General features: G+C 55.4%; 53 protein-coding genes and 5 tRNA genes (2 of these 58 running past the window's edge). 17 read left to right on the top strand and 41 right to left on the bottom strand.

Annotated features, from left to right (window positions below; translation table 11 throughout):
- A protein-coding gene (aroG, locus tag GVO84_RS06420; protein ID WP_063143140.1) for a 3-deoxy-7-phosphoheptulonate synthase AroG crosses the window boundary here: on the bottom strand, nucleotides 1–116 show its 5' end (the start). 937 nt of this gene lie to the left of the window's left edge; only the first 116 of its 1,053 coding nucleotides appear in the window; its start codon is at nucleotides 114–116; the stop codon falls past the left edge of the window.
- 304 nt (nucleotides 117–420) lie between these two features.
- Between aroG and GVO84_RS06415 the strand changes: the two genes are divergently transcribed.
- Complete coding sequence (locus tag GVO84_RS06415) at nucleotides 421–801, top strand: protein YbgS (RefSeq protein WP_032661161.1); 381 nt, start codon at nucleotides 421–423, stop codon at nucleotides 799–801.
- Between the two features lie 105 nt (nucleotides 802–906).
- Nucleotides 907–1,845: a CDF family zinc transporter ZitB gene (gene zitB, locus GVO84_RS06410; protein WP_159513672.1), complete on the top strand. Its 939-nt coding sequence runs from the start codon at nucleotides 907–909 to the stop codon at nucleotides 1,843–1,845.
- Here zitB and pnuC read toward each other — a convergent pair.
- From pnuC to mngA, 20 genes are all read right to left on the bottom strand, one after another.
- A complete protein-coding gene (pnuC, locus tag GVO84_RS06405) occupies nucleotides 1,842–2,561 on the bottom strand; it encodes a nicotinamide riboside transporter PnuC (protein ID WP_159513671.1) in 720 nt (239 codons plus the stop codon). The two genes, zitB and pnuC, sit on opposite strands and share 4 nt — an antisense overlap.
- Before the next feature lie 22 nt (nucleotides 2,562–2,583).
- Complete coding sequence (nadA, locus tag GVO84_RS06400; RefSeq protein WP_159513670.1) at nucleotides 2,584–3,627, bottom strand: quinolinate synthase NadA; 1,044 nt, start codon at nucleotides 3,625–3,627, stop codon at nucleotides 2,584–2,586.
- Nucleotides 3,628–3,849: 222 nt separating this feature from the next.
- A tRNA-Lys gene (locus GVO84_RS06395) sits at nucleotides 3,850–3,925 on the bottom strand.
- A gap of 24 nt (nucleotides 3,926–3,949) precedes the next feature.
- Nucleotides 3,950–4,025, bottom strand: a tRNA-Lys gene (locus tag GVO84_RS06390).
- Between the two features lie 46 nt (nucleotides 4,026–4,071).
- Nucleotides 4,072–4,147 (bottom strand) — tRNA-Lys (locus tag GVO84_RS06385).
- Between the two features lie 3 nt (nucleotides 4,148–4,150).
- Nucleotides 4,151–4,226 (bottom strand) — tRNA-Val (locus tag GVO84_RS06380).
- A 26-nt stretch (nucleotides 4,227–4,252) separates the two neighbouring features.
- Nucleotides 4,253–4,328 (bottom strand) — tRNA-Lys (locus GVO84_RS06375).
- 161 nt (nucleotides 4,329–4,489) lie between these two features.
- Nucleotides 4,490–5,284, bottom strand: coding sequence for a cell division protein CpoB (cpoB, locus tag GVO84_RS06370; RefSeq protein WP_047648368.1), 795 nt, complete (start codon nucleotides 5,282–5,284; stop codon nucleotides 4,490–4,492).
- Between the two features lie 9 nt (nucleotides 5,285–5,293).
- A complete protein-coding gene (gene pal / locus GVO84_RS06365) occupies nucleotides 5,294–5,815 on the bottom strand; it encodes a peptidoglycan-associated lipoprotein Pal (protein WP_003858578.1) in 522 nt (173 codons plus the stop codon).
- A gap of 35 nt (nucleotides 5,816–5,850) precedes the next feature.
- Nucleotides 5,851–7,143 (bottom strand): Tol-Pal system beta propeller repeat protein TolB, encoded by a 1,293-nt coding sequence (gene tolB / locus GVO84_RS06360; protein WP_032638931.1) that lies wholly within the window; start codon nucleotides 7,141–7,143, stop codon nucleotides 5,851–5,853.
- A gap of 134 nt (nucleotides 7,144–7,277) precedes the next feature.
- Nucleotides 7,278–8,579: a cell envelope integrity protein TolA gene (tolA, locus tag GVO84_RS06355; RefSeq protein WP_159513669.1), complete on the bottom strand. Its 1,302-nt coding sequence runs from the start codon at nucleotides 8,577–8,579 to the stop codon at nucleotides 7,278–7,280.
- Nucleotides 8,580–8,607: 28 nt separating this feature from the next.
- A complete protein-coding gene (gene tolR / locus GVO84_RS06350; RefSeq protein ID WP_003858589.1) occupies nucleotides 8,608–9,036 on the bottom strand; it encodes a colicin uptake protein TolR in 429 nt (142 codons plus the stop codon).
- 3 nt (nucleotides 9,037–9,039) lie between these two features.
- The gene (gene tolQ, locus GVO84_RS06345) at nucleotides 9,040–9,732 is read right to left on the bottom strand and encodes a Tol-Pal system protein TolQ (RefSeq protein WP_008501101.1); all 693 of its coding nucleotides are present in this window, start codon (nucleotides 9,730–9,732) and stop codon (nucleotides 9,040–9,042) included.
- Nucleotides 9,729–10,133 (bottom strand): tol-pal system-associated acyl-CoA thioesterase, encoded by a 405-nt coding sequence (ybgC, locus tag GVO84_RS06340; protein WP_003858593.1) that lies wholly within the window; start codon nucleotides 10,131–10,133, stop codon nucleotides 9,729–9,731. The genes tolQ and ybgC overlap by 4 nt, the downstream gene beginning before the upstream one ends.
- 148 nt (nucleotides 10,134–10,281) lie before the next feature.
- Nucleotides 10,282–10,572: a cyd operon protein YbgE gene (gene ybgE / locus GVO84_RS06335; protein WP_010428735.1), complete on the bottom strand. Its 291-nt coding sequence runs from the start codon at nucleotides 10,570–10,572 to the stop codon at nucleotides 10,282–10,284.
- A complete protein-coding gene (gene cydX, locus GVO84_RS06330; RefSeq protein WP_003858598.1) occupies nucleotides 10,572–10,685 on the bottom strand; it encodes a cytochrome bd-I oxidase subunit CydX in 114 nt (37 codons plus the stop codon). The genes ybgE and cydX overlap by 1 nt, the downstream gene beginning before the upstream one ends.
- A gap of 14 nt (nucleotides 10,686–10,699) precedes the next feature.
- On the bottom strand, nucleotides 10,700–11,839 hold the full coding sequence (gene cydB / locus GVO84_RS06325) for a cytochrome d ubiquinol oxidase subunit II (RefSeq protein WP_023334940.1): 1,140 nt from the start codon (nucleotides 11,837–11,839) through the stop codon (nucleotides 10,700–10,702).
- A gap of 15 nt (nucleotides 11,840–11,854) precedes the next feature.
- Nucleotides 11,855–13,423, bottom strand: a complete 1,569-nt coding sequence (cydA, locus tag GVO84_RS06320) for a cytochrome ubiquinol oxidase subunit I (protein WP_032661145.1) — start codon at nucleotides 13,421–13,423, stop codon at nucleotides 11,855–11,857.
- 677 nt (nucleotides 13,424–14,100) lie between these two features.
- Nucleotides 14,101–16,731, bottom strand: coding sequence for a mannosylglycerate hydrolase (gene mngB / locus GVO84_RS06315; protein ID WP_159513668.1), 2,631 nt, complete (start codon nucleotides 16,729–16,731; stop codon nucleotides 14,101–14,103).
- A 23-nt stretch (nucleotides 16,732–16,754) separates the two neighbouring features.
- Entirely contained in the window at nucleotides 16,755–18,662 is a 1,908-nt protein-coding gene (gene mngA / locus GVO84_RS06310) for a PTS 2-O-a-mannosyl-D-glycerate transporter subunit IIABC (RefSeq protein WP_159513667.1), read from the bottom strand.
- A gap of 170 nt (nucleotides 18,663–18,832) precedes the next feature.
- Between mngA and GVO84_RS06305 the strand changes: the two genes are divergently transcribed.
- Nucleotides 18,833–19,549 (top strand): GntR family transcriptional regulator, encoded by a 717-nt coding sequence (locus GVO84_RS06305; protein ID WP_159513666.1) that lies wholly within the window; start codon nucleotides 18,833–18,835, stop codon nucleotides 19,547–19,549.
- 82 nt (nucleotides 19,550–19,631) lie between these two features.
- On the opposite strand, the gene sucD is transcribed toward GVO84_RS06305, so the two are convergent.
- The 8 genes from sucD to sdhC all read right to left on the bottom strand — a co-directional run bounded on the left by sucD (nucleotide 19,632) and on the right by sdhC (nucleotide 29,309).
- A complete protein-coding gene (gene sucD, locus GVO84_RS06300; protein ID WP_008501094.1) occupies nucleotides 19,632–20,501 on the bottom strand; it encodes a succinate--CoA ligase subunit alpha in 870 nt (289 codons plus the stop codon).
- Nucleotides 20,501–21,667, bottom strand: coding sequence for an ADP-forming succinate--CoA ligase subunit beta (gene sucC, locus GVO84_RS06295; protein ID WP_047347067.1), 1,167 nt, complete (start codon nucleotides 21,665–21,667; stop codon nucleotides 20,501–20,503). Before sucC ends, sucD begins: the two co-directional genes overlap by 1 nt.
- Before the next feature lie 117 nt (nucleotides 21,668–21,784).
- Nucleotides 21,785–23,005, bottom strand: coding sequence for a 2-oxoglutarate dehydrogenase complex dihydrolipoyllysine-residue succinyltransferase (gene odhB, locus GVO84_RS06290; protein ID WP_008501093.1), 1,221 nt, complete (start codon nucleotides 23,003–23,005; stop codon nucleotides 21,785–21,787).
- A 14-nt stretch (nucleotides 23,006–23,019) separates the two neighbouring features.
- Nucleotides 23,020–25,827, bottom strand: a complete 2,808-nt coding sequence (gene sucA, locus GVO84_RS06285) for a 2-oxoglutarate dehydrogenase E1 component (protein ID WP_121425437.1) — start codon at nucleotides 25,825–25,827, stop codon at nucleotides 23,020–23,022.
- Nucleotides 25,828–26,065: 238 nt separating this feature from the next.
- Complete coding sequence (gene sdhB, locus GVO84_RS06280) at nucleotides 26,066–26,782, bottom strand: succinate dehydrogenase iron-sulfur subunit SdhB (RefSeq protein ID WP_048990046.1); 717 nt, start codon at nucleotides 26,780–26,782, stop codon at nucleotides 26,066–26,068.
- A gap of 15 nt (nucleotides 26,783–26,797) precedes the next feature.
- Complete coding sequence (gene sdhA, locus GVO84_RS06275) at nucleotides 26,798–28,564, bottom strand: succinate dehydrogenase flavoprotein subunit (RefSeq protein ID WP_014883036.1); 1,767 nt, start codon at nucleotides 28,562–28,564, stop codon at nucleotides 26,798–26,800.
- Nucleotides 28,564–28,911, bottom strand: a complete 348-nt coding sequence (gene sdhD / locus GVO84_RS06270) for a succinate dehydrogenase membrane anchor subunit (protein WP_008501088.1) — start codon at nucleotides 28,909–28,911, stop codon at nucleotides 28,564–28,566. Before sdhD ends, sdhA begins: the two co-directional genes overlap by 1 nt.
- Complete coding sequence (sdhC, locus tag GVO84_RS06265; RefSeq protein ID WP_020684965.1) at nucleotides 28,905–29,309, bottom strand: succinate dehydrogenase cytochrome b556 subunit; 405 nt, start codon at nucleotides 29,307–29,309, stop codon at nucleotides 28,905–28,907. Before sdhC ends, sdhD begins: the two co-directional genes overlap by 7 nt.
- Before the next feature lie 639 nt (nucleotides 29,310–29,948).
- Here sdhC and GVO84_RS06260 point away from each other — a divergent pair.
- A complete protein-coding gene (locus tag GVO84_RS06260) occupies nucleotides 29,949–31,232 on the top strand; it encodes a citrate synthase (protein WP_023334930.1) in 1,284 nt (427 codons plus the stop codon).
- An 84-nt stretch (nucleotides 31,233–31,316) separates the two neighbouring features.
- Here the strand turns inward: GVO84_RS06260 and nei are convergent, their stop codons facing one another.
- The 7 genes from nei to GVO84_RS06225 form a co-directional block, all read right to left on the bottom strand.
- Nucleotides 31,317–32,108, bottom strand: coding sequence for an endonuclease VIII (nei, locus tag GVO84_RS06255; RefSeq protein WP_159513665.1), 792 nt, complete (start codon nucleotides 32,106–32,108; stop codon nucleotides 31,317–31,319).
- An 18-nt stretch (nucleotides 32,109–32,126) separates the two neighbouring features.
- Entirely contained in the window at nucleotides 32,127–32,867 is a 741-nt protein-coding gene (pxpA, locus tag GVO84_RS06250) for a 5-oxoprolinase subunit PxpA (RefSeq protein WP_159513664.1), read from the bottom strand.
- Entirely contained in the window at nucleotides 32,854–33,786 is a 933-nt protein-coding gene (gene pxpC / locus GVO84_RS06245; RefSeq protein ID WP_134349100.1) for a 5-oxoprolinase subunit PxpC, read from the bottom strand. Before pxpC ends, pxpA begins: the two co-directional genes overlap by 14 nt.
- The gene (pxpB, locus tag GVO84_RS06240; RefSeq protein WP_121425441.1) at nucleotides 33,780–34,436 is read right to left on the bottom strand and encodes a 5-oxoprolinase subunit PxpB; all 657 of its coding nucleotides are present in this window, start codon (nucleotides 34,434–34,436) and stop codon (nucleotides 33,780–33,782) included. Before pxpB ends, pxpC begins: the two co-directional genes overlap by 7 nt.
- Nucleotides 34,437–34,450: 14 nt before the next feature.
- Nucleotides 34,451–35,194: a type 2 GTP cyclohydrolase I gene (locus GVO84_RS06235; protein WP_121425655.1), complete on the bottom strand. Its 744-nt coding sequence runs from the start codon at nucleotides 35,192–35,194 to the stop codon at nucleotides 34,451–34,453.
- A 10-nt stretch (nucleotides 35,195–35,204) separates the two neighbouring features.
- Nucleotides 35,205–36,617, bottom strand: coding sequence for a deoxyribodipyrimidine photo-lyase (phrB, locus tag GVO84_RS06230; protein ID WP_159513663.1), 1,413 nt, complete (start codon nucleotides 36,615–36,617; stop codon nucleotides 35,205–35,207).
- A 599-nt stretch (nucleotides 36,618–37,216) separates the two neighbouring features.
- Complete coding sequence (locus tag GVO84_RS06225) at nucleotides 37,217–37,423, bottom strand: YbfA family protein (protein WP_014069366.1); 207 nt, start codon at nucleotides 37,421–37,423, stop codon at nucleotides 37,217–37,219.
- Nucleotides 37,424–37,731: 308 nt separating this feature from the next.
- Here GVO84_RS06225 and kdpF point away from each other — a divergent pair, with 308 nt between their 5' ends.
- The 9 genes from kdpF to potE all read left to right on the top strand — a co-directional run bounded on the left by kdpF (nucleotide 37,732) and on the right by potE (nucleotide 49,663).
- On the top strand, nucleotides 37,732–37,821 hold the full coding sequence (gene kdpF / locus GVO84_RS06220) for a K(+)-transporting ATPase subunit F (RefSeq protein ID WP_014069365.1): 90 nt from the start codon (nucleotides 37,732–37,734) through the stop codon (nucleotides 37,819–37,821).
- Entirely contained in the window at nucleotides 37,821–39,500 is a 1,680-nt protein-coding gene (gene kdpA, locus GVO84_RS06215) for a potassium-transporting ATPase subunit KdpA (protein WP_159513662.1), read from the top strand. The genes kdpF and kdpA overlap by 1 nt, the downstream gene beginning before the upstream one ends.
- A gap of 17 nt (nucleotides 39,501–39,517) precedes the next feature.
- The gene (gene kdpB, locus GVO84_RS06210) at nucleotides 39,518–41,566 is read left to right on the top strand and encodes a potassium-transporting ATPase subunit KdpB (RefSeq protein ID WP_023334922.1); all 2,049 of its coding nucleotides are present in this window, start codon (nucleotides 39,518–39,520) and stop codon (nucleotides 41,564–41,566) included.
- 12 nt (nucleotides 41,567–41,578) lie between these two features.
- Nucleotides 41,579–42,154, top strand: a complete 576-nt coding sequence (gene kdpC, locus GVO84_RS06205; protein WP_121425444.1) for a potassium-transporting ATPase subunit KdpC — start codon at nucleotides 41,579–41,581, stop codon at nucleotides 42,152–42,154.
- Nucleotides 42,155–44,842 (top strand): two-component system sensor histidine kinase KdpD, encoded by a 2,688-nt coding sequence (gene kdpD, locus GVO84_RS06200; RefSeq protein ID WP_159513661.1) that lies wholly within the window; start codon nucleotides 42,155–42,157, stop codon nucleotides 44,840–44,842.
- Nucleotides 44,839–45,516, top strand: a complete 678-nt coding sequence (gene kdpE / locus GVO84_RS06195) for a two-component system response regulator KdpE (protein WP_024908812.1) — start codon at nucleotides 44,839–44,841, stop codon at nucleotides 45,514–45,516. Before kdpD ends, kdpE begins: the two co-directional genes overlap by 4 nt.
- Before the next feature lie 279 nt (nucleotides 45,517–45,795).
- Entirely contained in the window at nucleotides 45,796–45,900 is a 105-nt protein-coding gene (gene speFL, locus GVO84_RS06190; RefSeq protein ID WP_003858645.1) for a leader peptide SpeFL, read from the top strand.
- 254 nt (nucleotides 45,901–46,154) lie between these two features.
- The gene (gene speF, locus GVO84_RS06185) at nucleotides 46,155–48,353 is read left to right on the top strand and encodes an ornithine decarboxylase SpeF (protein ID WP_159513660.1); all 2,199 of its coding nucleotides are present in this window, start codon (nucleotides 46,155–46,157) and stop codon (nucleotides 48,351–48,353) included.
- The gene (gene potE / locus GVO84_RS06180; RefSeq protein WP_014831099.1) at nucleotides 48,350–49,663 is read left to right on the top strand and encodes a putrescine-ornithine antiporter; all 1,314 of its coding nucleotides are present in this window, start codon (nucleotides 48,350–48,352) and stop codon (nucleotides 49,661–49,663) included. Before speF ends, potE begins: the two co-directional genes overlap by 4 nt.
- A 103-nt stretch (nucleotides 49,664–49,766) precedes the next feature.
- Here the strand turns inward: potE and pgm are convergent, their stop codons facing one another.
- Complete coding sequence (gene pgm / locus GVO84_RS06175) at nucleotides 49,767–51,407, bottom strand: phosphoglucomutase (alpha-D-glucose-1,6-bisphosphate-dependent) (protein ID WP_032649535.1); 1,641 nt, start codon at nucleotides 51,405–51,407, stop codon at nucleotides 49,767–49,769.
- Nucleotides 51,408–51,431: 24 nt separating this feature from the next.
- Nucleotides 51,432–51,980: a replication initiation negative regulator SeqA gene (seqA, locus tag GVO84_RS06170; RefSeq protein ID WP_094934385.1), complete on the bottom strand. Its 549-nt coding sequence runs from the start codon at nucleotides 51,978–51,980 to the stop codon at nucleotides 51,432–51,434.
- A 183-nt stretch (nucleotides 51,981–52,163) separates the two neighbouring features.
- Between seqA and ybfF the strand changes: the two genes are divergently transcribed.
- The 4 genes from ybfF (at nucleotide 52,164) to fur (ending at nucleotide 54,776) form a co-directional block, all read left to right on the top strand.
- Nucleotides 52,164–52,937, top strand: a complete 774-nt coding sequence (gene ybfF, locus GVO84_RS06165) for an esterase (RefSeq protein ID WP_159513659.1) — start codon at nucleotides 52,164–52,166, stop codon at nucleotides 52,935–52,937.
- 128 nt (nucleotides 52,938–53,065) lie between these two features.
- Nucleotides 53,066–53,353 carry a LexA regulated protein gene (gene ybfE, locus GVO84_RS06160; protein ID WP_023334913.1) on the top strand — a complete coding sequence of 96 codons (288 nt, stop codon included), beginning with the start codon at nucleotides 53,066–53,068 and terminating at the stop codon, nucleotides 53,351–53,353.
- Between the two features lie 155 nt (nucleotides 53,354–53,508).
- Nucleotides 53,509–54,039 (top strand): flavodoxin FldA, encoded by a 531-nt coding sequence (gene fldA, locus GVO84_RS06155; RefSeq protein ID WP_008501067.1) that lies wholly within the window; start codon nucleotides 53,509–53,511, stop codon nucleotides 54,037–54,039.
- A 290-nt stretch (nucleotides 54,040–54,329) separates the two neighbouring features.
- Nucleotides 54,330–54,776: a ferric iron uptake transcriptional regulator gene (gene fur / locus GVO84_RS06150; RefSeq protein ID WP_023310771.1), complete on the top strand. Its 447-nt coding sequence runs from the start codon at nucleotides 54,330–54,332 to the stop codon at nucleotides 54,774–54,776.
- A gap of 142 nt (nucleotides 54,777–54,918) precedes the next feature.
- Here fur and chiQ read toward each other — a convergent pair whose 3' ends face one another.
- The 3 genes from chiQ to glnS all read right to left on the bottom strand — a co-directional run.
- Nucleotides 54,919–55,245: a ChiQ/YbfN family lipoprotein gene (gene chiQ / locus GVO84_RS06145; protein ID WP_032661388.1), complete on the bottom strand. Its 327-nt coding sequence runs from the start codon at nucleotides 55,243–55,245 to the stop codon at nucleotides 54,919–54,921.
- Between the two features lie 47 nt (nucleotides 55,246–55,292).
- On the bottom strand, nucleotides 55,293–56,690 hold the full coding sequence (chiP, locus tag GVO84_RS06140; protein ID WP_159513658.1) for a chitoporin ChiP: 1,398 nt from the start codon (nucleotides 56,688–56,690) through the stop codon (nucleotides 55,293–55,295).
- A gap of 446 nt (nucleotides 56,691–57,136) precedes the next feature.
- Nucleotides 57,137–57,671, bottom strand: partial view of a glutamine--tRNA ligase gene (glnS, locus tag GVO84_RS06135; RefSeq protein ID WP_159513657.1) — the final stretch only. Its footprint extends 1,133 nt past the window's final position; 535 of the gene's 1,668 nt are visible here — the last part of the coding sequence; the start codon falls outside the window, past its right edge; it ends in the stop codon at nucleotides 57,137–57,139.

The following is a 57,671-nucleotide window of genomic DNA, read 5'->3' as shown; positions in this document are numbered from 1 at the left end:
GCATGAGAAACCGTGTTTGCGGCATTTTCAGTGGCGGGGAATTTCTCAAGGAGCGCTACAGGAGGTAATAACTCATTGATCTCTTTAATGCGTAAATCGTCGTTCTGATAATTCATTTTCTTTCCAGCTCTGCCATATCTTTAGTAATGAAAGCAATCCTTTCAATCTATCTTGTCGACCAGGAAGTGTAAACACGGTTTTACACTTCACGCAGATAATTCCTGGAATTCGCCTAAAAATCGCCACAAAATAGCGAAAAATGAGATCTAACCTAAGCTTTTTAACTGTAACAACCAATTTTACACGCTTAAACGCGATTCCCTACTGACGAAAGTCCGTAAGGCGGAATCTTTCGCCTCTGAAAAAGATGCACTGTTGGAGAATGTTATCCAGCGTAACGACAAGAACAGGAGCACCATGATGAAAATGACAAAACTGGCAACCCTCTTCCTGACCGCCACACTCACTCTGGCCAGCGGCAGCGTCCTGGCTGCGGAAACGGGCACATCAGACAGCAACGGGGATGCGAATGCGGCTGCGGCAGCAGGCCAGCCCGCCCCTGATGCGAAACAGAATATTGCCCCGAATAATGTCGACAACAGCCAGATCAATACCGGCAACACCAACACCGGCGGCACGATGCTGCATCCCAACGGCAGCGGTTCCGGCACCATGAATCATGACAATATGAGTTCGGATGAGGTTCATAAGAACTCGATGTGTAAGGACGGCAAATGCCCCGATCCAAATGACAAAGTCGGAAACGACGCGAATACTAAAACCGACGGCACAACCCAGTAATGGGTTGTGAACGGGAATAAAAAGGAGAGCTCTGGCTCTCCTTTTTTTTGGAGTAACCTATTAAAAACGCTACACTAAAAACAATAACACATCAGGAAAGCAGACATGGCGCACTCCCATTCCCACTCGTACTCTCCCGGCAACGACAACGCTAAACGACTGATGCTGGCCTTTGGCGTCACGGCAACGTTTATGGTTATCGAGGTCGTTGGCGGCCTGATTTCCGGCTCGCTGGCGCTTCTGGCTGATGCCGGACACATGCTGACCGATGCCGCAGCGCTGCTCTTCGCCCTGCTGGCGGTACAGTTTTCGCGTCGTCCTCCGAATGCGCGCCATACCTTCGGCTGGCTGAGGCTGACAACCCTGGCCGCGTTTGTTAACGCCATTGCGCTGGTGGTCATTACCGTTCTTATCGTCTGGGAGGCCGTACAGCGTTTCAGACACCCGCAGCCTATCGCCGGGGCGACAATGATGGTGATTGCCGTGGCGGGGCTGCTGGCAAATATCCTGGCCTTCTGGATTTTGCACCGCGGCAGCGGGGAAAAGAACCTCAACGTGCGCGCGGCGGCTCTGCATGTTCTGGGGGATTTGCTCGGCTCAGTCGGGGCGATTGTCGCCGCGCTGGTGATCCTCTACACCGGCTGGACGCCTGTCGATCCGATTCTGTCCGTACTGGTGTCGTGTCTGGTCCTGCGCAGCGCCTGGCGGCTGCTGAAGGAGAGCGTGAATGAACTGCTTGAAGGGGCACCGGCATCGATGGATATTGACGAGCTGAAGCGCAACCTGCGCCGTTCAGTCCCGGAAGTACGCAACGTTCATCATGTTCACGTCTGGCTGGTAGGGGAGAAACCGGTCATGACGCTGCACGTCCAGGTGATCCCGCCTCACGACCACGATGCGCTGCTTGAGCGCATCCAGCATTTTCTTGAACATCACTACGAAATTGGCCACGCCACCATCCAGATGGAGTATCAACCCTGTAACGGGCCGGACTGCCACCTTAACGAGGCGCAGTCCGGACATTCAGATCATCACCACCATTAGCTGGAAAGCGCGTGAGAGCCTCGCTCACGCGCGCTGTTAATCCACATCCGGCTGCCGTTCAGCGCGATGAAGGTCAGCAGCAGATATTCCAGCGACATCGCATAGACGCCCTGCAGCGCGAAGATCGCCACGCTAATCACGTTGATGATGACCCACAGCAGCCAGTTCTCAACGTATTTACGGGTCATCAGGATCATCGCCGCAATCGACAGCACCATCATGCAGGAATCCCAGAACGGGAAGGCATCCGGCTGGAGGACAGGCATCGTCACGTTCAGGCCGAAATCGGACATGACCGAGACGGCAACGCGGGTCAGGAACGCAAACACCGGGTTGATATAGACGGTCATTAAGCCAATCGCGACCACACAGGCGACAAGCCAGGCGATGGCTTTCGGCAAGGGCAGCCAGCGGATCTGCAGCTCTGCCTCCTGCTGGCTGTTCTGACGCGACCACGCGTACCAGCCGTAGATATTGGCGGCGAAGAAGAACAGCTGCAAAAGCAGGCTGGCGTACAGCTGGATCTGGAAGAAGATAATCGCAAACAGCGTAACGTTAATCAGCCCGAACGCATAGTTGCTGATCTTCTCCAGGCTGGCTAGCCAGATACAGAGTAACCCCGCCAGCGTGCCAACGGCCTCAATCCATGACAGGTCATAGCCACCTGCACCAATCGGTATATGAACCAGAATGTTCTGCGTGCTAAAAAAATCCATCTTTTCCCCGGGGCGTAGTGAATTAAGTACGTAGTGTAGCCGCAAAATCCAGCATGCGGTTAAGCGGAATTAACGCACCTTCACGCAGAGCCGCATCCACATGGATTTCATGTGCTGCACCGCCTGTCTCGAGCCCTTCGGCAATGGCCTTCAGGCCGTTCATCGCCATCCACGGGCAATGCGCACAGCTGCGACACGTTGCGCCCTCACCCGCCGTTGGCGCTTCAAGGAGCTCTTTCTCCGGCACGGCCTGCTGCATCTTATAGAAGATACCGCGATCGGTCGCCACGATGAGCTGCTTGTGAGGCAACGTCCTGGCCGCGTTGATAAGCTGGCTGGTTGAGCCCACGGCATCCGCCATGTCGACTATCGACTGCGGTGATTCCGGGTGAACAAGGATCGCGGCGCCAGGATAAAGTGCCTTCATGCGCGCCAGCGCCTGGGTTTTGAATTCGTCGTGCACAATGCAGGCGCCCTGCCAGCAGAGAACGTCAGCCCCCGTCTGCTTCTGGACATAATTTCCAAGATGACGGTCAGGCGCCCAGATAATCTTCTCTCCCAGGCTGTCCAGATGTTCAATCAGCTCAACGGCGATGCTCGACGTGACTACCCAGTCTGCCCGCGCTTTTACCGCCGCAGAGGTATTGGCGTAAACCACCACGGTGCGGTCAGGGTGGGCATCACAGAAGGCCGTGAATTCGTCAATCGGGCAGCCGAGATCCAGCGAACACTCCGCGTTAAGCGTGGGCATCAGAATGGTTTTTTCAGGGCTCAGGATCTTTGCCGTTTCCCCCATAAAACGCACGCCGGCAACCAGCAGCGTGGAAGCGGGATGTCTTGCACCGAAGCGTGCCATCTCCAGTGAGTCAGAGATACAGCCCCCGGTCTCTTCCGCCAGCTGCTGAATTTCCGGGTCGGTGTAGTAATGGGCCACCATCACCGCATCTCGTTCTTTGAGAAGACGTTTGATCTTCTCGCGATAGAATTGCTTTTCATCCAGGCTTAGCGGGACAGGCTTGGGCGGAAACGGATAGATTGCAGCTTCAGGATCAAACATCACACTCATTATGGCTTCTCGTTTTACGGGCTTAACAATATTGCCTTTCTTTTGCATGACATAGCAAAACGCGTGGCAATTGTGTTTTGTATACTAAACAAGATAGCGAATATGAGCGGAAAAGTCACCGGAAATAGGTGCGGATAGCATTTGTTGGGTGGCGGCTTCGCCTTACCCGACCTACAAAAACTGCAGATAGCAAAAAGGCGCCTTTAGGGCGCCTTTCTACACTGGTGGGTCGTGCAGGATTCGAACCTGCGACCAATTGATTAAAAGTCAACTGCTCTACCAACTGAGCTAACGACCCCTTGCGGGATTTTTTTCTTCGAAGTGGTGGGTCGTGCAGGATTCGAACCTGCGACCAATTGATTAAAAGTCAACTGCTCTACCAACTGAGCTAACGACCCATTCGGGTGCTGACTTCGAAGATTTTTACTCGGTACCACCGGAGAGTGGTGGGTCGTGCAGGATTCGAACCTGCGACCAATTGATTAAAAGTCAACTGCTCTACCAACTGAGCTAACGACCCGAGTGGTGGGTGATGACGGGCTCGAACCGCCGACCCCCTCCGTGTAAAGGAGATGCTCTACCAACTGAGCTAATCACCCACTCTGTACTACCGGTATGCGTTAAGTGGTGGGTCGTGCAGGATTCGAACCTGCGACCAATTGATTAAAAGTCAACTGCTCTACCAACTGAGCTAACGACCCACTTTTACGCTGTTTTCACGTTGTTTGATATCCCGTGGCAACGGCGGCATATATTACTGATTTAAGAATTCAGCGCAACAAAAATTTCGATGAAGATCACTTAACTGCTTACGAATCATGCTGCACGACCAGAAATAACGCGATTTCTGGTCATGCGGTAATCATCCCATCGAATTCAGACGTTTTTGCGCCTGCTTAGCACCTTCGGTACCCGGGAATTTAGAGACCACCTGCTGATAAACCGCTTTGGCTTTCGCAGTGTCGCCTTTGTCCTGCATGATGACGCCCACTTTGTACATCGCATCAGGTGCTTTTGGCGATTTCGGGTAATTTTTTACCACGGAGGCAAAATAAAACGCCGCATCGTCCTTTTTACCCTTGTTGTAATTCAGCTGACCGAGCCAGTAATTCGCATTTGGCTGATAAGTAGAATCAGGGTATTTCTTAACAAAGTTCTGAAACGCAGCAAGCGCGTCATCCTGACGAGATTGATCCTGCACCAGGGCAATGGCCGCGTTGTAGTCCGTATTCGCGTCACCGCTCTGTACAGGCGCACCTGTTGAAGCAGAAGCATCCGCAGCCGGAGCTGATGTCGCCGCCCCGCTCTGATCGCCCGCGGCTGGCTGTGCTTGTGCTGCTGCACCACCGCTGCTCAGGCTATCTATCTGCAACAAGATTTGCTTCTGACGTTCCACAACCTGGTTAAGCTGATACTGGCTTTCCTGAATCTGGCCGCGGAGAGAGTCAATATCATTCTGGTTATCGGAGAGCTGTTGCTGGAGTTGGGTTAAAAGCTGGCTGTGAGCGTTAGAAATACGCTCGAGTTGAGTGACCCGGTCTTCTACCGAGCCTGAGCCGACACTACTGATTGGTGCCTGAGCAAAAGCGGCCCAGGGGGCCGCTATTCCAACCAGTAACGACAGACTCAACAGATGATGTCTGAAGTTACTGCTCATGCAATTCTCTTAGTAAACCAGTACGGCACGACGGTTTTTGGAGTAAGCCGCTTCGTCGTGACCCAGTACTGCAGGTTTTTCTTTACCGTAAGAAACGATGGAGATCTGGTCAGCAGAAACGCCTTTACCCTGCAGGTACATTTTAACAGCGTTAGCACGACGTTCACCCAGGGAGATGTTGTACTCTGGAGTACCACGTTCGTCCGCGTGACCTTCTACGGTGACTTTGTAAGATGGGTTGCTACGCAGGAAGTTAGCGTGCGCATCCAGCATCGCAGCGAAGTCAGAACGGATGTCGTATTTATCCAGATCGAAGTAAACGATGTTGTTCTGCTGCAGCTGCTGCATCTGAAGACGCGCTTGCTCTTCAGAAGACATGTTGCCATTGCCGTTCGCGTCCATACCGGTGCCGGCACCCATCATGCCTTCGCCGCTCTGGTCATTGCTTGCGTTCTTGTTAGAAGAACACGCTGCGATTGCCATTACAGGCAGAGCGATCATCAGCCCCTTCAGCACTTTGTTCAGTTGCATTTCTATGATTCCTTTAGTAATCAATTAATTATTATTTACAGATACGGCGACCAGGCAGGTGATTTTACCTGTCCATCAGTTGCCGGAATACGCGCTTTGAAACGCCCATCTGTAGAAACCAGATTCAGCACAGATCCCATCCCCTGAGAAGAGCTGTAGATTACCATAGTGCCGTTAGGTGCCAGACTTGGCGTTTCATCCAGGAACGTTGACGACAGAACTTGCACGCCACCCGCTACCAGATCTTGTTTGGCAATGTGCTGCTGCCCACCGTTCGAGCTGACCATTACCATAAATTTACCGTCGGTGCTCACGTCTGCGTTCTGGTTCTGCGAACCTTCCCAGGTAATACGCTGCGGAGCCCCGCCGTTGATGTTGACTTTATAGATTTGTGGACGGCCAGCCTGGTCAGAGGTAAACGCCAGGTTTTGACTGTCCGGGAACCATGAAGGTTCGGTGTTGTTGCTGCGACCGTCGGTCACCTGACGGATCTGGCCAGAGCCAATGTCCATCACGTACAGGTTCAGGCTACCGGTTTTTGACAGCGCAAAGGCCAGTTTAGACCCGTCCGGAGAGAACGAAGGCGCACCGTTGTGACGTGGGAAAGAGGCAACCTGACGAACAGCACCGTTTGCCAGCGTCTGGATAACAAGCGCTGAACGGCCGCTTTCGAAGGTCACATAGGCCAGTTTAGAACCGTCCGGAGACCAGGCTGGAGACATCAGCGGCTGTGAAGAACGTTTCACCAGAAACTGGTTGTAGCCGTCGTAGTCAGATACGCGCAGCTCATACGGGAACTGACCACCGTTGGTCTGCACCACATAAGCAATACGGGTACGGAACGCCCCTTTAATGCCGGTCAGTTTTTCAAATACCGCATCGCTGGCAGCGTGTGCCGCGTAGCGCAGGTACTGCTTAGTGACCTTGTAAGAGTTCTGTGCCAGAACGGTACCCGGTGCACCGCCGGTATCCACCAGCTGCCAGGCCACGTTGTAGGAGCCGTCCGGGTTAGGCGTAACCTGACCCACAACCACGGCATCAATACCCAGTGCAGACCATGCAGCAGGCTGTACTTCCTGCGCGCTACCCGGCTGCTGAGGCAGACGAGAACGATCTAACGGGTTGAATTTACCGCTGTTACGCAGGTCAGCCGCCACGATGCCACCGGCATCTTCAGGTGCAGCGCCAGGACCGGCCCACTGGAACGGAACAACACCGATTGGGCGTGCCGAGTCCACCCCCTGGGTGATCTCGATACGTACTTCTGCGTGCAGTACTGCTGCCCACAGCATTAAAAAACCAAATGCTACACGTAATGCCTGCTTCATCATATCTCCCTTATCCGGGTAACCTTACCCACGATAATTTAGCAGAATGTTAACAAACTCAAATAGACAAAACTACCAGAACCCTGTGACTAAACCTGGTCTATTTTTCCCCGTTTGCACGGGGAAAATGTAACTTAAGGTTTGAAGTCCAGCGGCGCATTTTTAAAGACTTCGTAAACGGCCTGAGACGGCGGTTTAGGCATCTTCGCCTGACGCGCTGCAGCCAGGGCCGCAGTACATAAAGCCGGGTCGCCACCTTCAGACTTAATATCCAGCAGCATGCCGTCCGGAGCCAGTTTTATACGCAACGTACACGTTTTACCGGTATAGGAAGACGCATCATAGAATCGGCTTTCAATAGCGGATTTAATCTGCGCGGCATAACCGTTGATTTCAGCCCCGCTCGCACCGTTACTCTTAGTGTTACCACTTCCGGTCGGCGCTGCGTTGTTTCCTTTCGCCCCACCGCCCGCTTTCGGTGCATTCTTACCGGAGCTCAAATCGCCCAGCAGATCGTCAACCCCTGCGGCAGCAGCAGCTTTTTCAGCGGCGGCAGCCTTCTTCGCAGCGGCTTTTTCAGCTGCTGCTTTCTTATCGGCAGCGGCCTTCTCAGCTGCAGCTTTTTTATCAGCAGCGGCTTTTTCTGCGGCGGCTGCTTTTTCTGCTGCCGCTTTCTCAGCAGCAGCCGCTTTCTTAGCGGCCTCGGCAGCAGCTTTCTTCTCTGCGTCCTGAGCGGCTTTCTTCGCGGCTTCGGCTTCCGCTTTCTTCTGAGCATCAGCAGCGGCTTTCTTCGCAGCTTCCGCTTCGGCTTTCTTCTGAGCATCGGCAGCGGCTTTCTTCGCCGCTTCCGCTTCAGCTTTCTTCTGGGCATCAGCCGCGGCTTTCTTCGCCGCTTCTGCTTCAGCTTTCTTCTGAGCATCTGCAGCGGCTTTCTTCGCCGCTTCTGCCGCTAATTTTGCCTGGGCATCAGCCTGTGCTTTCGCGTCCGCTGCGGCTTTTGCTGCCGCCTCTTCCGCCTGCTTTTGCTGTTCCTGGGCTTTCTTCGCGGCCTCTTCGGCTTGTTTCTGCTGCTCCGCCTGCTCTTTCGCAGCTTCCTGCGCCTGCAAACGTTCTTTCTCAAGCTGCTTCAGACGCTCCTGCTCTGCGGCCTGCTTTTCACGCAGTTCTTCCGCCTGCTGTTGCGACTGTTTTTCGCGCTGCTCTTCAGCCCGTTTGGCACTCGCCTTCTGCTGTTGCTCGCGATTATAGTTCTGTACTACCGCACCGGGATCCACCATCACGGCGTCAATGGAAGACCCTCCACCGCCGCCGGCTGATGCATCAATATGCTCGTCGAACGAACTCCAGATCAGCGCTGCAAAGAGAATAACGTGCAGCACTGCGGAGACGATTATCGCTCGCTTAAGCTTGTCGTTCTGTTCGGTTGCCTTTGACACTATCGGTTCCCAAAAACTACGCGGATGATCAAATAGGTTGGGTCATTAAGCCAACTGACTTAACACCCGCACTATGTAGCAAGTTCAGCGCTTTAATAATTTCATCGTAGGGTACGTCTTTCGCGCCACCGATTAAGAAGACCGTTTTCGGATTTGACTCCAGGCGACGCTGCGCTTCAGCAATCACCTGCTCAGGCGGCAGCTGATCCATACGATCTTTCTCGACCACGACGCTGTATTGCCCTACGCCGGAAACCTCAATGATAACCGGAGGATCGTCATTGGTGCTCACCGCCTGTGATTCTGTCGCATCCGGCAGATCCACTTCCACGCTCTGGGTAATGATTGGCGCTGTCGCCATAAAGATCAGCAGCAGTACCAGCAGGACGTCCAGCAGTGGAACGATATTGATTTCGGACTTGAGCTCGCGACGACCTCGTCCACGCGATCTGGCCATGGTTTACCCCTTGTTGCTCTCGGTGCTGGTAAACGCCTGACGGTGCAGAATCGCAGTGAACTCTTCCATAAAGTTGTCGTAGTTCAGTTCCAGTTTGTTCACGCGCTGGTTCAGACGGTTGTAAGCCATAACCGCCGGAATTGCCGCAAACAGACCGATAGCGGTCGCAATCAGTGCTTCAGCGATACCCGGTGCAACCATCTGCAACGTCGCCTGCTTCACCGCGCCCAGCGCGATAAAGGCGTGCATGATCCCCCACACGGTACCAAACAGGCCGATATACGGGCTGATGGAACCGACAGTGCCGAGGAATGGAATATGCGTTTCGAGATTTTCCAGCTCGCGGTTCATAGAGATGCGCATCGCACGCGAGGCACCTTCCACCACCGCTTCCGGCGCATGATTGTTTGCACGATGCAGACGGGCAAACTCTTTGAAACCGCTATAAAAAATTTGCTCGGAGCCTGTAAGGTTTTCACGGCGCCCCTGGCTTTCCTGATACAGACGAGAAAGCTCAATACCCGACCAGAACTTATCTTCAAAGGCTTCGGCTTCACGGCCAGCGGCATTGAGGATACGCGTTCTCTGGATGATGATGGCCCAGGATGCGATTGAAAAACCAATCAAAATCAACATGATAAGTTTAACCAGAAGGCTTGCCTTCAGGAACAAATCAAGGATATTCATGTCAGTCACTGCTTAAACTCCGCGACAATAGACTTAGGAAGCGCACGAGGCTTCATTATGGTTGGATCAACACAAACAATCAGTACTTCAGCTGAGTTCAGTACGGTATTCTCTGCGTTGACTATCCGCTGCGTGAAAACCAGTGAGGTTCCGCGCATTGATGTAATTTCAGTTTGGACTTCGAGCATATCGTCGAGTCTGGCAGGCGCAAAATACTCAAGCGTCATCTTGCGAACCACGAAGGCAACTCGCTCAGCCAACAGTACCTGTTGACTAAAGTGATGATGGCGCAGCATCTCTGTGCGTGCCCGTTCATAAAAAGCAACGTAGCTGGCGTGGTAAACCACACCACCGGCATCGGTATCTTCGTAATAGACACGAACCGGCCATCGAAACAGCGTTGTATTCACTTTACATCCCGGTAATGCAACAAAAGTTAATGCTTTTAAACTTCGCTACTATACGCGCGGGAAAGAGGGTTGGGAATGGGAGAAAGTAAACGGAGAGTAAATTTTTATGGGCTTGGGTAAGCCCATAACGTTAACGGACATTTCTTATTCAGAAGAAGAAGAAAATCAAACCGGCGAGAAGCACCAGATCGGCAATCAGCGGGCAAAAAATTCCCTGCCAGTGAACGGCTTTCGGACGAAAGCCCACGCCGTGGATCACACCTGCACACACCGCCCACATAATGAGGAAGCCGTGCCAGATTTCAAGCTCGCTGGTTTTCGCTGCAAAGCGCGAAGGGTCCCAGAAGATACAACCTGCCAGCAGTAATGCCATCACTAAAGAAAGCGCCCGTAACGGGCGCTTGTCCATTACCGCATATAACGTTGCGATAATATTCATTAGTGTTTTTCTTCACCCGCTTTGGTCGCTTCGACGTGCTCAAGCGCCAGGGCAGTGATGACACCAAATGCACAGGCAAGAAGCGTCCCTAAAATCCATGCGAAATACCACATATTCAGCTCCTTACTTAGTACATAGAGTGGGTGTTGCTTTCGATATGTTCTTTCGTGATGCGACCGAACATTTTCCAGTAACACCAGATGGTGTAGGCCAGAACAATCGGAACGAACACGCAAGCAACATACGTCATCAGGTTCAGCGTCATATGGCTGGACGTTGCATCCCACATGGTCAGGCTAGCATTCAGCATGGTGCTGGATGGCATGACGAATGGGAACATCGCAATACCCGATGTCAGGATGATGCACGCCAGGGTCAGTGATGAGAATACGAACGCCAGAGCGCCTTTCTCCAGACGAGACGTCAACACGGTCAGCAGCGGCAGCAATACGCCCAGAGCCGGGATAGCCCACAGCGCAGGGGTATTGTTAAAGTTCACCAGCCATGCCCCTGCCTGACGCGCCACTTCTTTGGTCAGCGGGTTAGACGGGGCCGTATGGTTAATCGCAGACGTCACCACGTAGCCATCAATGCCGTACACCACCCACACACCGGCCAGCGCGAAGCAGACCAGCGTCACCAGTGCCGCAACCTGAGCAGTAGCACGGGAACGCAGGTGCAGTTCACCAACCGTACGCATCTGCAGGTAGGTTGCGCCCTGAGTGATGATCATCGCCACGCTCACCACGCCTGCCAGCAGACCAAACGGATTCAGCAGCTGGAAGAAGTTACCGGTGTAGTAAAGACGCATGTATTCGTCCAGGTGGAACGGTACGCCCTGCAGCAGGTTACCGAACGCCACGCCGATCACGAGCGGTGGAACGAAGCTACCGATGAAGATGCCCCAGTCCCACATGTTGCGCCAGCGGGTGTCTTCAATCTTAGAACGGTAGTCGAAACCGACCGGACGGAAGAATAAAGAGGCCAGCACCAGAATCATCGCCACGTAGAAACCGGAGAACGCAGCCGCGTAGACCATCGGCCAGGCAGCGAACAGCGCGCCGCCTGCGGTGATCAGCCACACCTGGTTACCGTCCCAGTGAGGGGCGATGGAGTTGATCATGATTCGACGCTCGGTGTCATTACGACCGAGGAAACGGGTGAGCATCCCCACCCCCATGTCGAAACCATCCGTGACGGCGAAACCGATCAGCAGAACGCCGATCAACAGCCACCAGATAAAACGCAATACTTCATAATCGATCATTTGATGACTCCTGTCTTAGCGTGCCGGCTGAGTAGTCGCGGTGGACTGCTCGTAGTGATAGCGACCGGTTTTCAGGCTGCTTGGGCCAAGGCGCGCGAACTTGAACATCAGGAACAGTTCAGCCACCAGGAACAGGGTGTACAGACCACAAATCAGCAGCATGGAGAAGATCAGGTCGCCCGCTGTCAGGGAAGAGTTCGCTACCGCCGTTGGCAGTACCTCACCAATCGCCCATGGCTGACGGCCATACTCCGCAACAAACCAGCCGGATTCGATCGCGATCCACGGCAGTGGAATACCGTACAGCGCGGTGCGCAGCAGCCATTTTTTCTCGCCGATGCGGTTGCGAATCACGGACCAGAAGGACGCCGCAATAATCAGCAGCATGATGATGCCGCAGCCCACCATGATACGGAATGCGAAGTACAGTGGCGCAACGCGTGGAATCGAGTCTTTGGTTGCCATCTGGATCTGTGCTTCTGTCGCATCAGAAACGTTCGGGGTATAGCGTTTCAGGAGCAGACCGTAACCCAGATCTTTCTTCACGTTGTTGAACTGGTCGCGAACGGCCTGGTCGGTAGAACCGGCACGCAGCTGTTCCAGCAGCGAGTAGGCTTTCATACCGTTACGGATACGCTCTTCGTGCTGAACCATCAGCTCTTTCAGACCGGTCACCTGCTTATCAACAGAACGGGTGGCGATGATACCCAGCGCGTAAGGGATCTGAATAGCGAAGCGGTTTTCCTGCGCGTCCTGATCGGGAATACCGAACAGCGTAAAGGCAGCAGGCGCCGGTTGGGTTTCCCATTCGGCTTCGATGGCGGCCAGCTTGGTTTTCTGCACGTCACCCATTTCGTAACCGGATTCATCACCCAGAACGATAACAGAGAGGATTGCAGCCATACCGAAGCTTGCAGCGATAGCAAAGGAGCGCTTAGCAAACGCGAAATCACGACCGCGCAGCATGTAGTAAGAACTGATACCCAGGATAAACATCGCGCCGCACACATAGCCAGAAGCGACGGTGTGAACGAATTTAACCTGCGCAACCGGGTTCAGGACCAGCTCGGCAAAGCTGACCATCTCCATACGCATGGTTTCGAAGTTGAAATCAGACGCGATAGGGTTCTGCATCCAGCCGTTCGCCACCAGGATCCACAGCGCGGACAGGTTCGAACCTAATGCCACCAGCCAGGTCACCGCCATATGCTGGACTTTACCCAGACGGTCCCAACCGAAGAAGAACAGACCTACAAAGGTGGATTCGAGGAAGAATGCCATCAGACCTTCAATGGCCAGCGGCGCACCGAAGATATCCCCTACATAGTGGGAATAGTAAGACCAGTTAGTCCCGAACTGGAACTCCATGGTCAAACCGGTTGCCACGCCCAGTGCGAAGTTGATACCAAACAACTTGCCCCAGAACTTGGTCATATCTTTATAAATCTGTTTGCCGGAGAGAACGTATACCGTTTCCATAATGGCCAGCAGGAACGCCATACCGAGCGTCAGTGGCACAAACAGGAAGTGGTACATCGCGGTCAAGGCAAACTGTAAGCGCGACAGTTCGACTATATCTAACATCATGACTCCTTGCTCATCGCATGAAGACTCCGAGAGTGAACCCCGTCAGAGAGAGATCCACACGCATGCCCCAATACAAATTATTCGCATCCTTGTCGTCGTTATTACCCTGAAGAAGGATAAAAACGATGACGTGAGGTTACAAATACGTTAATAAAAAACTCAAATTGATCCCGCAAATATAATACGCTGCAAAACCCTTACAATAAACAGGTTTTTATTGAATCACATTTACGTTTTTCGACGGTGATCAATTTATAGCAAAATTACCACTTTTCGGCCATTTTGATCGGGGACAATTTAGCGCTTTTCAGCGTCTTTTTCCAAGGATTAAACTTTGATTTAAATCAAAAACAATCATTGATGTTAACCATGTTTAATCATGGTGAGAATGGTAAAAACCATGTTAATGATATGTGCATACAAACATGAGATTGGTTATCGAAGACGGGGAAGGATATAAACAGAAGTGATTTTAATTAACGCTAAAGAGAGCAACATTTCAGTGAAGGACAAACAATAAAGCGTAGTCGGGCCAGATTATTTTTCCATTGCATTTATGCAACCCTTCGAAATTACATTTAATTTACTTTTAATGCCTCATAAGTTAACACCGCTGTGTGACTATTTAATGAAAAAGGCTGCCCTGACTACAGCCTTTTTTCGTATCACGGTGCTCAGGCGATAAGAATGCTAAAGGTTCGCGACTGCCCCGGCCTGAATGCCCCGACAATGCCCTCTTCTTCACATCCATCCATTATCCGTTCGTTCATGTCCGTTTCGCGCCACCGTTTCACCGCCGGATTAATAGACGCCGTTGTATCACATGCGCTGGACGCCGAAGGGTTGAACAGGCGGAGAATGAGCTCATCACGATCTTCAGCCTTTTTGAGCGTACTGAGCACGCATCCCGTTGGCGAAAGCGCTAACAGACTGTAGCTTTCCGGCGCGGTAAACGACGCGCGATTCAGTTTCATCGCATCCCAGGGAATTTTGTTATAGCACTGCACCGGCGTTAACCACGATTTAGCCTGCTGTGCGACGCCCGCGTTTTCCGGCGTACCGCTGAAGCTGAAAAGGCTAAAGCGACAGGTTAACGGCCCGCGCACCTGAGAGTCAGGAACAGGCAGTTTGATCCCGGAAGGCCTGCCTGGACGCAACAGCAAATCTTCTTTCCCGAGCAGCCCCACGCCGCGCAGCAAGGTTAAGGCGAATGCTTTTTTGTCATCGCCCACCACTTCAAACTCGCGCAGTCCCTCGGTGAAGAGCGCCAGCCCGTTGCGCTTTTCCTGCAGGACGGCATAGTTGAGTAAATTCCAGACGGGAACCGGCGCTTCTTTCCAGCCCTCCACCTGCCAGGTCGCCATCGCCGCGTCCTGCACCGGGCGAGTGAGCGAGCCAAACTGCGTATCCGCTAACACGTCCTCTGTCATAAACGGCGTTGGGATCAGCACGCGAACGCGGTGGTCGTCAGCCTGATTATCCAGACGCACGGCCACATTAATACGCCTGCTGTTATGGCTAAGCGTGACGTCAAACTCCACGTTGAGCGAGCCGTTTCGCTGGCGCGCCGCGCGTTCGGCCAGATTTGCCGGAACGGCGATCCGATGGCGGATAGCCGCCCTGCTCTGCCAGCCTTCGTGCGTGACCTCAACCTCATGTTCACCCTGCGCTGAAGTGAGCCTCCACTCTTCCCGGGAAGGTGAATAGTCGTACTCATCGCCATCGTCCGAACTCTCTTCGATTTCCAGTACGCGGTCATAAATAAGCCCGGTTTCTTTGTCGCGCAGGCGCAGCGTGCCGTCATCGTTTAAATCAATCTGCCAGAAGGCATTTTCAAGTAAGGATTCGGTGTTTTTCACCGCCGGGAGCACCTTCCCGGCCACGTTCGGTTCGATATACAGCGTACGGTAGCCCATCGACGGCAGTATCTGGCTGAGCTGAATATCAAACTCCATAAACGGCTCGTAATTGCCATAATGGACAATCTGCCGGTCAATAAGGCCGGGGTCGAGTTCGCGCGCGCTGCGAATGAAATAGGGGATCTCGTTGCCTTTTTCATCCCGCAGTCTGAACTGGCTGGCCCGCAGCCGAATCGTGGTGTTCATCACCTCTTCGCGCGGCCAGGGCACCAGGTTGAACATCACCAGCTTATCGGCGTCGCTTTGCGGCATATTGTCGACAATCTTGCGCATATAGAAACGCACCAGGTTGTCCGCCATGTCCTCCGCCAGCTCAAAGCGGGAGACAATCTCGCGGTGCACCTTATCGCTACAGCAGCAGCCGATGCTGTCGTGAGCGTGGTTTTTGAGGATCTCTTTCCACATCTTCTCCAGCAGGCCGTGGTGGTAGTCGAAGCCCAGCGTCCAGGCAAGCGCCGCCAGCGGCTCGAGGATATTGACAATTTTGTTCTCAATACGCGCATGGGCGATTTTGATATCCATGCGCGTGGAGCCGATGGTCCGGTGGACGCGCATGTATTTCCCGTCGATAAACTCCCCTTTTAGCGTCGCCAGCCCATCGCGGTGCGCGTCGATATAATCAAACACCTCTTCGAACCGACTCATCACGAATTGACGCTGGGGATAGATTTCTCGAAGCTTATCCATCACCGCGAAAATGTTCTGCTGCAGCGGCATCTGGTCATGGCCGTTAGGAAGTAAAATCTCTTTGGTGACGGAGGCGTTTTCCAGGACCTCGAAGTAGCTGTCGAGCCGTTTTCGCAGCCCTGCTTCGTCCTCCGGTAAGTACTTACCAATCGCGTAGCCCAGCGGCAGCACCTGCGCCGTCACTTCACTGCCGTCCTGGCTCTGCCAGAGAAACTCGGTTTTGTCAGTCCCGTGTCGTTCAGAACAGCCGCGCCAGAACATCGTGCGGGTAATGCCAAACCCGTTATAGATATGCGGAAGCTGGCCGGACATACCAAACGAATCCGGCAGATAGCCGATCTTCATCGGCTCACCGAACGCCATGCAGTCGCGCATGCCGTACATCAGGTTGCGGACAATCGACTCGCCGCTGACAATCGTGGTATCGGTCTGGGTATACCAGGGGCCGATAATCAGCTTTCCGCGCTCTACAAGCGCTTTCACCCGCGAGCGGTTTTCAGGCACGACGGCAAAATAATCCTCCAGCACCGCCGTCTGTCCATCGAGGACATAATATTTATACTCGTCATCCTGCTCCAGACGGGTCAGGATCTCTTCCATATTATTGACCAGAAGAATACGCGACTCTTCGGTGGTGAAGTACCACTCACGGTCCCAGTGCATATGCGGCGTGATATGAACGCGAGATACAGCTTTCATCTTCGTTTCCTGTTTGTGCGTTGTTACGGTATGGCGTCTTCAGTGACGTAGTTGCCGTTTTTCACCGCCTGGCGTCGCCAGAGCAGCAGAATAAAGGTGGAGATAGCGGTCCCCATCAGCGCCGCGCCAAACCAGCCCGCCGCCGCAACCACACCGCTCAACCCGGCATCGTGAAGTAAAAAGAGAGAGAAAATACCGGCCCCCGGCGTGGACAACCCGATCCCCATCGCGCCGACAATCGCGCCAGTTACCATGGAGCCGAGCACAAATGAACCGATTACGCGAAGCGGATCTTCAATCGCCATCGGAATCGCCCCTTCGGTGATGCCCGCAAGGCCGAGCAGCCAGGTGGATTTACCGGTTTCAATTTCAAACGGTTTAAACAGTTTCGGTGCCAGCATCGTTGACGCCGTGACGGTGAAGGCCGACACCATTTTGACGGAGGCAAAGATGGCATAGGGGCCGTATACCCCGTTAGCCATCGCTCCCAGACAGAACGCGTAAGAAGCCTTGTTGACCGGGCCACCCAAATCGAATGAGCACATAAACCCGAGGATCGCCCCCAGAAGCAGCGCATTCGCGCCGGACAAACCGTTAAGCCAGGCGGTGAGCGTAGTATTAAGCCAGGCCACCGGCTCACCGACCACGAACAGCATCAGGCTGCCCGCACCCAGTACGCCAATAACCGGATAGAGATAAAAGGTTAAAAAGCCGTTGAAGCGGCTACTCAGGCGAATGTGATTTTTTACCCAGCGCATCAGGTAACCCGCGATCAGCCCGCCGACGATAGCGCCGAGAAAACCGGAGCCGATCATATTGGCCGCAAGACCGGCCGCAAAGCCCGGCGTCAGCGCGGGTTTATCCGCCAGCGAGTAAGCGGTATAGGCCGCAAGAACGGGGACCATTAAAATGCCGAGCATGCCGCCGCCAAGCTTGCGGTACATCCACAGCCATGAGTTTTCCTGGTCGAACAGGTGCTGCAGGCCGAGGATTTGCGCTAGCAGTACCGACACGGCCAGCACCGTCCCGCCGGCGACGATCAGCGGCACCGCAAAGGAGATACCGCTAAGGAGCGCCTGCTTGAGCTCAGTTTTAACGCTCTTTTTTTCTGCCTGTCCGGGCTGCGCTTCAGACGAAGACCGTAATGCCAGTGCACGCTCAATTAACGCTTCGGCATGGCGCAGCGGTTCCGCAACCGGTACCGAAAGTGTTGGAATGCCCTCGAATCGCTCGCTCTCTTTGATCGCCACTTCTGCCGCAAAGATGCACGCTTTGGCCTCCTGCAACTGCTGCGCGGTGATGCGCCCCTCAATGCCATTCGCCCCTTGCTTTTCGACCACAACGTTGATGCCCAGCTTACGTCCCGCTTTTTCCAGGTACTCAGCTGCCATATAGGTATGGGCAATTCCGGCCGGACAGGCGGTGACGCAGACAACCGTTGGCGCATTCACCAGGACGGTAACCTCTTCCTGCTGGGGCGCATCCTCCAGCGCAGCAAGTAGCCCCTCCGCCGTGGTTGCCGCCATCACGCGTGCCCGAAGGGCGTCATCCGCCAGGCGAGACGTCAGCTCTGTTAATATCTGAATATGCGTGGATCCTGCTTCGGCAGGTGGAATGGCAAGCAGGAAAATGAGTTCAACATTTTCCGGGCCGTCCACGCCCTCCCACTCCAGCGGTTTGCTCAATGTGGCCACCGCAAAAGCCGCTTCTTTCACTACGGTCGATTTACCATGCGGGACAGCCAGCCCTTCTCCCAGTGCGGTTGGCCCCTGCGATTCGCGACGGTAGACCTCCGCCAGAAACGCATCGCCATCGGTAATTTTGCCCAGCGCCACCAGCCGCATCGTAAGCTGGCGAATTGCCTCATCACGGCTGGCATAGTGAGCCTGCACGCAGACAGCGCTGGGATGGGTCAGAGTCGTCAGGTTCATAAGATCCTCACACGTAAGTTGTTATTGTCTGGCGGCAATTGTGGCAGGCAATACAATACATTTATGTGATCATTTTCACTAACAACGCAAATTTGTATTTAAATTGTATTATTTACAAATTTTACGCCGAAGGCATAATTCCGTGAAAAGGTATTAGAAAGGCAGATTCTATGGGTAACAAACCGATGTACCGGCAGATAGCCGATGCGCTTCGCGAGAAAATCAATGCGGGTGAGTTAAAACCCGGCGATGCGCTACCGACGGAATCCAGCCTTCAGGAGGCGTTCAACGTCAGCCGTGTAACGGTGAGACAGGCGCTGAAGCTGCTTACGGAAGAGCAGATCGTCGAGAGCATTCAGGGCAGCGGCACCTACGTAAAAGAAGAGCGTGTTAACTACGACATTTACCAGCTCACCGGCTTTTACGAAAAGCTGGCGGACCGGAACGTGGATACGCACAGCGACGTCAGCGTCTTCGAAGTGGTCAAAGCCGATGAGCGGCTCGCAGCAAGGCTGGCGATCAACCCGGACGATAAAGTCTGGCACGTCAAACGAGTCCGCTTTATCAAACAGAAACCGGTGAATCTGGAAGAAACGTGGATGCCGCTGGCGATGTTCCCCGACCTCACCTGGGAAGTGATGGAGAATTCGAAATACCACTACGTTGAGCGGATCAAAAAGCTGGTTATCGATCGCAGCGAGCAGGAGCTGGTGCCGATCATGCCGTCAGAAGAGGCGATTGCCGCGCTGTCGCTCGATCCGGCGAAGCCGATCCTGGAAAAAGTCTCCCGCGGGTTTCTGAAGGACGGACGGGTATTTGAATACAGCCGCAACGTGTTCAATACCGACGATTACAAGTTCACTCTCGTAGCCAAACGCAGGCAATAAAAAAGGCCGCTTTACAGCGGCCAACCATGTCGAAACGGACATTTTTATACTTCAACGCCCCCTTTCGGGGAGCAGAGAGGACTTACTTAATGATGGATTTCAGTGCTTCGCCGATATCCGCCAGGCTGCGAACGGTTTTCACGCCTGCGGCTTCCAGCGCTGCGAATTTCTCATCAGCCGTACCTTTACCACCGGCGATGATCGCGCCTGCATGACCCATACGCTTGCCTTTCGGCGCGGTCACACCAGCGATGTAACCCACAACCGGCTTGGTCACGTGTTCTTTGATGTAAGCAGCCGCTTCTTCTTCCGCGCTACCACCGATCTCACCGATCATCACGATCGCTTCGGTCTGTGGATCTTCCTGGAACAGCTTCAGGATGTCGATGAAGTTAGAGCCCGGGATCGGGTCACCGCCGATGCCCACGCAGGTGGACTGGCCGAAGCCGTAGTCGGTGGTCTGCTTAACCGCTTCATAGGTCAGGGTACCGGAACGGGACACGATGCCCACTTTGCCCGGCTTGTGAATGTGGCCCGGCATGATGCCGATTTTGCATTCGCCCGGAGTGATAACGCCTGGGCAGTTCGGGCCGATCATGCGCACGCCTGCTTCATCCAGCTTCACCTTCACGGTCAGCATATCCAGGGTCGGGATGCCTTCAGTGATGGTGATGATCAGCTTGATGCCTGCGTCGATCGCTTCCAGAATGGAGTCTTTGCAGAACGGAGCCGGAACGTAGATCACGGTCGCGGTTGCGCCCGTCGCTTCTACGGCTTCACGCACGGTGTTAAACACCGGCAGGCCCAGGTGCGTGGTGCCGCCTTTACCTGGCGTTACGCCGCCAACCATCTGCGTGCCGTAGGCAATCGCCTGTTCGGAGTGGAAAGTCCCCTGGCTACCGGTGAAGCCCTGGCAGATAACCTTGGTATCTTTATTGATTAAAACTGACATTATTTCCCCTCCACTGCGGCAACAACCTGCTGAGCTGCATCCGTCAGACTTTTCGCTGCAATAATATTCAGGCCGCTGTCAGCCAGTTTTTTCGCGCCGAGTTCAGCGTTGTTACCTTCCAGACGTACAACAACCGGAACGTTAACACCCACTTCTTCTACCGCACCGATGATACCGTCGGCGATCAGATCGCAACGGACGATGCCGCCGAAGATGTTCACCAGAACGGCCTTCACGTTGTCGTCAGAGAGGATGATTTTGAACGCTTCGGTTACGCGCTCTTTGGTTGCGCCACCGCCTACGTCGAGGAAGTTTGCTGGCTCACCGCCGTGCAGCTTAACGATGTCCATGGTGCCCATTGCCAGGCCCGCACCGTTAACCATACAGCCGATGTTGCCGTCCAGCGCCACGTAGTTGAGCTCCCACTGTGCAGCCTGCGCTTCACGCGGGTCTTCCTGAGACTGATCGCGCATTTCGCGCAGATCGGACTGGCGGAACAGCGCGTTGCCGTCAGCGCCCAGCTTGCCGTCGAGGCAGATCAGGTCGCCCTGGGTGGTGATCACCAGCGGGTTGATCTCGATCAGCGCCAGGTCGCGCTCCAGGAAGATGTTCGCCAGACCCATGAAGATCTTGGTGAACTGCTGAACCAGCTTGCCTTCCAGACCCAGTTTGAACGCCAGCTCGCGCCCCTGGTAAGGCATTGGGCCCGCCAGCGGATCGATTGCCACTTTGTGGATCAGGTGCGGGGTCTCTTCCGCCACTTTTTCGATTTCCACGCCGCCTTCGGTAGACGCCATGAACACCACGCGACGGGAGCTACGGTCAACAACCGCGCCCAGGTACAGTTCTTTCGCGATGTCGGTCGCCGCTTCAACCAAGATCTGGTTAACCGGCTGGCCGTTCGCATCTGTCTGGTACGTTACCAGACGCTTGCCGAGCCAATGTTCAGCAAACGCACGAATCTCTTCTTTGCTCTTAACAACCTTCACACCGCCCGCTTTACCACGGCCACCAGCGTGAACCTGACACTTAACTACCCACGGGCCAGCACCGATTTTAGATGCAGCTTCTTCTGCTTCACGCGGGGTAGTACAGGCATAACCCACCGGAGCCGGTAAGCCATACCGGGCAAACAGCTGTTTGGCCTGATATTCATGTAAGTTCATGTGTTCTATCCATCCTTCAGGGTAATCGTTATCTTCAAACCTGTAGACCGGCGCAGTCTGTGTGCCGGATGGCGCTACGCTTATCCGGCCTACAGGGCAGGTGATGCTAAATAGTCACTAGACGTCCAGCAGCAGACGCGTTGGATCTTCCAGCAGCTCTTTGATCGCTACCAGGAAGCCCACGGACTCGCGGCCGTCGATCAGGCGGTGGTCGTAAGAGAGCGCCAGGTACATCATTGGCAGGATCTCAACTTTACCGTCTACCGCCATCGGGCGATCTTTAATGGCATGCATACCCAGGATCGCGCTCTGCGGCGGGTTAATGATCGGGGTAGACATCAGCGAGCCGAATACGCCGCCGTTGGTAATGGTGAAGTTACCGCCGGTCAGATCGTCTACGGTCAGCTTGCCGTCGCGGCCTTTAACAGCCAGCTCTTTAATGTTTTTCTCGATGTCAGCCATACCCAGGGTATCTACATCACGCAGAACCGGCGTTACCAGGCCACGTGGGGTAGAAACCGCCATGCTGACGTCAAAATAGTTGTGGTAAACCACGTCATCGCCATCAATGGACGCGTTCACTTCCGGGTAGCGTTTCAGCGCTTCAACAACCGCTTTCACGTAGAAGGACATAAAGCCCAGACGGATACCGTGACGTTTTTCAAAGGCGTCACCGTACTGCTTACGCAGGTCCATGATTGGCTTCATGTTCACTTCGTTGAAGGTGGTCAGCATCGCGGTGGAGTTTTTCGCTTCCAGCAGACGCTCGGCCACGCGCTTGCGCAGGCGAGTCATCGGCACGCGTTTTTCGCTGCGGGCGCCCAGAGCAGGCTGTGCTGCCGGTGCCGCAGCAGGGGCTTTCGCTTCTGCCTGAGCAGGCGCTTTCGCCAGGTGCTTGTCGATGTCTTCGCGGGTCAGACGACCGCCCACACCGGTGCCTTTGATGGCTGCCGGGTCAAGGCTGTGCTCAGCCAACAGGCGACGGATCGCCGGGCTGAGGGCGTCGTTAGACTGTTCTTCCAGAGAAGCCTGCTGGCGCTGAGCCGGCGTAGAGGCTTTTTCTTCAGATTTCGCGCTGGACTCTTTGCCCGCGCTGTTGCCTTCACGCAGGCGACCCAGGATCTGACGAGAGGTGACGGTGGTACCTTCATCTTCCAGCACCGCGTCCAGAACGCCATCCGCCGAAGCCGGTACTTCCAGTACCACTTTGTCAGTTTCGATTTCTACCAGCACTTCATCGCGCTTAACGGCATCGCCTGGTTTTTTGTGCCAGGTAGCGACGGTCGCATCTGCTACGGATTCAGGCAGGTCGGGAACAAGAATATCTACGCTACTCATTTTGTATCCTTTAATTAATCGACGTTCAGCGCGTCATTGACCAGATCTTGTTGCTGCTTCTGGTGAACGGACATATACCCTACCGCCGGAGAGGCGGAGGCCGGGCGACCTGCATAGCGCAGGGCTGACCCAAATGGAATCACTTCACGGAAATGATGCTGGCTGCAGTACCATGCGCCCTGGTTAAGCGGCTCTTCCTGGCACCAGACAAAATCATGTACGTGAGCATATTGTTTCAGCACTTCCTGCATCGCCTGATGCGGGAACGGATAAAGCTGTTCGATACGCACGATGGCGACATCTTTCTGATCGTTCTTACGGCGCTGTTCCAGCAGGTCGTAATAAACCTTACCAGAACACATTACGACACGCTTCACGGCCTGCGGATCCAGCTCGTCAATTTCGCCGATGGCCGGCTGGAAGGTACCGTTCGCCAGTTCTTCCAGGCTGGACACCGCCAGCGGATGACGCAGCAGGGATTTCGGCGACATCACCACCAGCGGACGGCGCATACCGCGCAGCGCCTGACGACGCAGCATGTGGTACACCTGAGCCGGGGTGGACGGCACGCAGACCTGCATGTTCTGCTCGGCGCAGAGCTGCAGATAACGTTCCAGACGCGCGGAGGAGTGCTCCGGACCCTGGCCTTCATAACCGTGCGGCAGCAGCATTACCAGGCCACACATACGGCCCCATTTCTGCTCGCCGGAGGAGATGAACTGGTCGATAACCACCTGCGCACCGTTGGCGAAGTCACCGAACTGCGCTTCCCAGATGGTCAGGGTGCGTGGTTCAGCGGTGGCGTAACCGTATTCGAAAGCCAGCACCGCTTCTTCAGACAGCACGGAGTCCCAGACCTTGAACTGGCCCTGACCGTTGTGCACGTGCTGCAGCGGGGTGTAGGTTGAACCGTTGGACTGGTTGTGAACAACCGCGTGACGGTGGAAGAAGGTACCGCGGCCCGCATCTTCACCGGACAGACGAACAGGAATGCCTTCGTCAACCAGCGTTGCGTAGGCCAGCGTTTCCGCACCGCCCCAGTCGAACAGCTTCTCACCTGCCGCCATGGACTGACGGTCAGCGTAGATTTTCTGCACGCGAGACTGCATCTCGATAGCATCCGGTACGGTGCTGATGCGTTTAGCCAGCTCCTGCAGGCGCTTCATCTCAACCTTGTTCGGGTAGCTCTCATCCCACTCGTGGTTGAGGTACGGCGACCAGGTAAAGGAGTGCATGTTCATCGGGCGCAGCTCTTTCACCACGCATTCACCCGCATCCAGCGCGTCGCGGTAGAGGTTGACCATTTCGGTCGCATCTTCCAGCGTCGTCACTTTGTCGCTCTCCAGCTTGTCAGCATAGATTTTGCGCGGGGTCGGGTGTTTTTTGATTTTCTGATACATCAACGGCTGGGTTGCACTTGGCTCGTCCGCTTCGTTGTGGCCGTGACGGCGGTAGCAGAAGAGGTCAATGAACACATCGCGTTTAAAGGTATTACGGAAGTCGAGCGCCAGACGGGTGACGAAAGCAACGGCTTCCGGGTCATCCGCATTCACGTGGAAGATTGGCGCCTGCACCATCTTACCGATGTCGGTGCAGTACGGGGTAGAACGCGCATCAAGCGGGTTAGAGGTGGTAAAGCCCACCTGGTTGTTGATCACGATGCGAACGGTACCGCCCACTTCGTAACCACGCGCTTTCGACATGTTCAGGGTTTCCTGAACCACGCCCTGCCCTGTTACCGCCGCATCGCCGTGAATGGTGATTGGCAGAACTTTATTGCTGCTCGGCTCGTCCAGACGATCCAGACGCGCACGCACGGAACCGATAACCACCGGGCTAACGATTTCCAGGTGTGACGGGTTAAACGCCAGTGCCAGGTGAACCAGACCGCCTTCGGTTTCGATATCTGACGAGAAGCCCATGTGGTACTTCACGTCGCCGGTGCCGAGGTGTTCTTTATGTTTGCCCGCGAACTCGTCGAACAGGTCCTGCGGTTTTTTACCCAGCACGTTGACCAGCACGTTCAGACGACCGCGGTGCGCCATACCCAGTACCACTTCACGGGTGCCGCTCTTGCCTGCGTGACGAATCAGCTCTTTCAGCATCGGCACCAGCGCGTCGCCGCCTTCCAGCGAGAAGCGTTTTGCGCCTGGGAATTTCGCGCCCAGATAGCGCTCAAGCCCTTCCGCTGCAGTCAGTTCGTTCAGGAAGCGTTTTTTCTCGTCAGCCGAGAAGGTCGCGTGGCCCGCTACGGATTCGATGCGCTGCTGGATCCAGCGTTTCTCTTCGGTAGAGGTAATGTGCATGTATTCCGCGCCGATGGAGCCGCAGTAGGTTTGCTTGAGCGCGTCAATCAGATCGCCCAGCTTCATCGTGTCTTTGCCGATGGCAAAGGAACCTACGTTAAAGCTTTCCTGGAAATCGGCCTCGGTCAGATCGTGATACGCCGGATCGAGATCGGCCACACGGTCTTGTTTCCACAGTCCCAGCGGATCGAGATTCGCATGCTGGTGACCGCGGAAGCGATAAGCGTTGATAAGCTGCAGGACTTTAACCTGCTTCGCATTGGTGTCAGGGTCGGAAATCGCAGAAGAGTAACGTGAGGCATCCTTCGCCAGACGACGGAAATAATCACGTGTTTTGGAATGGAATTGATCCGGTTTGACCCCTGTGCCAGGCAACTGCTGGAACATGGAACGCCAGTTTGCGTCCACTGAGTCAGGATCGGTTAAGAAGTCTTCATAGAGCTGTTCAATCCAGCTCTGGTTCGCACCAGAAAGGAAAGAAGAGTCCAGCCAGGCTTTCATTGCGCCGTTCTGCATCGTGATCCCTTAAGCATTTTTATGCTTACTTTCGCCGTAGAAACTACCACGCACACCACGTGTACGTGCCGGGGTTCACCTGCGAGCTCTTTTCATTTGGCCCGCGAAGGAACCTTTAGAAACTGTCTAGACTTCAGGGCAGTTTTTAAAGGTTTCTGCAATTTGCCCGGCGGCGCTACGCTTACCGAGCCTACTGTTACGTAGGCCAGATAAGCGCAGCGCCATCCGGCGTTTTTACTTACGCACTGCGCTGCAGCAGCATCGACTTAATATGGCCGATGGCACGCGTCGGGTTCAGCCCCTTAGGACACACACTGACGCAGTTCATGATGCTATGGCAGCGGAATACGCTGAAAGCGTCACTCAGTCCTTCCAGACGGCTGTCGGTTTCGGTGTCGCGGCTATCGATCAGGAAGCGATAGGCAGCCAGCAGACCGGCCGGGCCGATAAACTTGTCCGGGTTCCACCAGAACGACGGGCAAGACGTTGAACAGCATGCGCAGAGAATACACTCGTACAACCCATCGAGTTTTTCACGCTGCTCAGGAGACTGTAAGTGCTCGCGAGCAGGTGGATTTTGCCCATTATTCAATAAGTAAGGCTTAATCTTCTCATATTGTGCATAGAATTGCCCCATGTCTACCACCAAATCACGCACGACCGGCAGGCCTGGCAGAGGACGGATAACAATTTTCTGACCAAGACGCTGCAGCGCTGAAATTGGCGTGATGCAGGCCAGGCCATTTTTGCCGTTCATGTTCACCCCGTCAGAGCCACAAACCCCTTCACGGCAGGAGCGGCGGAACGACAGCGTTGGATCCTTTTCTTTCAGCTGGATTAAGGCATCCAGCAGCATCATGTCGCGACCTTCTTCCGCTTCCAGGGTGTAGTCCTGCATACGCGGAGCGTCATCAACATCCGGGTTATAACGATAAACTGAGAATTCGAGTTTCATTATCCTGTCTCCGCATTAGTAAGTACGAATCTTCGGCGGGAACGCCGGACGCAGTTTCGGTTCCATATTGACGCTACGACGCGTCATGGATTCCGACTCTGGCAGATACAGGGAATGGCACAGCCAGTTTTCGTCATCACGATCCGGGAAGTCGAAGCGGCTATGCGCGCCACGGCTTTCGGTACGGAAGTTTGCCGACATTGCCGTCGCGAACGCGGTTTCCATCAGGTTATCCAGCTCCAGGCACTCAACGCGCTGGGTGTTGAACTCGCTGGAGGTGTCGTCCAGACGGGCATTTTTCAGACGCTCGCGGATCGCTTTCAGCTGCTCAAGACCTTTGGCCATCGCGTCGCCTTCACGGAATACCGAGAAGTTGTGCTGCATGCACTCCTGCAGCGCTTTACGGATTTCCACCGGATCTTCGCCGTTACGGTTACCGTTCCAGCGGTTGAGGCGCTCAAGAGAGGCATCAATTTCGTCGTCGGTCGCATCACGCAGCGCGCCCTGCTCGGCAATGGATTCCTGCAGATGCAGACCTACAGCACGACCAAACACCACCAGGTCCAGCAGGGAGTTGCCGCCCAGACGGTTTGCACCGTGTACGGATACGCAGGCAATTTCGCCTACCGCAAACAGGCCCGGGATGACCACGTCTTCGCCCTGCTCGTTCACGGTCAGCGCCTGACCGGTCACTTTGGTCGGAATACCGCCCATCATGTAGTGGCAGGTTGGGATAACCGGAATCGGCTCTTTTACCGGGTCGACGTGTGCGAAGGTGCGGGACAGTTCCAGGATGCCCGGCAGACGGGATTCCAGAACCTCTTTACCCAGATGGTCGAGCTTCAGCTTCGCGTGTGGACCCCATGGGCCGTCACAGCCGCGGCCTTCACGGATTTCGATCATGATGGAACGCGCCACCACGTCACGACCCGCCAGGTCTTTCGCATTCGGGGCATAACGCTCCATGAAGCGCTCGCCGTGTTTGTTCAGCAGGTAACCACCTTCACCACGGCAGCCTTCCGTCACCAGAACGCCCGCGCCGGCGATACCGGTTGGGTGGAACTGCCACATTTCCATATCCTGCACCGGCACGCCCGCGCGGATAGCCATACCGACGCCATCACCGGTGTTGATGTGGGCGTTCGTGGTGGACTGATAGATACGGCCTGCACCGCCGGTAGCCAGCACGGTAGCGCGGGCTTTGAAATAAACCACTTCACCGGTTTCGATGCACAGCGCGGTACAGCCGACGACTGCGCCATCGGCGTTTTTCACCAGATCCAGCGCATACCACTCGGAGAAGATGGTGGTGTGGTTTTTCAGGTTCTGCTGGTACAGGGTGTGCAGCAGCGCGTGACCGGTACGGTCAGCCGCCGCCGCGGTGCGTGCCGCCTGCTCGCCGCCGAAGTTTTTCGACTGGCCGCCAAACGGACGCTGATAGATAGTGCCATTTTCCAGACGGGAGAACGGCAGACCCATATGGTCCAGCTCCAGAATCGCTTCCGGGCCGGTTTTACACATATATTCGATGGCATCCTGGTCGCCGATGTAGTCGGAACCTTTTACCGTGTCATACATGTGCCATTCCCAGTTGTCTTCATGGGAGTTACCCAGCGCAACGGTGATACCGCCCTGCGCAGACACAGTGTGAGAACGGGTCGGGAAAACTTTAGAGAGCAGCGCACAGGTCTGGCCGCTCTGGGAAATTTGCAGTGCGGCACGCATACCTGCGCCACCGGCACCAATCACAACAGCATCAAATTCTCTGACTGGCAGTTTCATTACACACCCCACACCACAACGAATCCATAAATAACGTAAACCACCAGTGCAACAACAATGGCCAGCTGCAGCGGGAGGCGAATCGCCAGCGGTTTAACGTAATCGGTCAACACCTGCCACATGCCAATCCAGGCATGAATAAGGATGGAGAACAGAGCCAGCAGGGTGAACACTTTGGTGAAGGCGGAGCCGAAGAACCCACTCCAGATTTCCCACGTCAGCGTGCCGCTGGTCGCGAAGAAACCGATCATATAGATGATGTAAAGCGTGAGAACGATGGCGGTAGCACGGACCAGGATGAAGTCATGTACGCCGTTGCGTCCTAATGCGGAGGCGTTGCTTACCATACGAGAACTCCTGCGAGAAGTGAAAGCACGACTGTAATCACAAATGAAATGTTAGCGGAGCGTTTCCCGGCTTCGAAAGTCTCTTCCAGGTAGCCAAAATCCATCAGCATATGGCGGACACCCACGACGACGTGGTACGCCAGCGCGGTCAGAATGCCCCACATGATGAATTTCACGAAGAAGCTGTTCATGATGGCAGAGGCCTGGAGGAATCCTTCAGGAGAAGAGAGGCTGGTCCCCAGCAACCACAGCAGAATACCGACCGCCACAAACGTAATCACACCGGACACACGGTGCAGAATGGACGCTATTGCTGTTACAGGGAACCGGATCGTTTTGAGATCCAGATTGACAGGTCTTTGTTTTTTCACATTTCTTATCATGAATAACGCCCACATGCTGTTCTTATTGTTTCCTTCCTCCGGACTGCGATGCGGGTCAAGCAGCGTTCCTTTTCTATAACTGCGCGTCATGCAAAACATTGCTTCCAGATGCTAAAACGACACGTTACAACGCTGGGTGGCTCGGGATTGCAGGGTGTTCCGGAGACCTGGCGGCAGTATAGGCCGTTCACAAAATCATTACAATTAACCTACATACAGTTTGTCGGGTTTTCTCTGGAACAGTGATCAGGGTCACGATAACAACATCTTTTTAATTTTTAATCATCTGATTTGACAAATGTTAAACAATATTGTTACAAACGTCATCAGAAAAGGCATATAATGCGCAAAAGTTATGAGGTCTGACTTTCACCTGACAAATAGTTATGTAACAGTGTGATGGTATTGACCGAAGTTATCAGGACAGTTATTAGTGATATACAGGTTTGAATAATTCGGACTGCAAAAACGCTGATTTGCTGTTGTTTCACTGATATTTCATTCGTTTACCTGCAAGGCGCCATAGCTCTGTACCCTGGTTTGTCCTCGTGAGCTGAGCGGTAAGCCAAATAACAATCTGGTAACGGTGATTTACAGCTGAAAGCAAATCCGGTGAAGCGCAGTCTTAAGCATAAGGCGCTAAGGAGACCGTAAATGGCTGATACAAAGGCAACGCTCACCCTAAATGGTGACACTGCTATTGAACTGGATGTGCTAAAAGGCACGCTCGGTCAGGATGTTATTGATATCCGTACGCTGGGTTCTAAAGGTGTGTTCACCTTTGACCCTGGATTTACCTCTACCGCATCTTGCGAATCCAAAATCACCTACATTGACGGTGACGAAGGTATCCTGCTCCATCGCGGCTTCCCCATCGATCAGTTAGCCACCGAATCCAACTATCTGGAAGTGTGCTACATCCTGCTGAACGGCGAAAAACCGACGCAGGCACAGTACGATGAATTCAAAACCACCGTGACCCGTCACACCATGATCCATGAGCAGATTACCCGTCTGTTCCATGCGTTCCGTCGTGACTCTCACCCAATGGCGGTGATGTGCGGGATTACCGGTGCGCTGGCGGCGTTCTACCACGACTCCCTTGACGTGAATAACCCGCGTCACCGTGATATCGCGGCGTTCCGCCTGCTGTCCAAAATGCCTACCATGGCGGCGATGTGCTACAAATACTCTATCGGCCAGCCGTTTGTGTATCCGCGCAACGACCTCTCCTACGCGGGTAACTTCCTGCGCATGATGTTCTCCACGCCGTGCGAAGAGTACGAAGTGAACCCGGTGCTGGAACGCGCGATGGACCGTATTCTGATCCTGCACGCTGACCACGAACAGAACGCCTCTACCTCTACCGTCCGTACCGCGGGCTCTTCAGGCGCGAACCCGTTCGCCTGTATCGCTGCGGGCATCGCCTCCCTGTGGGGACCGGCGCACGGCGGCGCGAACGAAGCGGCACTGAAGATGCTGGAAGAGATCAGCACCGTTGAGCACATTCCTGAGTTCGTGCGTCGCGCGAAAGACAAGAATGACTCCTTCCGCCTGATGGGCTTCGGTCACCGTGTTTACAAAAACTACGACCCGCGCGCCACCGTCATGCGTGAGACCTGCCACGAAGTGCTGAAAGAGCTGGGTACCAAAGATGACCTGCTGGAAGTGGCGATGGAGCTGGAACACATCGCGCTGAACGACCCGTACTTCATCGAGAAGAAACTCTACCCGAACGTCGATTTCTACTCTGGCATTATTCTGAAAGCGATGGGTATTCCGTCTTCCATGTTCACCGTAATCTTCGCCATGGCCCGTACCGTAGGCTGGATTGCGCACTGGAACGAAATGCACAGCGAAGGCATGAAAATCGCCCGTCCTCGTCAGCTGTATACCGGCTACGAGCAGCGTGATTTTAAGTCTGATATTAAGCGCTAATAAACACGCCCGGCGGCGCTTCGCTTGCCGGGCCTACAAGTGCGAAATGTAGGCCGGGTAAGGCGTAGCCGCCACCCGGCTTTTTTATTTCTGACAGTGCGGGCACCAGTAAAACGGTCTTGAAGAGAGCATAATCCTGTCGATAATCCCGCCGCACCGCTCGCACTTTTTCCCCGCCCGATGAAACACCTTGAACCGGAACAGCGCCCCGTGATACCTATTCTCATCCACCACGCCGCGCGTGTTGTAGGACAGCCGCGGAATATCCAGCAGGGCGTGGGATAGCGCCTCCAGCTGTTCATCATTCAGCTGAGACGCTTTGTGCTGTGCCGCCAGTCCGACTTCCCACAGAATTTCTACCCTCAGGTAGTTACCCAGCCCGGCCAGAAAAGCCTGGTCGAGGAACAGACCGGAAAACTGTCGGTTACGGAATTTAGGTGATAACAGCCGGGCCTTCACGTCGCTCGCCGTCAGGCGCATGTCCAGCACGTCCGGCCCGACCCGCTGCAGAAACGGGTGCGTCAGCAGCTGCTCTGGCGTTAACATTTCGATATCCGACGCGCTATAGAGCAGGATCGCCTTATCCGCCGTTTGCAGCCTGACGCGCAGCACGCGGGTGGTTTGCGGCTCCTCGTCCGCCTCCACCACCCGCCAGACGCCGTAGAGCTGGTTATGGCTATATAACGTCAGGTTATGGGAAAAGTGCGTGAGCAAGGCCTTGCCGCGCGTTTCAATATGGGTCACCGTCTGCCCCACCAGCTGTGATTCAAACGGTTTTAGCTGCGGAAAAGCAAACCAGACATCCGTCAGCGGTTTGCCCTTTATCGCCGCCTCCAGGCTATCCGCCGCGCGGCGGATCTCCGGACCTTCTGGCATGTTATTGTCCTTTCATGATTATTCTGCGCTGACCAGAATGCCCTCTTCAGAGAACGCTGCGCGCAAGCGGCGCGCGAACTGAAGCGCATGCTCGCCGTCGCCGTGTAAACACACCGTATCGGCCTGCACGTTTGCCAATGTTCCGTCCACGGCGGTCACCCGCCCGGCGCGCACCATCTCCAGCGTCTGCGCCAGCGCTTTAGCTTCGTCGGTAATCAGCGCCCCGGCCTGCGTACGTGGAACCAGGCTGCCGTCCGGCAGGTATCCCCGATCGGCAAACACTTCCTGACGGGTGGTCAGGCCCAGCCGCTGTCCGGCGCGAATAAGCTCGCTGCCCGCAAGGCCTACCAGAATCAGCTGCGGATTACAGTCCCGCACCGCGCGGGCAATCGCCTCCGCCAGCGCCGGATCTTTCGCCGCCTGGTTATAGAGCATGCCGTGCGGCTTCACGTGGCGCATCACGCCCTTCTCGGCGCGCACCATCGCCTCCAGCGCGCCGATCTGGTAGAGCACCTGAGCGTAGACCGTCTCCGGCGGCAGTTCCATCGCCGTGCGGCCAAAGTTTTCCCGGTCGGGGAAGCTCGGATGAGCGCCTATCGCGACGCCATTTCTAATGGCATTACGCACGCTCTCCAGCATGGTTTGCGCATCGCCCGCGTGAAAGCCACAGGCGATGTTGACCGAGGTGACCAGCGTCATCAGCGCCGCATCGGCGCTGCTGCCCTCCCCCAGATCGGCATTCAGATCAATCTTTACCATCAAGCCTCCACGCCAGCTGCTCCAGATAACGCTGCTGATCCTGCCGCGCCTTAAGCGCCTCCTCCAGCGAACACTGCACGAAGTGAATCGGCTGGCCGAGGGGAATTTGCGCTAGATGGTAGCGATCGGCTTCAATGATGCAGGCAATGCGCGGATAGCCGCCCGTTGTCTGCGCGTCGTTCATTAACACGATGGGTTGACCGTTGCCCGGCACCTGAATAACCCCCGGCAATAAACCGTGGGAGAGCAGTTCCCGGTCCGTCGTGCGGGTCAGCGGCTGTCCCTGCAGGCGGTAGCCCATGCGGTTACTCTGCGGGCTGAGCTTCCACGGCGAGCGCCAGAAGGACTCTTTAGACGCCTCGTCAAACTCATGATATTCCGGCCCCGGTAAGGCGCGGATCTGGTTTCCCCACAGCAGCTGTTTTACGCCCTGCGTGGTGGAGAAATGGCGCGCGGAGGGCTTGATTGCCAGCCGATCGCCGTCGCGCAGCAGACGCCCTTCGTGACCGCCGATCCCGGCTTTCTGATCGGTACTGGACGAGCCCAGCACTTCCGGCACGTCGATGCCGCCCGCCACCGCGAGATAGCTACGCACACCGTGCAAAGGACGCTTTAAGGTCAGACGCTGTCCGGCTTTGGCCCGCAGCCGCCACCCGGTCCACACCGCTTTGCCATCCAGCGTCGCGTCACACCCTGCGCCGGTTAAGGCAAACCAGGTCTCCTGACTAAACTCAATGACGCACTGGCCGAGCGTAATTTCGAGCGCGGCCGTATTGCCGGGGTTGCCCACCAGCACGTTAGCAATCTCCAGCGCAGGCCTGTCCAGCGCGCCACAATAGCTCACGCCAGACTGGCGCATACCAAAGCGGCCCGCATCCTGTACGGAGGTATAAAGCCCGGCGCGAATAAGCGTTAACATACCCCCTCCTTCTGCGGGATAAAGCGAAGGGTATCGCCGGGACGCAGGAGTATCGGCGTCTCCAGCCCCGGGTCAAATAACGGTGTCGCGGTATGCCCAATAAGCTGCCAGCCGCCAGGCGATGTCAGCGGATAAACGCCGGTCTGCTCGCCGCCGATAGCCACCGTCCCCGCGGGTACGCTCAGGCGCGGTTCGGCACGGCGTGGCGTATGCAGCTGAGGGGATAATCCCCCCAGATACGGAAATCCGGGCTGAAACCCCAGGAACCAGACCACGTAGTCCACCGAGCTGTGCAGCTCAACAACCTGCTTTTCAGTTAATCCGCAGTGGTCTGCCACCACGCTAAGATCCGGCCCACCCGTACCGCCATAAACGACCGGGATCTCAATGGCACGCGATTCCGGCTCCAGCGCCTCACTCTCTTCCCACCAGCGCTGCAAACGTTCGATGGCATCCAGCGCCAGCGTATGCGGGCTACGCAGCACCACGGTGATGTTATTCATCCCCGGAATGGCCTCAACCACTTCCGGTAGTTCGACCAGACGCTGTGTTAGCCGCCAGATTCGCTTTTGCGTGGCAAGGGTCACCGGCGGCTCGAGCTCCAGAACCACTGCCGTTTCTCCCAGAAGATAACAACGCGCTCGCTGCACTCAGGCACCTCTCATCAGGCCGGATTAGGGATATCAATAAAGGTCACATCCAGGTCGGTATTTTCCGTCAGCCACTCGCTGAGGGCGCGAATGCCGCCGCGCTCGGTGGCATGATGGCCTGCCGCGTAAAAATGCAGTCCCTGTTCACGCGCAGAATGGATGGTCTGCTCGGAAACCTCGCCGGTGATAAAAGCATCGACGCCAAAACGCGCGGCGCTGTCGATAAAGCCCTGACCGCCCCCGGTACACCAGGCAACACGCTTCACCGTATCCGGACCGGTATCACCGCTCCACAGCGGGCGACGCCCCAGGCGCGCTTCAATCCACGAGGCCAGCTCCAGCCCCGGAACCGGCATCGACAGTTCGCCCCACGGCACCAGCGGCTCAATTTCGCCCATCACGGTAATGCCCAGTAGCTGCGCCAGCTGGACGTTGTTGCCGAGCTCCGGGTGCGCATCCAGCGGCAGGTGGTAACCGTACAGGTTGATGTCATTTGCCAGCAGCGTTTTCAGGCGGTTGCGCTTCATCCCGCGAATAATCGGCGATTCGTTTTTCCAGAAGTAACCGTGATGGACGATCACCGCGTCAGCGTCCTGACGAACAGCCTCGTCCAGCAGCGCCTGGCTTGCCGTCACGCCGGTAATAATTTTTTGCACCGTCTCGCGCCCCTCAACCTGGAGCCCGTTCGGGCCGTAATCGCTGAAGGACGTGCTGTTCAGTTTTTCGTTAATCAGGCTTTCCAGTTCGCTGTTTTTCATCATCACTCTCTTATGCTTTGCGGGCAGCTTCGTACGCCGCCAGCGTGGCGACACGCGCCTGTTTATGGTCGACAACCGGACGAGGGTAATCCAGCTTTACACGCTGTTTATCCGCCCACGCCCACGGTTCGTGGATCGCTTTAGCAGGTATACCGTTAAGCTCAGGCACCCAGCGGCGGATAAACTCGCCGTCCGCATCAAATTTTTGTCCCTGAGTGGTCGGATTAAAAATCCGGAAATAGGGCGCGGCATCGGTGCCGGTAGAGGCCGCCCACTGCCAGCCGCCGTTATTCGCCGCGAGATCGCCATCGATCAGCTGAGAGATAAAATAGCGCTCTCCGATACGCCAGTCGATAAGCAGATCCTTCACCAGAAAGCTGGCGGTAATCATCCGCAGACGGTTGTGCATCCACCCCGTCTCATTAAGCTGACGCATGGCGGCATCGACTATCGGGTAACCCGTCTGCCCTGTTTGCCAGGCTTTCAGCAGCCGATCGTTCAGTTGCCACTTTACATTATCGGTCCAGCCAATGAAGGGACGATGCTTACATAAATCAGGGTGATACGTCATAAGATGGCGGTAGAACTCGCGCCAGATCAGTTCATTCAGCCAGACGGACCCTGCGCCCCCCTCCAGCGCCTGCTGCTGCTCCGCCAGCAGGCGATGTAAACACTGCCGAGGAGAGATCGCGCCCAGCGCCAGACAGGCCGACAGGCGGCTGGTGCCCTCGATGGCGGGAAAATCCCGACGCGCGTCGTACCAGGCCGCGTCCTGTTTGCAGAACTGGCGCAGTTGGGCGATAGCCGCTTTCTCGTCGGCGGGGAACAGCGCTTCATCAAACGGCTGCTGAGGGTAATCAAACGTCAGTTCAGGGAGGTCCTTTATGGCTTCACCTCGCACGGCAGGCGCGGCAACGCACTCCGGCAGCGCCTCTTTCAGACGCTTGATAAAGGCATTTTTGAACGGCGTAAAAACTTTATACATCTCGTGGCTGCCGGTCATCACGCTGCCCGGTGCCAGCATCACGCTGTCATCAAACCCTTCGCAGACCACCCCTTCCAGCAACTTCTCCAGCTGACGGTCGCGCTGCTGCTCGTTGAATTCGTACTGATAGTTGTAAAAAAGACGCGTGACGTTGTGCTGCTTACAGATCTCCTGCACCGTCTGCAACTGTGCGGCAAAATCACTCACCTCTTTATAGAGAAGCGGTATGCCTTTTCCGGCGAGCGAGTGCTGCAGGTCGGTCAGATAAGCACGGAGCAAGGCCGCCTGGCGGGGAGCCATATCGTGCTGCCGCCACTGCTCGGGCGTGGCGATAAACAGAGCCAGTACGTTAGCGTCGTTGTCGCGACAGGCCGCCGCGAGTGCGATGTTGTCATGTACGCGCAGATCCGCGCGAAACCAAACCAGATGGGTGGGCATAAAACTCCAGGCTATTGTCCATTATGTCCATAAGGGCATGCCGTAAAAGGAAAAAGCATGCATTGAACTACTTTGCCATGAAGTGTAGACGGGATGAAATAAAAAAGGCCGCCCGAGGCGGCCTTAACGCTACTTGTCCTGCGCTATCGTGGTTAAAGCGACAAACACATTCGGTTCATCGCTCTTTACAACGAGCACGCTGGCGACAATGAACGCAATACATAAATAGCGTTTCATTATGCGGTCCCTGCAGCTAACCGCTCCACCGTTCTCCACCGGTGATAAGTCGGTGGACACAAGCCCTGACGAGAGCCTGACTTACGGTTGTGGTGACGCCTTTCCCGGGACCGGTGCCCATGTGCGAGATGGCGGAAAGGGACGCTGCATAGTAGTTGGCCCTCGCGTAAAAGGTAATCCACTGAAATGATTTTTAAGAATCTATTTAGGGATTTGCCGTTTGATTACTTAAGGACCCGAGATATTCTTGTAAGTCTCTGACGAGGGCTTGAAGACCACCCAACGGACCGCGAATCCTGAGGGACAAAAAACCGCCAACAGCAATGTGGCGGTTTTTTTTATTGCTATGTGTAGTCTTCGTATCAGTAGAAATCGCAGGTCGCTTTCTCGGCCTGATCCATCCACACCGGCTTCTCGCTGGTTTTCGCCCAGACGCGGTGCAGATAGCTGTAAAAACGTGCACGATCTTTCCAGAACAGCATCACCGGCAGCGCCAGCACACCAGCCACTACGGCGAAAGTGCGACGCATGAACACGATATGAGCCGGATACTCTTTATAAAGATCCATATTTTCTCCCCTATAGTTGGCCGGAAACGTCATCCGGAAAATTCAAAATCTGTGACCTGGCTAAAATAATATCGCTTTGTTTGTAATTTTACTACTCATCCGACCACTTATTTTTATCCATTTAGTGAATATTTACATTCACGCCGTAATTAAGTTACAAAAAAGTTAACGATTTACTTATCAATAGTTAAATTGTGGACTTTGCCATTTTTATACTTTTTTTACACCCGCCCTCCCCATTTTTGCGAAATCTTTGCGCCGGAAATCCTACCGTTAGTACAACAACGAAAGTCACCTGGAGGTGGATTGTGAGTGCAGGTCTTATTGCCGGCATCGTGCTGGTGTTCCTGTTATTGGGTTATCTGGTCTATGCCCTGATTAATGCGGAGGCCTTCTGATGGCTGCTCAGGCGTTTCTGCTTATTGCCAGCTTCTTAGTGGTACTGTTCGTTCTGGCAAGACCACTGGGAACAGGACTGGCACGATTGATCAACAACGTCCCCCTGCCCGGCACGGGAAGCGTTGAAAAAGGGATCTGGCGCGTACTGGGAATAGACGATCGGGAGATGAACTGGCGTGAATATCTGATCGCCATTCTGCTGCTGAATATCGTTGGGCTCGTTGCGCTTTTTGCCATGCTGATGTTACAGGGCATCCTGCCGCTGAATCCGCAACAGTTACCGGGCCTGTCCTGGCATCTTGCACTGAACACGGCGGTCAGTTTTGTCTCCAACACTAACTGGCAGTCCTATTCCGGCGAAACCACGCTCAGCTACTTCAGCCAGATGGTCGGGTTAACCGTGCAGAACTTCCTCTCTGCCGCGAGCGGTATAGCGGTGATCTTCGCGCTGACGCGTGCGTTTGCGCGCCAGAAGGTGAGCACGCTCGGTAACGCGTGGGTGGATCTGACGCGCATTACCCTGTGGATCCTGCTGCCGATTGCGCTGCTGATCGCACTGTTCTTTATTCAGCAGGGCACACTGCAAAACCTGATGCCTTACGCGCCTTATACCTCGCTGGAAGGCGCAAAACAGCTCCTGCCGATGGGGCCAGTGGCGTCACAGGAAGCCATAAAAATGCTCGGGACGAACGGGGGTGGCTTCTTCAACGCCAACTCGTCGCATCCGTTTGAAAACCCTACCGCGTTGACCAATTTTGTGCAGATGCTGGCCATTTTCCTGATCCCCGCCGCGCTCTGCTTTGCCTTTGGCGACGTGGTCAACGATCGCCGTCAGGGCCGCACCCTGCTCTGGACGATGTCGCTTATCTTCGTGGTCTGCGCTGCGCTGGTGATGTGGGCCGAGTGGCAGGGTAATCCGCACTTCCTCTCGCTGGGTGCCGATAGCGCAATCAACATGGAAGGTAAAGAGAGCCGCTTTGGCATTCTCGCCAGCAGCCTCTATGCGGTGGTCACCACGGCGGCCTCGTGCGGGGCGGTTAACGCCATGCACGATTCCTTTACGGCGCTGGGTGGCATGATCCCGATGTGGTTGATGCAGATTGGCGAAGTGGTGTTTGGCGGTGTGGGCTCGGGTCTGTACGGCATGCTGCTGTTCGTACTGCTGGCGGTATTTATTGCCGGTTTGATGATTGGCCGCACCCCGGAATACCTCGGTAAAAAAATCGACGTGCGCGAGATGAAATTAACCGCGCTGGCGATTCTGGTCACCCCGGCGCTTGTGCTGCTCGGCACCGCGCTGGCCCTGATGACCGAGGCCGGACGCAGCGGCATCTTTAACCCCGGCATTCACGGTTTTAGTGAAGTGCTGTATGCCGTCTCCTCTGCCGCTAACAACAACGGCAGCGCCTTTGCAGGCTTAAGCGCCAACTCACCGTTCTGGAACTGCCTGCTGGCGTTCTGCATGTTTGTGGGTCGCTTCGGGATCATTGTGCCGGTTATGGCGATTGCCGGATCGCTGGTGAATAAAAAAATTCAACCGACCACCACCGGGACATTACCGACCCACGGCGCGCTATTTATCGGCCTGCTGACGGGCACCGTGTTACTGGTCGGCGCCCTGACCTTTATCCCCGCCCTCGCGTTAGGCCCGGTCGCGGAATACCTCTCTTTACGCTGATTTGCGGAGAAATTGTCATGAGTCGTAAACAACTGGCCCTGTTCGAACCGTCATTAGTTCGCCAGGCGCTCATGGATGCGGTGAAAAAGCTGAGCCCGCGCGTGCAGTGGCACAACCCGGTGATGTTTATTGTCTGGGCGGGAAGCGTGCTGACCACCGCCCTGGCGATTGCCATGGGAACGGGCCACATGCCGGGGAATGCGATGTTTACCGGTGCCATCAGCCTGTGGCTGTGGTTTACCGTGCTGTTCGCCAACTTTGCGGAAGCGCTGGCGGAAGGCCGGAGTAAAGCCCAGGCCAACAGCCTGAAAGGGGTGAAAAAAACCGCCTTCGCGCGCAAGCTACGTGAGCCGAAATACGGCGCGCAGATGGACCACGTTCCGGCGGATGAACTGCGTAAAGGCGATGTGGTGCTGGTAGAGGCCGGTGACATTATCCCTTGCGACGGAGAAGTCATCGAAGGGGGCGCCTCGGTGGATGAAAGCGCCATTACCGGGGAATCCGCGCCGGTTATCCGTGAATCCGGCGGCGATTTCGCCTCCGTGACGGGCGGGACGCGCATTCTCTCCGACTGGCTGGTGATCCAGTGTAGCGTTAACCCGGGGGAAACGTTCCTCGATCGGATGATCGCCATGGTGGAAGGCGCCCAGCGTCGTAAAACGCCGAACGAGATTGCCCTGACCATCCTGCTGGTGGCCCTGACCATCGTCTTCCTGCTGGCAACCGCGACGCTGTGGCCGTTCTCCGCCTACGGCGGCACCGCGGTCACCATCACGGTGCTGGTGGCGCTGCTGGTCTGCCTGATCCCCACCACCATTGGTGGCCTGCTGTCAGCCATCGGCGTGGCCGGCATGAGCCGTATGCTCGGTGCCAACGTCATCGCCACCAGCGGACGTGCGGTGGAAGCCGCCGGTGACGTGGATGTCTTACTGCTGGATAAAACCGGGACCATTACCCTCGGTAACCGCCAGGCGTCAGATTTCTTACCCGCGCCGGGCGTGGATGAAAAAACGCTGGCAGATGCCGCGCAGCTCTCTTCGCTTGCCGATGAAACTCCGGAAGGCCGCAGTATCGTGATCCTCGCCAAGCAGCGCTTTAACCTGCGCCAGCGCGACGTTCAGAGCCTGCACGCCACTTTCGTGCCCTTCACGGCGCAAACCCGCATGAGCGGCATTAACATTCAGGATCGCATGATCCGTAAAGGCTCTGTTGACGCCATCCGTCGCCACATTGAGGCCAATAACGGCCACTTCCCACCGGAAGTGGACAGCCTGGTCGAAAGCGTGGCCCGTCAGGGGGCGACGCCGCTGGTGGTGGCCGAGGGCGCGCGCGTGCTCGGGGTGATTGCCCTGAAGGATATCGTCAAAGGCGGCATCAAGGAGCGCTTCGCCCAGCTGCGTAAAATGGGGATCAAAACGGTGATGATCACCGGGGATAACCGTCTTACCGCCGCAGCGATTGCCGCCGAAGCGGGCGTGGATGATTTTCTTTCTGAAGCCACACCGGAAGCGAAACTGGCGCTGATTCGTCAGTATCAGGCGGAAGGCCGCCTGGTGGCGATGACGGGTGACGGTACCAACGATGCCCCTGCCCTGGCGCAGGCCGACGTGGCGGTGGCAATGAACTCCGGTACCCAGGCGGCAAAAGAGGCGGGCAACATGGTCGACCTCGACTCTAACCCGACCAAACTGATTGAAGTGGTGCACATTGGTAAGCAGATGCTGATGACGCGCGGGTCGCTGACTACGTTCAGTATCGCCAACGACGTGGCGAAATATTTCGCCATCATTCCGGCCGCGTTTGCTGCGACCTATCCGCAATTAAACGCCCTGAACGTGATGCACCTGCACTCCCCGTCCTCGGCCATTCTGAGCGCGGTGATCTTTAACGCCCTGATTATTGTCTTCCTGATCCCGCTGGCGCTGAAAGGCGTGAGCTATAAGCCGCTCACGGCCGCCGCCATGCTGCGCCGCAACCTGTGGATTTACGGCCTGGGCGGGCTGGTGGTGCCTTTCATCGGTATCAAGGTTATCGACCTGCTGTTGACGCTGTTCGGCCTGGTTTAAAAGGTGATTCAAATGACGATGTTACGCCCCGCTATACTTCTGTTTATTCTGCTGTCTCTTATTACCGGCGGGCTGTATCCGCTGGTGACCACCGCGCTGGGCCAGTGGTGGTTTAAGGATCGGGCCAACGGCTCGCTGATTATGCAAAGCGGTGAAAACCGCGGTTCTCGCCTGATTGGTCAGAACTTTACGGATGCCCGTTACTTCCAGGGACGCCCTTCCGCCACTGCCGAAAGCCCGTATAATCCGATGGCATCCGGCGGCAGCAACCTGGCGGGCAGCAACCCTGAGCTGGACAAAGCCGTTGCTGAGCGCGTGGCAGCCCTGCGCGCCGCCAATCCGCAGGCCAGCCGTGACGTTCCCGTAGAGCTGGTCACCGCCTCGGCCAGCGGGCTGGACTACAGCCTGACGCCAGCAGCAGCGGCCTGGCAAATCCCGCGCGTCGCCACGGCCCGTCAGCTGACCGTCGAACAGGTTAGCCAGCTGGTTGCCGAGCACACGCAAAAACCGCTGGTCAGCTTTATCGGCATGCCCGTGGTGAATATTGTTGAGCTGAATCTGGCGCTGGACGCGCTAAGGAAAAACTAAATGACCGACGAGCCCATGCGCCCGGATCCGGACAGGCTGCTTGAACAGACGGCTGAAGCCCATCGCGGCAAACTGAAAATTTTCTTTGGCGCCTGCGCAGGCGTCGGGAAAACCTTCGCCATGCTGACGGAAGCCCAGCGGCTTCGGGCGCAGGGGCTCGATATTTTGATTGGCGTGGTAGAAACCCACGGACGTAAAGAGACGGCATCGCTGCTGAAGGGGCTGGCTACCCAGCCGCCCCGCCGCATCAGCCACCGCGGTCGGTTAGTTACCGAATTCGATCTTGATGCCGCCCTCGCCCGCCGTCCCGCCCTTATCCTGATGGACGAGCTGGCGCACAGCAATGCGCCAGGCTCACGCCACCCAAAGCGCTGGCAGGATGTTGAAGAGCTGCTTGAAGCCGGCATCGACGTTTTCACGACGGTTAACGTTCAGCATCTCGAAAGCCTGAACGACGTGGTGAGCGGCGTCACCGGCATTCAGGTGCGCGAGACGGTGCCCGATCCCTTTTTTGATTCCGCCGATGAAGTGGTGCTGGTTGACCTGCCCCCTGACGATTTGCGCCAGCGCCTGCACGAAGGCAAGGTTTATATTGCCGGTCAGGCCGAGCGCGCCATCGAACATTTCTTCCGTAAAGGTAACCTGATTGCCCTGCGCGAGCTGGCTCTGCGTCGTACTGCCGATCGCGTCGACGATCAGATGCGCGCCTGGCGTGACCTGCAGGGCCAGGAACGCGTCTGGCATACGCGGGATGCCATCCTGCTGTGCGTGGGTCACGGCAGCGGCAATGAAAAGCTTGTCCGCACCGCCGCTCGCCTGGCGGCCAAATTTGGCAGCGTCTGGCATGCGGTATATGTCGAAACGCCGCAGCTGCACGCTCTGCCCGAAAACCAGCGTCGCGCTATCCTGAGCTCGCTTCGCCTGGCGCAGGAGCTGGGTGCCGAAACCGCCACCCTATCCGATCCTCAGGAAGATAAAGCCATTCTGCGCTACGCCCGTGAGCACAATCTGGGGAAAATCGTGATTGGTCGTCGCCAGCATCGCCGCTGGTTTAGCCGTGAATCGTTTGCCGACAAGCTGGCCCACCGCGCCCCGGATCTGGACCTGGTGATCGTAGCGCTGGATGATAAGCCCACGCAGCTACCCAGCCGCGCGCCGGACAGCCGCGCCTTCAGCGATAAATGGCGCATTCAGCTGCGCGGCTGTCTTGTCGCCGTCGTGCTCTGCGCCCTGATTACCATGATTGCCAGCCAGTGGCTGTTCGCCTTCGACGCCGCCAACCTGGTGATGATCTACCTGCTCGGCGTGGTGGTGGTGGCACTCTTTTACGGGCGCTGGCCGTCGGTACTGGCAACGGTCATCAACGTCATCAGCTTCGATCTGTTCTTTATTGCCCCCCGCGGGACGCTCGCGGTGTCGGACGTGCAGTACATCCTCACCTTCGCGGTGATGCTCACCGTCGGGCTGGTGATCGGGAATCTGACGGCGGGCGTGCGCTATCAGGCGCGTATCGCCCGCTATCGCGAACAGCGCACGCGCCATCTCTATGAGATGTCGAAATCGCTGGCGGTGGGCCGCACGCCGCTGGATATTGTGCAGACCAGCGAGCAGTTTATTCGCTCGACGTTTCATGCCAGCAACCTGATTTTACTCCCGGACGAACACGGCAAGCTGCGTCCGCTGACGTCGGCCTCAGGCATGACGCCCTGGGACGAAGCTATCGCGCGCTGGAGCTTTGATAAAGGGCTGCCTGCGGGCGCAGGGACCGACACCCTGCCCGGCGTGCCCTATCAAATTCTGCCGCTGCGCAGCGCCGATAAAAATCAGGGGCTGGTCATCGTTGAGCCCTCAAACCTGCGCCAGCTGATGATCCCCGAACAGCAGCGGCTGCTGGAGACCTTTACGCTGCTGGTTGCCAGCGCGCTGGAGCGGCTGGCCCTCACCGCCAGCGAAGAGCAGGCCCGGCTGGCGAGCGAGCGTGAAAGCATTCGTAACTCGCTGCTGGCGGCGCTCTCACACGATCTGCGAACCCCGCTCACCGTCCTGTTTGGTCAGTCAGAAATCCTGACGCTGGACCTGGCGGCGGAAGGCTCTAAACACGCCCTTCAGGCCAGCGAGATCCGCCAGCATGTGCTGAATACCACGCGCCTGGTGAATAACCTGCTCGATATGGCGCGTATCCAGTCAGGCGGTTTTAACCTCAAAAAAGAGTGGCTCACGCTTGAAGAGGTGGTGGGCAGCGCCCTGAAAATGCTCGAACCCGGTCTTGGCGGGCGACATATCGCGCTGAACATGCCCGAGCCCCTGACGTTAATTCATGTCGATGGTCCGCTGTTTGAGCGGGTGCTGATTAACCTGCTGGAAAATGCCGGCAAATATGCGGGCGCCAGCGCGCAAATAGGGGTGGATGCGACGGTGGACGATGGCGCGCTTCGCCTTGACGTCTGGGATACCGGACCGGGCATTCCTGCCGGGCAGGAGTTGGCTATTTTCGAAAAATTCGCGCGCGGCAATAAGGAGTCGGCCATTCCGGGCGTCGGGCTGGGGCTGGCCATTTGTCAGGCGATCATTGACGTCCACGGCGGGTCCATCTCCGCAGAGAATCGTCCGGAAGGCGGCGCGCGGTTTTGTGTTACACTTCCTCTGGAAACCCCGCCAGAACTTAATGAATTACCAGAGGATTTGTGATCAACGTTCTGATTGTTGAAGATGAGATCGCCATTAGCCGTTTTCTGCGCGCTGCGCTGGAAGGAGACGGTCTGCGCGTTCATGATGCGGGTACGCTTCAGCGGGGTTTAATTGAAGCCGCCACCCGCAAGCCGGACCTGGTGATCCTCGATCTTGGTCTACCGGACGGTGACGGCATCGACTTTATCCGGGAAGTGCGTCAGTGGAGCCAGATGCCGATCCTCGTGCTCTCCGCCCGTACGGAAGAGACGGATAAAATCGCGGCGCTGGATGCCGGTGCGGATGACTATCTGATTAAACCTTTTGGTATCGGCGAACTGCAGGCTCGCCTTCGCGTGGCGCTGCGTCGCCATAGCGCCACCACGCCCGCTGACCCAACCTACACGTTTGGGGATATCCGGGTTGACCTGGCCGCGCGACGCATTGTGCGCGGCGATGAGGAAATTCACCTCACGCCAATAGAATTTCGCCTGCTCGCCGTACTGCTCAACAACCACGGCAAGGTTCTCACCCAACGCCAGCTATTAAGTCAGGTGTGGGGACCCAACGCTGTAGAACATAGTCATTATTTACGCATATATATGGGACACCTTCGTCAGAAACTCGAAGTCGACCCCGCTCGCCCTCGCCATTTATTAACTGAAACCGGTATCGGTTATCGGTTTATGCTTTGAATAACTATTCACTTTATTTTTAAATAAAAACCAAATCCCTCGGAAAATATTTCACAAATAACCAGCGCGTTATTTTTACGGGTTATTTACGCTCATTTAAAACATTAATAACACAACCCATTAACGCATCATCAACAAATCAGAATTTTGATCTGCCATATTCATTTGAAACGAATATTTATTTCTGATTTGATCGGTTAACGGTGATCTATCTCACGGTTAATCGCCTTTTCCTGGATAAAATGACCATGCTTTCAATTACTGAAAGGAAAATGAAACATGGAAAACAACAATCGCTTAATGCCCCATATAAGGCGGACAACACATATCATGATGTTTGCCCACCGAAACTGCTTTGACTTTCATCTCTTTAATGCCCGGTAGTCCTTCGCCTTCTGGCGCACTCGCTTACAGGTTATCCTGAAACACCTTATTTTACAGGCCATTGCCTGTGAACTCGTGCGCTCATTCATCTTGATTCAGACTCATCCGCACCGGGCGGACTGAATTTCAATCATCAAAAAAGCAATTCACTGATTTTAATCAGCGGTCACCTTTTGCTTTTTTTCCGGAAAATTATCGATTTCTTTCTTGCAAGAAATCGAGGGACGCTTATTACCTAAAATAAAGAGAGAAAGATGAAAAGTTTAAAAATCGCAGCCAGCCGTGCATGTCCGGATTGCTTTACTACCCTGCGTGAACTGGTGGATGTCCGCGCTTCTGATTATATTGATGTTGCCGCCATTGTTCTGGCGGTCACGGATATTGCCAGCGGTATCCTGGATGAAATAGAAGCCACCGGTTTTGGCATTCCTGTATTTGTCGCGACGCACAAAGAAGAGTTCATCCCGGCAGACTATTTATCGCGCATTCATGGCGTATTTGAGTATTCAGACACCAGCAACGACTTTTATGGACGCCAGCTGGAAGCGGCAGCCCAGAAGTACGAAACTCAGCTGCGCCCGCCGTTTTTCCGCGCGCTTGTCGACTATGTTAAGCAGGGCAACAGCGCGTTTGACTGCCCGGGGCATCAGGGTGGCCAGTTCTTCCGCCGCCATCCTGCCGGTAATCAGTTTGTCGATTTCTTTGGTGAGACGCTTTTCCGCTCCGATCTGTGCAACGCCGACGTGGCGATGGGGGATCTGCTGATCCACGAAGGCGCGCCGTGCATCGCCCAGCAGCATGCGGCAAAAGTCTTTAATGCCGATAAGACCTACTTCGTGCTGAATGGCACCTCGTCATCCAACAAAGTGGTTCTTAACGCCCTGCTCACCCCGGGCGACCTGGTGCTGTTCGACCGTAACAACCACAAATCTAACCATCACGGTGCCCTCCTCCAGGCTGGCGCAACGCCGGTCTATCTGGAGACCGCGCGCAACCCGTACGGCTTTATTGGCGGCATTGACGCCCACTGCTTTGAAGAAAGTTATCTGCGCGAGCTGGTGGCAGAGGTGGCACCGGGCCGTACACGCGATGCGCGTCCGTTCCGTCTGGCGGTGATCCAGTTGGGTACCTACGATGGCACCATCTATAACGCCCGTCAGGTGGTGGATAAGATTGGGCACCTGTGTGATTACATCCTGTTTGACTCGGCCTGGGTGGGTTACGAGCAGTTTATTCCGATGATGGCCGACTGCTCTCCGCTGCTGCTGGAGCTGAACGAAAACGATCCGGGTATCCTGGTCACCCAGTCCGTGCATAAACAGCAGGCCGGCTTCTCGCAGACCTCGCAAATCCACAAGAAAGACAGCCATATCAAAGGGCAACAGCGCTATGTCCCGCACAAGCGGCTGAACAATGCATTTATGATGCACGCCTCCACCAGCCCGTTTTATCCGCTGTTCGCTGCGCTGGACATTAACGCCCGTATGCATGAGGGCCAGAGCGGCCGCAACATGTGGATGGACTGCGTGGTGAACGGTATCGAAGCGCGCAAGCTGATTCTGGAGAACTGCCGGTATCTGCGCCCCTTCGTGCCGGAAACGGTGGATGGCCGCCCGTGGGAAAGCTGGGACACCGCGGAGATTGCGACCGATCTGCGCTTCTTCCACTTCGTACCAGGTGAAAACTGGCACGCTTTTGAAGGCTACGCTGAGCATCAGTATTTTATCGACCCGTGCAAGCTCCTGCTGACCACGCCGGGCATTAACGCCCGCACTGGGGAGTATGAGGACTTCGGCGTGCCCGCCACTATCCTTGCCAATTTCCTGCGCGAAAACGGCATCGTGCCGGAAAAATGCGACCTCAACTCGATCCTGTTCCTGCTCACGCCTGCAGAAGATATGGGCAAACTGCAGCAGTTGGTGGCGCAGCTGGTGCGCTTCGAAAAACTGCTCGAGAGCGATGTTCCGCTGAAAGACGTCCTGCCTTCTCTCTACAAACAGCATCCGGAGCGTTACGCGGATTACACCCTGCGCCAGATCTGCCAGGAGATGCATGACCTGTACGCCCGCCACAACGTGAAGCAGCTGCAGAAAGAGATGTTCCGCAAGTCTCACTTCCCACGCGTGATGATGAACCCGCAGGACGCGAACTACGCCTATCTGCGCGGTGATGTTGAACTGGTCTCCCTGCGCGACGCGGAAGGCCGCATCGCCGCCGAAGGCGCCCTTCCTTATCCACCGGGGGTATTGTGCGTGGTCCCAGGGGAAGTCTGGGGCGGTTCCGTGCTGCGCTACTTTGCCGCGCTGGAAGAAGGCATCAACCTTCTGCCGGGCTTCGCGCCGGAGCTGCAGGGTGTGTACGTCGAAGAGTGTGAGGGGCGCAAACAGGTTCGCTGCAACGTCATCAAACAACCCGCCGCTCAGCCCGCGCTGCTGAAAGGAGAAAAATTATGAGTAAGTCCAATAAGATGGGCGTGGTGCAGCTGACCATCCTCACCATGGTAAACATGATGGGCTCCGGGATTATCATGCTGCCCACCAAACTGGCAGAGGTGGGTACCATCTCTATCATCTCCTGGCTGGTAACGGCAGTCGGTTCAATGGCGCTGGCGTGGGCGTTCGCCAAGTGCGGGATGTTCAGCCGTAAGTCAGGCGGCATGGGTGGCTATGCCGAGTATGCCTTTGGCAAGTCGGGCAACTTTATGGCCAACTATACCTACGGCGTGTCGCTGCTGATCGCCAACGTGGCGATTGCCATCTCCGCGGTGGGTTACGGTACGGAGCTGTTTGGCGCGACGCTCAGCCCGGTACAAATTGGGCTGGCGACCATCGGGGTTCTGTGGATCTGCACCGTGGCTAACTTTGGCGGCGCGCGTATCACCGGGCAGCTCTCCAGCATCACCGTCTGGGGCGTGATTATTCCGGTTGTCGGCCTGTGCATCATCGGCTGGTTCTGGTTCAGCCCGACACTGTACGCGAATTCCTGGAACCCGCACCATGTGCCGTTCTTTACCGCTGTTGGGTCATCCATCGCCATGACGCTGTGGGCCTTCCTGGGTCTGGAATCCGCCTGCGCGAACGCGGAAGTGGTAGAGAACCCGGAGAAGAACGTGCCGATTGCGGTCCTCGGCGGCACGCTGGGCGCGGCGGTGATCTATATCGTCTCGACTAACGTGATTGCGGGCATCGTACCGAATATGGATCTGGCTAACTCCACGGCGCCGTTCGGGCTGGCCTTCGCGCAGATGTTCACCCCGGAAGTCGGGAAAGTGATCATGGGTCTGATGGTCATGTCCTGCTGCGGTTCACTCCTCGGCTGGCAGTTCACCATCGCACAGGTGTTTAAATCCTCGGCTGATGAAGGTTACTTCCCAAAAATCTTCTCCCGCGTGACCAAAGCGGATGCGCCGGTGCAGGGGATGCTGGCAATTGTCATCTTCCAGAGCGGATTGTCGCTGATGACCATTAGCCCGTCGCTGAACAGCCAGTTCAACGTGCTGGTCAACCTGGCGGTAGTGACAAACATCATTCCGTATATTCTGTCGATGGCGGCACTGGTGATTATTCAGAAGGTGGCGAAGGTGGATCCACGCAAAGCGCGTGCGGCCAATATCGTGGCGCTGATTGGGGCAATCTACAGCTTCTATGCGCTCTACTCATCCGGCCAGGAAGCGATGCTGTATGGCGCGATGGTGACCTTTATGGGCTGGACGCTGTACGGTCTGGTGTCACCACGGTTTGAATTGAAGAACAAACACAGTTAGGTAAAAGCAAAACGGCAACCCTGAGGTTGCCGTTTTTAATGTTTTCTCCCTCTCCCTGTGGGAGAGGGCCGGGGTGAGGGCACCAGCCCGCACCAAACACCATTTACGCGTTTTTCAGCACTTCGCTGACAATCTCTACCGCTTCTTTCTCAATCTGCTGACGGTGCTCAGCGCCGAGGAAGCTTTCGCAATAGATTTTGTACGCATCTTCCGTACCGGACGGACGCGCGGCGAACCAGCCGTTCTCGGTCATCACTTTCAGACCACCAATGGATGCGCCGTTGCCCGGTGCTGCCGTCAGACGGGCAGTGATCGGATCGCCCGCCAGGGTGCTTGCGCTGACCATCTCTGGAGAGAGTTTGGACAGGGCCGCTTTCTGAGCTGACGTCGCGCTAGCCTGAATACGGTTATAGCTTGGTGCACCAAAGCGTGCCGCCAGGTCATTGTAATGTTCCTGCGGGTTCTTACCGGTGACCGCGGTGATTTCCGCTGCCAGCAGGCACATGATGATGCCGTCTTTATCGGTTGACCATGGCGTGCCGTCGAAACGCAGGAAAGATGCCCCCGCGCTCTCTTCACCACCAAAACCAAAGCTGCCGTCGTGCAGACCGTCAACGAACCATTTGAAGCCCACCGGCACTTCCACCAGCTTGCGGCCTAGCGCCTCGACCACGCGGTCGATCATCGCGGAGGACACCAGCGTTTTACCGACAGCCACCTCTTTGCCCCACTGCGGACGGTGCTGGAACAGGTAGTTAATCGCGACGGCCAGATAGTGGTTCGGGTTCATCAGCCCGGCAGGGGTGACGATACCGTGACGGTCATAATCCGGGTCGTTAGCAAACGCCAGATCGAATTTATCACGCAGCGCCAGCAGGCCCGCCATCGCGCACTCGGAGGAGCAGTCCATACGGATCGCGCCGTCTTTGTCCAGGTGCATAAAGCGGAAGGTCTGATCGACGTGATCGTTCACGATGGTCAGATCCAGCTTGTAATGCTCGGCGATACGTTTCCAGTATTCGATACCGGAGCCGCCCAGCGGATCCACGCCCAGCTTCAGGCCGGCTTTCTGGATAGCCGCCATATCAACGATATCCGCCAGCCCTTCCACGAACGGCTGAACCAGATCCTGCTCTTTCACGTGACCGGACGCCATGGCAGCATCCAGAGAGATGCGCTTCACGCCTTTCAGACCGTCAGCCAGCAAGGCGTTCGCACGATCTTCCACCACTTTTGTGACGTTAGTGTCGGCCGGGCCACCATTAGGCGGGTTGTATTTGATACCACCGTCTTCCGGCGGGTTGTGGGATGGCGTGATAACGATACCGTCAGCCAGCGCGCCACCTTTTTTGTTGTGCACCAGGATGGCGTTAGAGACCGCAGGCGTTGGGGTGAAGCCGTTATTCTCCTGAACAATCACATCAACGCCGTTTGCCGCCAGCACTTCCACCACAGAGATGAACGCCGGTTCAGACAGGGCATGGGTATCTTTCCCCACGTAGCACGGACCGGTAACGCCGTTTTTAGCGCGCTCTTCCGCGATGGCCTGAGCAATGGCCAGAATGTGCGGTTCGTTAAAGCTGTGGCGCGCCGCGCTGCCGCGGTGACCGGATGTACCAAACTTCACTGCGTGTTCTGCGTTGCCCACGACCGGTTTCAGCACGTAATACTGCGCGGTCAGCTGAGCGACGTTAATCAAATCGCTTTGTTGTGCAGGTTGGCCTGCACGGCTGTGATTTGCCATTACCGGGTCCTTCTGATGCAAGGGTTAAATTGTACCGCAAACCTTTTCAATCAATTCCGCCGGGAACTGCATGGACTGCATGATGTGTTCAATCATGCTGCACTTGCGGCCCGTATTGGTATTGGTGATCACCCAGTACGGGGTGCCAGGAACATGTTTGGGTTTGGTTTGATTGCCATTTTGCAGCAGCGTCTGCTCGTCGCCCGCGAAATAGACGCGAGTACGGCCGTGAAGCGACTCGGTCGCTTCAGCAAACGCTTTGTTATCCAGTGAATAAAGTGTAGACAGCACCAGCATAAAGCGGTTAACCGCCTTTTTCTGCTCCGCGTATTCATCGGAGAGCAGCAGCTCGCGCATCGCGCGCACTTTATCTTTTGCCGGCGTCACGACAGGTTTTGCTTGCGCAACAACGCTCGGCTGAGACACGACATCTTTGGTGACTGGGGTAGCAGGCTGTGAAGCGGCGGAAATTTTAAGCATGCGCCGTAAAATGTCGGACGCACTCTCCCCGATATGCCGCGTCTGGCTGGCAATATACTGATAGAGTTCGTCATCAACTTCGATTGTTTTCATCTTAATCCAGTGCGATATCTTATCTGAATACAAGTCATTGGGATTATAAGGTCAAATCCCAACAGCGGATAGCGTCAAACCAGGTTGGCGGCAAAAGTCAGATTAAACTGGAACCTTGCAGCCGGGCGGCAGAATGGTCAACATGATACCCTAACCTGACATACGTAAAAAAAGAACTTTGCCATGAAATTGAATACCCGAGCGCAAACTGCACAATCGCCGAACAATAATTCTCCCATCGTACTGGTTCACGGGCTTTTTGGCAGCCTGGATAACCTGGGCGTGCTGGCGCGCGATCTGGTTACCGACCACGATATTTTACAGGTCGATATGCGCAATCACGGTCTTTCAGGGCGTTCAGACGAGATGACCTACGCGGCAATGGCGCAGGATCTGCTGGATACGCTGGATGCCAACGATCTGCAAAAGGTGACCCTCATCGGGCATTCAATGGGTGGCAAAGCGGTGATGGCCCTGACGGCGCTGGCCCCGGAGCGTATTAGCGGCCTGGTGGTGATTGACGTCGCGCCCGTGGATTACGACGTCCGCCGTCACGACGAGATTTTTGCCGCCATAAATGCGGTCACAGAAGCGGGTGTTGCGACACGCCAACAGGCGGCTGCCGTCATGCGTGAGCATCTTGATGAAGAAGGCGTCGTCCAGTTCCTGCTGAAGTCGTTTGTTGACGGGCAATGGCGTTTTAACGTGCCGGTGCTCTGGGACCAGTACAACAACATCGTGGGCTGGGAAACCGTCCCTGCCTGGCCGCACCCTACCCTCTTTATTCGCGGCGGAAACTCTCCTTATGTTACGGACGCGTACCGCGACACGCTGCTGTCCCAATTCCCGCAGGCTCGCGCCCACGTGATTGCCGGTGCCGGGCACTGGGTGCATGCGGAGAAACCGGATGCCGTACTGCGCGCCATTCGCCGCTATCTCGCTGATACTGCAAATTGATTAAAAAGAAAGCGACTGGAAGGCTGCGGGCTTCCAGTCGTTGGCGTGCCGTTTTTGGTGATGTATGATGGCGCGCTTATCGCCCGGGCATTAGCAGGGCGGCGTGTTTCCCCCGAAGTCTCAGAATCATGGCCAAAGAACAAACGGACCGTACGACACTAGATCTGTTCGCGAATGAGCGTCGCCCGGGACGACCCAAGACGAATCCGCTTTCGCGCGATGAACAGCTGCGTATCAATAAACGCAACCAGCTTAAACGCGATAAAAATCGTGGGCTTAAGCGTGTCGAACTGAAGCTTAACGCCGACGCCGTCGATGCGCTGAACGAACTGGCTGACGCGCGAAATATCAGCCGCAGCGAGCTCATTGAAGAGATGTTGATCGCCCAGCTTGAGACGTTACGCAGCCAGGCATAAGTCTGAAAATCCCCTTTATCGCCCTTTTCATGTAGCACAGAGTGCAGTCCTGCGCGATAGCTGTTTCCGCAGGGTTGCCAGTTCTGCTATTATTGCCCTTATCCGTGGCCGAATTGCGCCACCATACTATTAAGTTTCAAGAGGTTATTTTACTCATGGCAATCATCGGCATTTTCTTTGGCAGTGATACCGGCAATACCGAAAATATCGCAAAAAACATTCAAAAACAGCTCGGTAAAGACGTTGCTGATGTGCATGACATCGCCAAGAGCAGCAAAGAAGATCTGGAAGGCTATGACATTCTGCTGCTGGGTATCCCAACCTGGTACTACGGTGAAGCCCAGTGCGACTGGGATGATTTCTTCCCGACGCTGGAAGAAGTGGACTTCAACGGTAAGCTGGTGGCCCTGTTTGGCTGTGGCGATCAGGAAGACTACGCCGAATACTTCTGTGACGCGCTGGGTACCATCCGCGATATCATTGAGCCGAATGGCGCGGTTATCGTAGGCCACTGGCCGACTGCCGGTTACCACTTTGAAGCGTCTAAAGGCCTGGCCGATGACGATCACTTCGTGGGTCTGGCCATTGACGAAGACCGTCAGCCAGAGCTGACGGCAGAGCGCGTTGAGAAATGGGTGAAGCAGATCCGTGAGGAACTGCACCTGGACGATATTCTGAACGCCTGATTTTATCGCGGCGCAGCGGCGGCTGCGCCCGTGCTCCAGGTCAAACCGATTAAATTAATCGCTACAATCTTTTAACTTTTTCGCCCAGACCTGTACAATGTCTCCCTGATAAAATGTGGTTTTCCATTGAGCAAGTTTGTTGGTGATACCCCATTTTTATAAGCATATTTTGCCTGAGACTTGCAGTTTTCATTTAGCCGTGGCAGTTCTATAATGAGACGCATTATCCCAGGTGCATTTTCTGTCACTTCCTACAGAAGTGAATCGTTTAGCAACAGGACAGATTCCGCATGACTGACAACAATACCGCATTAAAGAAGGCTGGCCTGAAAGTTACGCTTCCTCGGTTAAAAATCCTTGAAGTGCTTCAGGGTCCAGACAATCACCATGTCAGTGCGGAAGACCTCTATAAACGTCTTATCGACATGGGTGAAGAGATTGGGCTGGCTACCGTCTATCGCGTGCTGAACCAGTTCGATGACGCGGGCATTGTTACCCGTCATAATTTCGAAGGCGGTAAATCTGTTTTCGAACTGACCCAGCAGCAGCACCACGATCACCTGATCTGCCTCGATTGCGGCAAGGTCATTGAATTCAGCGATGATTCCATCGAATCACGCCAGCGTGAAATCGCTGCGCGTCATGGCATCCGACTGACGAACCACAGCCTGTACCTTTACGGTCACTGCGCTGAAGGCGACTGCCGCGAAGACGACCACGCGCACGACGCGAAATAAGCGAGTGTTTTTACTCTGAGCCAGCCGTAAGGTTGGCTTTTTTTTGCCTGAAAAAAGCCCGGAGGCGCTGCGCTTACCGGGCCTACGGGCTATGACACCTTTGTAGGTCCAGCAAGCGCAGCGCCACCGGGCGTAAAGCAACTTATTTATTGTTATTGCGTATCTCGTTCCAGATCTTATCGCAACGCTTCGCCACTTCCTGATCGTTACCGGTTTTACGCGCCTGAATGCAGGCCTGGTAATCCATCACGCGGACGTTTTCCTGCGTCGCGAACTGCTCGTGTGCTTTCTCTTTCTTCAGCACGTTCAGCACGCTCTGACAGGCTTCAATCTTCTCCGGCGAACCTTCCGCAGTATTAATGCAGGCGCTATACGCCTCCTTCAGACGGGTGTCCTCTTTCGGCGCCTGTGTCTGAGCACACGCCACCAGCCCTGATGCCAGCAACGCGACGATTACGATTTTTTTCATCATGTGCAGTCTCCATACCGGCGGGACTCAGCCCGCCGGTGCGTTCATCAGAAGATGGTGAATGGGGCGATAACCATGAATTTCACGTCACGTTCATCCTGGAAGATGTTGCCGTAACCGCCCGCATAGCTCGGGATATCAGAGTGGTTGTCATACTGGGTGAAGTGCAGTTTGAACATTGTGCCTTTCGCGCGGCCATCCTGCAGGGTATAGATAGCATCGAGGCTGTAGGAAGACTCTTTCAGGCGATAGTTGGGATCGTAGTATGCGTCCGGGGTTGCCATATCGGCAGGTTTTGCATCCCAGGCGTAAGCGTAAGACGCGCCCACCGCCCAGCCAGGCAGGTTCCAGTTTTTCAGATCATACATTGCGCCGAAGAAGACCGCTTTCTCGCCGTCGGCGTTGAAGTCTGAGCGGTTATCCCACCAGATATCAAGACGACCGTTGGAGGAGGCGTAGGTCGGGGTCATACGCTGCAGGAAATAGCCCTGCTGCCCTTCCGCCTTCACCCATGTGCCTTCCAGACGCAAATCAACCTGACCGACCTTGTAGCCGAAGGTTAACGCCTGCAGCCACGCGGTGCCGTCATAAATGTCGTTAACGGTGCCATTGCTGGCTTTATCGCGCGTGCCGTAGAACTGGTAGCTGGTGCTCAGCGGGCTACCCGCGACATCGAATTTATAGCTGGCCTTGGCAAAATACTGATCGATATAGCCCTGTGCCTGACCAAATGCCGCTTCAAGCACCAGATCGTTTTTGAAGTCGTACTTCGCGCCCAGCGAGTGCAGGTAATCGACTTTGGTTTTTTTATCGTTCTGGTAGAACTTGTCCATCTCGATGTGCCACGGCGCTTTGTACTCGTTGGTCCACATATAGGAGAAGCTCAACGCACCCGCATCACCGTAGTCAAAGTTCGCCCCGGCTTCCGCACCCTGATAGGTACCCGGCATAAAGCTCCAGTGCGGCGCTAACAGGGTCTGGCCGGTTGGCTGAATATAACCACCGCGCGCCCAGACCGGGCCGTATTTAAATTTCGCAGCGGCTTTGTAAAGGCTGATACCGCTCTTGTCGCCGGACCAGTCTTCTTTATACGCTTTGTTACTGGAGGAGAAGGCGATTTCGTTTGGGTGGCCGCTGTCGCCGTTTTCCGCCATTTCAATCGCGGTGAACGCAGCAATATCCAGACCGAACATATCCGCGGCATAACCTGACTGGAAGTCCAGGTTGGCGTTCCAGGTGGAGTGCGAAAGGTTGGTTTTATATTTATCTTCAGTGACGTCTTTACGGTCACGTTCACGCTGCCAGTAATAAATACCGCCCGTGAGGGTAGAATCGTCGATGAAGCCTGCCGCTTTCGCCTCTGGTGTCACCACCAGGCCCGACATTGCTGTCATACCGGCAATAGCCAGCGCCAGCGCACTACGTTTGCCACTGAACGTACGCATAGATTATTCCTCTTTGACGAATTAAAACGCCTGAAACGGCGTAAATAAAAAAGACCAAATGGTCAGGGGTAGTTTTAAATACCCTCGAATTAACTACCGTCTTTAGGTTATTTTTCGCGACGCGAATTATCAATGCTTTTTAGCGGACAAAAGTCAGGATTATGACGAAGTGCACATAATTGGTAGTGATTTGTAACATTTGCAGAGAGGCGAGCAATGGCGGGGAATTATCAGGTATTTCAGTGGCTAGACGTGGGTTCTCTTTCTTTTTTTATCACCTTTTTGATTTTCGTAATGACACAAACTTTTTTAAAAAAAATAAGTAGCACCTCATTGACTTGATATTTTTATGACGCCTCTTTAGTCCCTGGCTTAATACCCTGATCGTTAAATAAAAAAACGCCGCATAGTGCGGCGTTTGTCTCTCATTGACCAGAGCAGCAATATTATTCGCCGATCTTCGTCCAGGTATCACGCAGGCCGACGGTACGGTTAAATACCGGTTTTTCCGCCGTGCTGTAACGGCTGTCCAGACAGAAGTAACCTTCACGTTCAAACTGGAACGCTTTGCCCGCTTCAGCGGCTTTCAGAGAAGGCTCCGCATAACCCTGCTTGATTACCAGAGATTCCGGGTTGATGGTCGCCAGGAAATCTTCCGCAGCTCCTGGGTTAGGCACGCTGAACAGACGATCGTACAGACGAATTTCAACCGGCAGCGCGTGGGAAGCGCTCACCCAGTGAATAACGCCCTTCACTTTACGGCCGTCAGCAGGATCTTTGCTCAGGGTCTCTGCATCGTAAGAACAGAAGATGGTGTTGATATTCCCTTCCGCATCTTTCTCTACGCGCTCGGCTTTGATGACGTAGGCATTACGCAGACGCACTTCTTTACCCAGCACCAGACGCTTGTACTGCTTGTTGGCTTCTTCGCGGAAGTCAGCGCGGTCAATCCAGATGTCACCGCTGAACGGTACGTCACGG

This window comes from Enterobacter sp. SM3 (genome assembly GCF_009811935.2).
Lineage (GTDB): Bacteria > Pseudomonadota > Gammaproteobacteria > Enterobacterales > Enterobacteriaceae > Enterobacter > Enterobacter asburiae_D.
Note: the sequence above shows the minus strand (reverse complement) of the source record. Positions and strands in the feature narration are given on the sequence as shown.

Bases quoted from the DNA above. Each gene is read 5' to 3' on its own strand.
- GVO84_RS06415 (WP_032661161.1), top strand. From the start codon at position 421: ATGAAAATGACAAAACTGGCAACCCTCTTCCTGACCGCCACACTCACT.
- zitB (WP_159513672.1), top strand. From the start codon at position 907: ATGGCGCACTCCCATTCCCACTCGTACTCTCCCGGCAACGACAACGCT.
- pnuC (WP_159513671.1), bottom strand. From the start codon at position 2,561: ATGGATTTTTTTAGCACGCAGAACATTCTGGTTCATATACCGATTGGT.
- nadA (WP_159513670.1), bottom strand. From the start codon at position 3,627: ATGAGTGTGATGTTTGATCCTGAAGCTGCAATCTATCCGTTTCCGCCC.
- cpoB (WP_047648368.1), bottom strand. From the start codon at position 5,284: ATGAGCAGTAACTTCAGACATCATCTGTTGAGTCTGTCGTTACTGGTT.
- pal (WP_003858578.1), bottom strand. From the start codon at position 5,815: ATGCAACTGAACAAAGTGCTGAAGGGGCTGATGATCGCTCTGCCTGTA.
- tolB (WP_032638931.1), bottom strand. From the start codon at position 7,143: ATGAAGCAGGCATTACGTGTAGCATTTGGTTTTTTAATGCTGTGGGCA.
- tolR (WP_003858589.1), bottom strand. From the start codon at position 9,036: ATGGCCAGATCGCGTGGACGAGGTCGTCGCGAGCTCAAGTCCGAAATC.
- ybgE (WP_010428735.1), bottom strand. From the start codon at position 10,572: ATGAATATTATCGCAACGTTATATGCGGTAATGGACAAGCGCCCGTTA.
- cydX (WP_003858598.1), bottom strand. From the start codon at position 10,685: ATGTGGTATTTCGCATGGATTTTAGGGACGCTTCTTGCCTGTGCATTT.
- cydB (WP_023334940.1), bottom strand. From the start codon at position 11,839: ATGATCGATTATGAAGTATTGCGTTTTATCTGGTGGCTGTTGATCGGC.
- cydA (WP_032661145.1), bottom strand. From the start codon at position 13,423: ATGTTAGATATAGTCGAACTGTCGCGCTTACAGTTTGCCTTGACCGCG.
- mngB (WP_159513668.1), bottom strand. From the start codon at position 16,731: ATGAAAGCTGTATCTCGCGTTCATATCACGCCGCATATGCACTGGGAC.
- mngA (WP_159513667.1), bottom strand. From the start codon at position 18,662: ATGAACCTGACGACTCTGACCCATCCCAGCGCTGTCTGCGTGCAGGCT.
- GVO84_RS06305 (WP_159513666.1), top strand. From the start codon at position 18,833: ATGGGTAACAAACCGATGTACCGGCAGATAGCCGATGCGCTTCGCGAG.
- sucD (WP_008501094.1), bottom strand. From the start codon at position 20,501: ATGTCAGTTTTAATCAATAAAGATACCAAGGTTATCTGCCAGGGCTTC.
- sucC (WP_047347067.1), bottom strand. From the start codon at position 21,667: ATGAACTTACATGAATATCAGGCCAAACAGCTGTTTGCCCGGTATGGC.
- odhB (WP_008501093.1), bottom strand. From the start codon at position 23,005: ATGAGTAGCGTAGATATTCTTGTTCCCGACCTGCCTGAATCCGTAGCA.
- sucA (WP_121425437.1), bottom strand. From the start codon at position 25,827: ATGCAGAACGGCGCAATGAAAGCCTGGCTGGACTCTTCTTTCCTTTCT.
- sdhB (WP_048990046.1), bottom strand. From the start codon at position 26,782: ATGAAACTCGAATTCTCAGTTTATCGTTATAACCCGGATGTTGATGAC.
- sdhA (WP_014883036.1), bottom strand. From the start codon at position 28,564: ATGAAACTGCCAGTCAGAGAATTTGATGCTGTTGTGATTGGTGCCGGT.
- sdhD (WP_008501088.1), bottom strand. From the start codon at position 28,911: ATGGTAAGCAACGCCTCCGCATTAGGACGCAACGGCGTACATGACTTC.
- sdhC (WP_020684965.1), bottom strand. From the start codon at position 29,309: ATGTGGGCGTTATTCATGATAAGAAATGTGAAAAAACAAAGACCTGTC.
- GVO84_RS06260 (WP_023334930.1), top strand. From the start codon at position 29,949: ATGGCTGATACAAAGGCAACGCTCACCCTAAATGGTGACACTGCTATT.
- nei (WP_159513665.1), bottom strand. From the start codon at position 32,108: ATGCCAGAAGGTCCGGAGATCCGCCGCGCGGCGGATAGCCTGGAGGCG.
- pxpA (WP_159513664.1), bottom strand. From the start codon at position 32,867: ATGGTAAAGATTGATCTGAATGCCGATCTGGGGGAGGGCAGCAGCGCC.
- pxpC (WP_134349100.1), bottom strand. From the start codon at position 33,786: ATGTTAACGCTTATTCGCGCCGGGCTTTATACCTCCGTACAGGATGCG.
- GVO84_RS06235 (WP_121425655.1), bottom strand. From the start codon at position 35,194: ATGAAAAACAGCGAACTGGAAAGCCTGATTAACGAAAAACTGAACAGC.
- phrB (WP_159513663.1), bottom strand. From the start codon at position 36,617: ATGCCCACCCATCTGGTTTGGTTTCGCGCGGATCTGCGCGTACATGAC.
- GVO84_RS06225 (WP_014069366.1), bottom strand. From the start codon at position 37,423: ATGGATCTTTATAAAGAGTATCCGGCTCATATCGTGTTCATGCGTCGC.
- kdpA (WP_159513662.1), top strand. From the start codon at position 37,821: ATGGCTGCTCAGGCGTTTCTGCTTATTGCCAGCTTCTTAGTGGTACTG.
- kdpB (WP_023334922.1), top strand. From the start codon at position 39,518: ATGAGTCGTAAACAACTGGCCCTGTTCGAACCGTCATTAGTTCGCCAG.
- kdpC (WP_121425444.1), top strand. From the start codon at position 41,579: ATGACGATGTTACGCCCCGCTATACTTCTGTTTATTCTGCTGTCTCTT.
- kdpD (WP_159513661.1), top strand. From the start codon at position 42,155: ATGACCGACGAGCCCATGCGCCCGGATCCGGACAGGCTGCTTGAACAG.
- speFL (WP_003858645.1), top strand. From the start codon at position 45,796: ATGGAAAACAACAATCGCTTAATGCCCCATATAAGGCGGACAACACAT.
- speF (WP_159513660.1), top strand. From the start codon at position 46,155: ATGAAAAGTTTAAAAATCGCAGCCAGCCGTGCATGTCCGGATTGCTTT.
- potE (WP_014831099.1), top strand. From the start codon at position 48,350: ATGAGTAAGTCCAATAAGATGGGCGTGGTGCAGCTGACCATCCTCACC.
- pgm (WP_032649535.1), bottom strand. From the start codon at position 51,407: ATGGCAAATCACAGCCGTGCAGGCCAACCTGCACAACAAAGCGATTTG.
- seqA (WP_094934385.1), bottom strand. From the start codon at position 51,980: ATGAAAACAATCGAAGTTGATGACGAACTCTATCAGTATATTGCCAGC.
- ybfF (WP_159513659.1), top strand. From the start codon at position 52,164: ATGAAATTGAATACCCGAGCGCAAACTGCACAATCGCCGAACAATAAT.
- ybfE (WP_023334913.1), top strand. From the start codon at position 53,066: ATGGCCAAAGAACAAACGGACCGTACGACACTAGATCTGTTCGCGAAT.
- fldA (WP_008501067.1), top strand. From the start codon at position 53,509: ATGGCAATCATCGGCATTTTCTTTGGCAGTGATACCGGCAATACCGAA.
- fur (WP_023310771.1), top strand. From the start codon at position 54,330: ATGACTGACAACAATACCGCATTAAAGAAGGCTGGCCTGAAAGTTACG.
- chiQ (WP_032661388.1), bottom strand. From the start codon at position 55,245: ATGAAAAAAATCGTAATCGTCGCGTTGCTGGCATCAGGGCTGGTGGCG.
- chiP (WP_159513658.1), bottom strand. From the start codon at position 56,690: ATGCGTACGTTCAGTGGCAAACGTAGTGCGCTGGCGCTGGCTATTGCC.